At 64.2% G+C, this 57,671-nt stretch carries 47 protein-coding genes (2 of these 47 only partly in view); 20 read left to right on the forward strand and 27 right to left on the reverse strand.

Annotation, left to right across the window (positions count from 1 at the left end):
- The 7 genes from HV711_RS13455 to HV711_RS13485 all read right to left on the reverse strand — a co-directional run.
- A protein-coding gene (locus HV711_RS13455) for a porin (protein ID WP_051224135.1) crosses the window boundary here: on the reverse strand, positions 1-379 show its start. 650 nt of this gene lie to the left of the window's left edge; 379 of the gene's 1,029 nt are visible here — the first part of the coding sequence; its start codon is at positions 377-379; its stop codon lies beyond the left edge, outside the window.
- 108 nt (positions 380-487) lie between these two features.
- A complete protein-coding gene (locus tag HV711_RS13460) occupies positions 488-1,588 on the reverse strand; it encodes a porin (RefSeq protein WP_035480484.1) in 1,101 nt (366 codons plus the stop codon).
- Positions 1,589-1,748: 160 nt separating this feature from the next.
- A complete protein-coding gene (locus tag HV711_RS13465) occupies positions 1,749-3,383 on the reverse strand; it encodes an HAL/PAL/TAL family ammonia-lyase (protein WP_051224132.1) in 1,635 nt (544 codons plus the stop codon).
- Positions 3,384-3,400: 17 nt separating this feature from the next.
- Positions 3,401-4,723 (reverse strand): MFS transporter, encoded by a 1,323-nt coding sequence (locus tag HV711_RS13470; RefSeq protein WP_035480481.1) that lies wholly within the window; start codon positions 4,721-4,723, stop codon positions 3,401-3,403.
- Between the two features lie 30 nt (positions 4,724-4,753).
- A complete protein-coding gene (gene ertB / locus HV711_RS13475) occupies positions 4,754-6,403 on the reverse strand; it encodes a thiourocanate hydratase (protein WP_035480480.1) in 1,650 nt (549 codons plus the stop codon).
- Positions 6,404-6,418: 15 nt separating this feature from the next.
- On the reverse strand, positions 6,419-7,510 hold the full coding sequence (ertC, locus tag HV711_RS13480; protein ID WP_035480478.1) for a thiohydantoin desulfurase: 1,092 nt from the start codon (positions 7,508-7,510) through the stop codon (positions 6,419-6,421).
- Between the two features lie 260 nt (positions 7,511-7,770).
- Positions 7,771-8,661, reverse strand: coding sequence for a LysR family transcriptional regulator (locus tag HV711_RS13485; RefSeq protein WP_035480477.1), 891 nt, complete (start codon positions 8,659-8,661; stop codon positions 7,771-7,773).
- Between the two features lie 99 nt (positions 8,662-8,760).
- Here HV711_RS13485 and ertD point away from each other — a divergent pair, with 99 nt between their 5' ends.
- Entirely contained in the window at positions 8,761-10,143 is a 1,383-nt protein-coding gene (ertD, locus tag HV711_RS13490) for a hydantoin-5-propionate amidohydrolase (RefSeq protein ID WP_035480475.1), read from the forward strand.
- A complete protein-coding gene (gene ertE / locus HV711_RS13495) occupies positions 10,140-11,417 on the forward strand; it encodes an N-carbamyl-l-glutamate amidohydrolase ErtE (protein WP_035480474.1) in 1,278 nt (425 codons plus the stop codon). The genes ertD and ertE overlap by 4 nt, the downstream gene beginning before the upstream one ends.
- 614 nt (positions 11,418-12,031) lie before the next feature.
- On the opposite strand, the gene HV711_RS13500 is transcribed toward ertE, so the two are convergent.
- Positions 12,032-13,162: an NAD(P)/FAD-dependent oxidoreductase gene (locus HV711_RS13500; protein WP_035480472.1), complete on the reverse strand. Its 1,131-nt coding sequence runs from the start codon at positions 13,160-13,162 to the stop codon at positions 12,032-12,034.
- A gap of 106 nt (positions 13,163-13,268) precedes the next feature.
- Positions 13,269-14,660, reverse strand: coding sequence for an MFS transporter (locus tag HV711_RS13505; protein ID WP_035480471.1), 1,392 nt, complete (start codon positions 14,658-14,660; stop codon positions 13,269-13,271).
- A 121-nt stretch (positions 14,661-14,781) separates the two neighbouring features.
- Here HV711_RS13505 and HV711_RS13510 point away from each other — a divergent pair, with 121 nt between their 5' ends.
- Positions 14,782-15,651 (forward strand): LysR family transcriptional regulator, encoded by an 870-nt coding sequence (locus tag HV711_RS13510; protein ID WP_035480470.1) that lies wholly within the window; start codon positions 14,782-14,784, stop codon positions 15,649-15,651.
- A gap of 11 nt (positions 15,652-15,662) precedes the next feature.
- On the opposite strand, the gene HV711_RS13515 is transcribed toward HV711_RS13510, so the two are convergent.
- Complete coding sequence (locus tag HV711_RS13515) at positions 15,663-16,424, reverse strand: transposase (protein ID WP_013592183.1); 762 nt, start codon at positions 16,422-16,424, stop codon at positions 15,663-15,665.
- A gap of 330 nt (positions 16,425-16,754) precedes the next feature.
- Between HV711_RS13515 and HV711_RS13520 the strand changes: the two genes are divergently transcribed.
- Complete coding sequence (locus HV711_RS13520; protein ID WP_014973338.1) at positions 16,755-17,510, forward strand: TetR/AcrR family transcriptional regulator; 756 nt, start codon at positions 16,755-16,757, stop codon at positions 17,508-17,510.
- A gap of 62 nt (positions 17,511-17,572) precedes the next feature.
- On the opposite strand, the gene HV711_RS13525 is transcribed toward HV711_RS13520, so the two are convergent.
- The 6 genes from HV711_RS13525 to HV711_RS13550 are packed head-to-tail and all read right to left on the reverse strand — an operon-like array spanning position 17,573 to position 27,126.
- Positions 17,573-18,328 carry a PqiC family protein gene (locus tag HV711_RS13525; protein WP_051224124.1) on the reverse strand — a complete coding sequence of 252 codons (756 nt, stop codon included), beginning with the start codon at positions 18,326-18,328 and terminating at the stop codon, positions 17,573-17,575.
- Positions 18,325-19,920 carry a PqiB family protein gene (locus HV711_RS13530; protein WP_035480468.1) on the reverse strand — a complete coding sequence of 532 codons (1,596 nt, stop codon included), beginning with the start codon at positions 19,918-19,920 and terminating at the stop codon, positions 18,325-18,327. The genes HV711_RS13525 and HV711_RS13530 overlap by 4 nt, the downstream gene beginning before the upstream one ends.
- A gap of 51 nt (positions 19,921-19,971) precedes the next feature.
- Positions 19,972-21,315, reverse strand: coding sequence for a paraquat-inducible protein A (locus tag HV711_RS13535; protein WP_035480466.1), 1,344 nt, complete (start codon positions 21,313-21,315; stop codon positions 19,972-19,974).
- Positions 21,316-21,317: 2 nt separating this feature from the next.
- Positions 21,318-22,781 (reverse strand): efflux transporter outer membrane subunit, encoded by a 1,464-nt coding sequence (locus HV711_RS13540; RefSeq protein ID WP_035480465.1) that lies wholly within the window; start codon positions 22,779-22,781, stop codon positions 21,318-21,320.
- Between the two features lie 2 nt (positions 22,782-22,783).
- Positions 22,784-25,966 (reverse strand): efflux RND transporter permease subunit, encoded by a 3,183-nt coding sequence (locus HV711_RS13545; protein WP_035480464.1) that lies wholly within the window; start codon positions 25,964-25,966, stop codon positions 22,784-22,786.
- Positions 25,963-27,126 carry an efflux RND transporter periplasmic adaptor subunit gene (locus HV711_RS13550; RefSeq protein WP_035480462.1) on the reverse strand — a complete coding sequence of 388 codons (1,164 nt, stop codon included), beginning with the start codon at positions 27,124-27,126 and terminating at the stop codon, positions 25,963-25,965. The genes HV711_RS13545 and HV711_RS13550 overlap by 4 nt, the downstream gene beginning before the upstream one ends.
- A gap of 139 nt (positions 27,127-27,265) precedes the next feature.
- Between HV711_RS13550 and HV711_RS13555 the strand changes: the two genes are divergently transcribed.
- Positions 27,266-28,078: a TetR/AcrR family transcriptional regulator gene (locus HV711_RS13555; RefSeq protein ID WP_051224119.1), complete on the forward strand. Its 813-nt coding sequence runs from the start codon at positions 27,266-27,268 to the stop codon at positions 28,076-28,078.
- Between the two features lie 42 nt (positions 28,079-28,120).
- Here HV711_RS13555 and HV711_RS13560 read toward each other — a convergent pair whose 3' ends face one another.
- Positions 28,121-29,266 carry an AI-2E family transporter gene (locus tag HV711_RS13560; protein WP_051224117.1) on the reverse strand — a complete coding sequence of 382 codons (1,146 nt, stop codon included), beginning with the start codon at positions 29,264-29,266 and terminating at the stop codon, positions 28,121-28,123.
- Between the two features lie 299 nt (positions 29,267-29,565).
- Here HV711_RS13560 and HV711_RS13565 point away from each other — a divergent pair, with 299 nt between their 5' ends.
- The 6 genes from HV711_RS13565 to HV711_RS13590 all read left to right on the forward strand — a co-directional run bounded on the left by HV711_RS13565 (position 29,566) and on the right by HV711_RS13590 (position 38,484).
- Entirely contained in the window at positions 29,566-30,663 is a 1,098-nt protein-coding gene (locus tag HV711_RS13565) for a VOC family protein (RefSeq protein WP_035480460.1), read from the forward strand.
- 34 nt (positions 30,664-30,697) lie between these two features.
- Complete coding sequence (locus tag HV711_RS13570; protein WP_035480458.1) at positions 30,698-31,654, forward strand: fumarylacetoacetate hydrolase family protein; 957 nt, start codon at positions 30,698-30,700, stop codon at positions 31,652-31,654.
- Positions 31,651-33,693, forward strand: coding sequence for an acyl-CoA synthetase (locus tag HV711_RS13575; RefSeq protein ID WP_035480457.1), 2,043 nt, complete (start codon positions 31,651-31,653; stop codon positions 33,691-33,693). The genes HV711_RS13570 and HV711_RS13575 overlap by 4 nt, the downstream gene beginning before the upstream one ends.
- 179 nt (positions 33,694-33,872) lie before the next feature.
- Complete coding sequence (locus tag HV711_RS13580; RefSeq protein ID WP_035480455.1) at positions 33,873-34,613, forward strand: OmpW/AlkL family protein; 741 nt, start codon at positions 33,873-33,875, stop codon at positions 34,611-34,613.
- Positions 34,614-34,631: 18 nt separating this feature from the next.
- A complete protein-coding gene (locus HV711_RS13585) occupies positions 34,632-37,610 on the forward strand; it encodes a molybdopterin-dependent oxidoreductase (protein WP_035480454.1) in 2,979 nt (992 codons plus the stop codon).
- 10 nt (positions 37,611-37,620) lie between these two features.
- Positions 37,621-38,484, forward strand: a complete 864-nt coding sequence (locus HV711_RS13590; protein ID WP_035480453.1) for a 4Fe-4S dicluster domain-containing protein — start codon at positions 37,621-37,623, stop codon at positions 38,482-38,484.
- A 76-nt stretch (positions 38,485-38,560) separates the two neighbouring features.
- Here HV711_RS13590 and pstS read toward each other — a convergent pair whose 3' ends face one another.
- The 3 genes from pstS to HV711_RS13605 all read right to left on the reverse strand — a co-directional run bounded on the left by pstS (position 38,561) and on the right by HV711_RS13605 (position 41,638).
- The gene (gene pstS, locus HV711_RS13595; RefSeq protein WP_175145113.1) at positions 38,561-39,577 is read right to left on the reverse strand and encodes a phosphate ABC transporter substrate-binding protein PstS; all 1,017 of its coding nucleotides are present in this window, start codon (positions 39,575-39,577) and stop codon (positions 38,561-38,563) included.
- A gap of 429 nt (positions 39,578-40,006) precedes the next feature.
- Positions 40,007-40,468, reverse strand: a complete 462-nt coding sequence (locus HV711_RS13600) for a RidA family protein (protein ID WP_035480450.1) — start codon at positions 40,466-40,468, stop codon at positions 40,007-40,009.
- A gap of 114 nt (positions 40,469-40,582) precedes the next feature.
- Positions 40,583-41,638 (reverse strand): SDR family oxidoreductase, encoded by a 1,056-nt coding sequence (locus HV711_RS13605; protein ID WP_035480449.1) that lies wholly within the window; start codon positions 41,636-41,638, stop codon positions 40,583-40,585.
- A gap of 56 nt (positions 41,639-41,694) precedes the next feature.
- Between HV711_RS13605 and HV711_RS13610 the strand changes: the two genes are divergently transcribed.
- Positions 41,695-42,705 carry an AraC family transcriptional regulator gene (locus HV711_RS13610; protein WP_035480447.1) on the forward strand — a complete coding sequence of 337 codons (1,011 nt, stop codon included), beginning with the start codon at positions 41,695-41,697 and terminating at the stop codon, positions 42,703-42,705.
- Here HV711_RS13610 and HV711_RS13615 read toward each other — a convergent pair.
- Positions 42,695-43,204: a MarR family winged helix-turn-helix transcriptional regulator gene (locus HV711_RS13615; RefSeq protein ID WP_013592200.1), complete on the reverse strand. Its 510-nt coding sequence runs from the start codon at positions 43,202-43,204 to the stop codon at positions 42,695-42,697. The two genes, HV711_RS13610 and HV711_RS13615, sit on opposite strands and share 11 nt — an antisense overlap.
- Before the next feature lie 204 nt (positions 43,205-43,408).
- Between HV711_RS13615 and HV711_RS13620 the strand changes: the two genes are divergently transcribed.
- The 4 genes from HV711_RS13620 to HV711_RS13635 are packed head-to-tail and all read left to right on the forward strand — an operon-like array spanning position 43,409 to position 48,537.
- Positions 43,409-44,380 (forward strand): amidohydrolase family protein, encoded by a 972-nt coding sequence (locus HV711_RS13620; protein ID WP_035480446.1) that lies wholly within the window; start codon positions 43,409-43,411, stop codon positions 44,378-44,380.
- Positions 44,377-45,744 carry an MFS transporter gene (locus tag HV711_RS13625; RefSeq protein ID WP_035480445.1) on the forward strand — a complete coding sequence of 456 codons (1,368 nt, stop codon included), beginning with the start codon at positions 44,377-44,379 and terminating at the stop codon, positions 45,742-45,744. Before HV711_RS13620 ends, HV711_RS13625 begins: the two co-directional genes overlap by 4 nt.
- A gap of 58 nt (positions 45,745-45,802) precedes the next feature.
- Positions 45,803-46,267, forward strand: a complete 465-nt coding sequence (locus HV711_RS13630) for a (2Fe-2S)-binding protein (protein WP_035480443.1) — start codon at positions 45,803-45,805, stop codon at positions 46,265-46,267.
- Entirely contained in the window at positions 46,264-48,537 is a 2,274-nt protein-coding gene (locus HV711_RS13635; protein WP_035480441.1) for a xanthine dehydrogenase family protein molybdopterin-binding subunit, read from the forward strand. Before HV711_RS13630 ends, HV711_RS13635 begins: the two co-directional genes overlap by 4 nt.
- A gap of 169 nt (positions 48,538-48,706) precedes the next feature.
- Here the strand turns inward: HV711_RS13635 and HV711_RS13640 are convergent, their stop codons facing one another.
- Genes HV711_RS13640 through HV711_RS13655 form a run of 4 tightly spaced genes read right to left on the reverse strand, consistent with a single transcriptional unit; the run spans position 48,707 to position 51,401 of the window.
- Entirely contained in the window at positions 48,707-49,105 is a 399-nt protein-coding gene (locus HV711_RS13640) for a DoxX family protein (protein ID WP_028361952.1), read from the reverse strand.
- 34 nt (positions 49,106-49,139) lie between these two features.
- A complete protein-coding gene (locus HV711_RS13645; RefSeq protein ID WP_035482640.1) occupies positions 49,140-50,210 on the reverse strand; it encodes a maleylacetate reductase in 1,071 nt (356 codons plus the stop codon).
- Positions 50,197-50,520 (reverse strand): Dabb family protein, encoded by a 324-nt coding sequence (locus HV711_RS13650; RefSeq protein ID WP_035482636.1) that lies wholly within the window; start codon positions 50,518-50,520, stop codon positions 50,197-50,199. The genes HV711_RS13645 and HV711_RS13650 overlap by 14 nt, the downstream gene beginning before the upstream one ends.
- Positions 50,517-51,401, reverse strand: a complete 885-nt coding sequence (locus HV711_RS13655) for an intradiol ring-cleavage dioxygenase (RefSeq protein ID WP_035482635.1) — start codon at positions 51,399-51,401, stop codon at positions 50,517-50,519. The genes HV711_RS13650 and HV711_RS13655 overlap by 4 nt, the downstream gene beginning before the upstream one ends.
- A gap of 119 nt (positions 51,402-51,520) precedes the next feature.
- Here HV711_RS13655 and HV711_RS13660 point away from each other — a divergent pair, with 119 nt between their 5' ends.
- Positions 51,521-52,444, forward strand: coding sequence for a LysR family transcriptional regulator (locus tag HV711_RS13660; protein WP_035482632.1), 924 nt, complete (start codon positions 51,521-51,523; stop codon positions 52,442-52,444).
- Between the two features lie 33 nt (positions 52,445-52,477).
- Here the strand turns inward: HV711_RS13660 and HV711_RS13665 are convergent, their stop codons facing one another.
- Positions 52,478-53,386 (reverse strand): LysR family transcriptional regulator, encoded by a 909-nt coding sequence (locus HV711_RS13665; protein ID WP_035482630.1) that lies wholly within the window; start codon positions 53,384-53,386, stop codon positions 52,478-52,480.
- 110 nt (positions 53,387-53,496) lie between these two features.
- Between HV711_RS13665 and HV711_RS13670 the strand changes: the two genes are divergently transcribed.
- The 3 genes from HV711_RS13670 (at position 53,497) to HV711_RS13680 (ending at position 57,623) form a co-directional block, all read left to right on the forward strand.
- Complete coding sequence (locus HV711_RS13670) at positions 53,497-54,846, forward strand: MFS transporter (RefSeq protein WP_035482629.1); 1,350 nt, start codon at positions 53,497-53,499, stop codon at positions 54,844-54,846.
- A complete protein-coding gene (locus HV711_RS13675) occupies positions 54,843-55,886 on the forward strand; it encodes a hypothetical protein (protein WP_035482628.1) in 1,044 nt (347 codons plus the stop codon). The genes HV711_RS13670 and HV711_RS13675 overlap by 4 nt, the downstream gene beginning before the upstream one ends.
- Positions 55,887-55,967: 81 nt before the next feature.
- Positions 55,968-57,623 carry a tannase/feruloyl esterase family alpha/beta hydrolase gene (locus HV711_RS13680; RefSeq protein ID WP_035482627.1) on the forward strand — a complete coding sequence of 552 codons (1,656 nt, stop codon included), beginning with the start codon at positions 55,968-55,970 and terminating at the stop codon, positions 57,621-57,623.
- A gap of 25 nt (positions 57,624-57,648) precedes the next feature.
- Here HV711_RS13680 and HV711_RS13685 read toward each other — a convergent pair whose 3' ends face one another.
- On the reverse strand, positions 57,649-57,671 hold the 3' portion of the coding sequence (locus HV711_RS13685; protein WP_014973364.1) for an ABC transporter permease. 1,144 nt of this gene lie beyond the right edge of the window; 23 of the gene's 1,167 nt are visible here — the last part of the coding sequence; its start codon lies off the right edge, out of view; it ends in the stop codon at positions 57,649-57,651.

The raw sequence follows: 57,671 nt of genomic DNA on the forward strand, positions 1-57,671 counted from the left end.
AGCGTACGGCGGAGATGTAATAAGGTGTCGTATTGCGCCCCGCGCGCAGTACGCCATACGGCGTCGCGACGCCCACATACGCATTGCGCCCGAAGAACGTATCGCCGCCGAAGCGGCCGGCGCCGCCGTTCGACGGGCGCATGAACGCTTCGAGCGCGAACTGCAGCGCGTAGCCGCCGCCGAGATCCTCGCGGCCGCCGATGCCCCAGAAGCTCGTCGTGAAGCCGCCCGAATTCATCGCGTACGCGCGCGGCTTGCCGAGACTCTTCTGCGCGCCGACATAGACGTCGGCCAGCCCGTACAGCGAGACGGACGACTGGGCCGTGGCGTCGTCGGCGATCGCGCAGGCGAGCAGCGATGCGCCGAGGGTTGACAGCAACCGGCGACGTTGTCCGGCATTCCGGATTAATTGAGTAGGCATACTGATCGATTCGTGTGAGGGAACGAAAGGCGGACGAGGACGCGACGGCACCCGTCGAACGGAACGTCAGAACACGTGGCGGATGCCCGCGCGCCCGACGGCCTGCTTCTGGTTGCCGGACGGATTGAAGCCCGCGATCTGCGCGACCGGCGCGTCGCCGGCTGCCTTTTGGAACGCACACATCGCATAGACGCTCGTGCGCTTAGACAGCGCATATTCGACGCTCAGGTTGAACTGGTGATACTTCGGCTCCGCGTTCGTCGCGTGGTCGCGTCCTGTCGTGTACGTAAATCCGGCGCCGATCGTCACGGCCGGCGTCGGCGTGACGAGCGCCGATAGCTCGTAGTTCTGGAACGTCGCGTCGTGCCCGGCGCTGCCCTGCTGGAAGTTCGTGTTCGTGAAGTCGGCCAGCAGCTTGAGCCACTGCACGACCTGGTACGACGCGCCGACGCCGAACACCTTCTGCGCACGTGCTGCATCGAGATAGTTGCCGTAGATCGCATTCGTGAAGCCCGGATAGTTCTGGTAGCCCTGCGTCGACACGCCCGGGTTGTTGATCCGCAGATAGCCGATGCCGAAGCCGACCGGGCCCGCCGCGTAGCTCGCACCGACGCTGAACGTCGCGTTGTCGGAGAAGCGGCCCGGCTGCCCGCCGAGCGCATAGAGGCCGCCGAAAGTGACGCCCGCGATCGTGGGGCTACGGTACTTGACCGCGTTCGAGATCGGGAAACCGTTGTCGGTGTTGTCCATGTCGTTCGGGTGCGCAAAGTAGTAGCCGCCGATGTTGCCGTTCAGCGTGAACGGCTCGACGTAGTCGACGATCGAATCCCACTGGCGGCCGAGCGTGAGCGTGCCGAGCTTAGTGTCGTTCAGGCCGACGTACGCGTTGCGCGAGAACGCGAGGCCGCTGCCGAGGTGGCCGGAGTTGAGATCGAAACCGCTTTCGAGCCGGAAGATCGCGCTCAGGCCGCCGCCGAGATCCTCGATGCCGCGCACGCCCCAGCGGCTGCCGGCCGTCACGCCCGACGCGAGCTGCACGAGATGCTTGCCCTGCACGTTCGAGACGTAGTCGACGCCGTCTTCGACGATGCCGTACAGCGTGACGCTGCTTTGCGCTTGGGCGGTAGCTGCCGCAGCAAGCGGTAGCGCGAACAGGATTTTTTTCATGATGAGGGTCCGGTGCGGGTGGTTGAAAGACGGTGAACGATGGTTCGATCCGGATGTGTGCAAAGCGATCGGACGTGCGTGCTCCGCACCGCGATCGGAAGACGATCGCGGCGGCGGGGTGGCAGCTAACGGGTGAACCGAAGGAAGGGCGGTGCGCCGCTCAGTTTCGATATGCGCGCAGCAACGCATCGGCGGCCCGGAAGTCAGGCGTGAGCGGGCGGTCGCGCTCGAGGAACGCGACCTTCGTGCGCAGCGCGCGATACAGCGGCTGCGTGGCCGGCGCAAGCGCGAACGACGGCTGCTTACGCTGGCGCAGGTCGATCGCCTGCTCGGCCTCGATCAGTTCGAGGCCGAGCAGCGTGTAGCTCGCGTCGATCTGCTTCTGCACGCGTTGCACGACTTCGGGTGCGTTCGTCGCGACGTCCTCGATGCCGCCGGCAACCGGCAGGTAGTCGAGCGACACGGGCATCGCGAGCGACTTCACCGTCATTGCAAGCGCGGTCGGCGGCTTCTCCATCGCGCCGAACGCATGCACGGTTTCCGCGGTGCCGAGGAAGCGCGAGAGGCCGGTGAGGTGCGGGTCGTTCAGCTTGACGATGCGCTGCGCGGACGCGAGCGCGTTGTGGCCGAGTGCGAGTCCGAGCTGTTCGAACGCGAGCACCCACGGCAGCGGCTCGAAGTTCGCGCTCGGCAGCACCGCGCCGCCGCCGTCGACGTAGCCGGCCGTATCCTGCGTACGGATCGACTTCGGCGTGACGCCGACCGCGACGCCCGGATTGTCGTCGCTCGAATTGAGCTGCAGTTGCAGCAGCGCGCGCGCTTCGTCGTAGGTGCGATCCTCTTCGCCGAGCAGATAGACGCCGGAGCGGAAGCTGAGCGGATCCTGCAGCGGCCGGTCCGGATCGCGATTCCACAGGCTGCTGCCCGCGAGCAGTGTGCGCAGCGTTGCACCGGCGCGCAGCGTGGCCGGGAATGGCCGCAGCGCGAGCGTGTCCTCGCGGAACGGCGACACGTTGCCGTTCAGCCCCTGCAGGCTCAGCGCGAACACGACCTTCGACACCTGTGCGAGATGCGCCATGTCGGTGAGGGCGAGCGCCGCCATTCCGGCCGAGTACGCGTTGGAACTGAGGATCGCGAGCGCGTCCTTGCCGTACGGACGGATCGTCGCGATGCTTGCCGATTTCAGTGCATTGGCGGCCGCGACCTTGCGCCCCTGGTAGTACACGTCGCCTTCGCCGAGCATCGCGAGGCCGACGTGGCTCAGGATCGTGATGTCGGCTTCGCCGATCGAGCCGTCCGACGGCATAGCCGGCGTGACGCCGCGATTGAGGAATTGCGCGTATGCATCAACGATCGCAGGCTGCACGCCGGCGCCGCCGTCGAGCATCGCGTTCAGGCGTGCGGCCATCGCGGCGCGCGCCACGCGCACGCTCGTGTCTGGGCCGACGCTGCCCGAATGCGCGTGGATCAGCCCGATGTTGAAGCGCGTCGACGCGTCGATGACCTCCTGCGACAGCTTGCCGTGCGCATCGACCATCTCGCGGTCCTTGTTGAGGCCGACACCGACCGTGAGCCCGTAGATCTGCTGGCCGGCCGCGGCGGCCTTCAGCAGTACGTCGTGCGCGGCGACGACGCGCTGGCGGGCGGCCGGCGCGATCGACACGGCTTCGCCGTCGGCGATGCGCGCGATCGATTCGGGCGTGACGGACCGGCCGTCGAGCGTTACGTCCGCAAAGGCCGGGACGGCGGCGAAAAGCGCGAGCGTGATCGCGCTCCGCATGAGGAAGCGTGGCATGAAGCAGTTCTCCGGTTTCAGGCGTGACGTGGCGTGGAAGACAGCGCGGCGATCGATGCAAGCGCGATGACGCTTGCGACCATTACATACCAGGCTGGCGCGAACGGGTTGCCGGACCGTTGCGTGAGCCACGCGAGGATCGCCGGCGCGAAGCCGCCGAAGATCGTCGTGGCGATGTTGTAGGACAGCGACATGCCGGTCGCGCGCACCTTGGTCGGGAACAGCTCCGACAGCGCGGCGGGCGCGACGCCCGTGAAGATCGCGACCATCACGCAGAACGCGCTCTGCACCGTGATCAGAGCGGCGAGCGTGTGCACATCGGCGAGCCAGTGCAGCAGCGGATACACGGACACGAGCATCAGCAGGGCGCCTGCCGTGAGCACCGTGCGCTGGCCGAAGCGATCCGACCAGCTGCCTGCGCACACGCAGGTGACGGCCATCAGGCAGTTGCCGACCAGCGACGCGATGAACGCGTCGCGCCCGTCGAAATGCAGCGCGCGCTGTACGTGCGTCGGCATGTAGATCACCAGCGCATACACGCACACGGCCCACAACACCGAAAACCCGGTGCCGACCACGAGCGCGCGCGGATAGTCGCGCACGACCTGCAGCAGCGGCGCCTTGCGATCGGCCGGTGCATGCGCGGCACGCGCCATCTCCGTGCGGAAATGCGGTGTTTCGTCGAGCGTCTTGCGCAGCCACAGGCCGACGGGCGCGATCGCGAGGCCGAGGATGAACGGGATCCGCCAGCCCCAGTCGCCTATCTGTTCGCGCGACAGCGTGAGCGTCACGGCGGTCGCGACCAGTGCGCCGAGGATGTTCGACGCGGCCATGCTCGCCTGCAGCCACGAGGCGTAGCGGCCCTTCTTGTCCGCTGGCGCGTGCTCGATCAGGAACGCCGCCGCGCCGCCCACTTCGCCGCCGGCCGAGAAGCCCTGCAGCAGACGGCCGCACAGGATCAGCAGCGGCGCGCCGATGCCGATTGCAGTGAACGGCGGCGCGAACGCGATGACGCCGGTGCCGGCTGCCATCACGAGAATGGTCAACGTCAGCGCGGCCTTGCGGCCCGCGCGATCGCCGTACACGCCGATCGCGAGCGCGCCGAGCGGCCGTGCGATGAAGCCGATCCCGAACGCCATGAACGCCTCGACCAGCTCGGTGCCCGTGTCGCCGCGATGGAAGAAGTTCTGCGCGATATACACGGCAAAGAACGCGTAGACGGAAAAGTCGTACCACTCCAGCGCGTTGCCGATCGAGGCCGCGGCGATCGCGCGCCCGGCACTCGATGCGGGAGGTGACACGGCGTCGGCCGTGTCGAGGGGAACCGCAGTTTGTTTCACTTCGATCTCCTGTCGTCGTGCGGGGCAGCCTTACAGCCGGATATGCGGAATCTGCTTGCGTTCCGCTTCGTCGAGCGCTTCTTCGTAGCCGGCGTCCGCATAGCGGATCACGCCGAGCGCGGTGTCGTTGGTCATCGACAGCGTGAGCCGCTCGTTCGCGGCCGCGCTGCCGTCGGCTACGACGGTGACACCAGCGCTCGTCATGTAGCCGCTGTAGCCGCCGCCGCCCGAATGGATCGCGACGAGATCGGCCATCGACGAGCAGTTCATCATCGCGTTCAGCAGCGGCCAGTCGGCCACCGCGTCGGAGCCGTCGCGCAGGTTCTCGGTCATGATGTTCGGGTGCGCCATCGCGCCGGCCTCAAGGTGGTCGCGCGTGAACGCGACCGGCCCTGCCAGCACGGCGTCGCGTACCATCGCGTTGACCGCGAGCGCGAGCCGCGTGCGCTCGCCGTGGCCGAGCCACGCGATGCGCGCAGGCAGCCCTTCGAACGGCACGCATTCGCGTGCGCGTTGAATCCAGTTGGTGACGATCCGGTTGTCCGGAAAGTGTTCGAGCAGGTAGTCGTCGATGAGGCGGATGTCGTTCGGGTCGTTCGACAGTGCGATCCAGCGGAACGGGCCGATCGCGCGGCAGAACAGCGGGCGCAGGAACGCCTCGGTAAACACCGGGATCTCGAATGCGCGCGTCACGCCGCCGTCCTTCGCATGCGTGCGGATCAGGTTGCCGTTGTCGAACACGATCGCGCCGCGATCCTTGAATCCCAGCATCGCCTCGATGTGCCGCACGATCGACGCGCGGCTCGCATCCATCAGCGTCGTGCGATCGCTGTCGCGCAGTGCGCGCACGTCGTCGAGCGTGTAGCCCGACGGCACGTAGCCGTACACGAGATCGTGCGCGGCCGTCTGGTCGGTGACGATGTCGGGCACGACGCCGCGCGCAAGAATCGCCGGGAACACGTCGGCCGCATTGCCGAGCAGGCCGACCGAGATCGGTTCGCGCCGCGTCTGTGCGTCGGCGATCAGCGCGAGCGCCTCGTCGAGATCGCGCGCCTGTCGTTCGAGAAAACCGATCTGCCGCCGCTTGTCGATGCGTGTCTGGTCAATCTCGACGACGAGCGTTGCGGCGTTGGCCATCCGTCCCGCGAGCGGCTGCGCGCCACCCATCCCGCCTAGGCCGGCCGTGAGGATGAAGCGCCCGCGCAGGTCGTTGTCGAAATGGCGCTCGGCGATCCGCGAGAAGATCTCGTAGGTGCCCTGGATCACGCCCTGCGAGCCGATGTACTGCCAGTCACCGGCAGTGAGACCGCCCCAGCAGATCAGGTTGCGCCGCTCCAGTTCGTAGAAGTGTTCGGCATTGGCCCACTGGCCGATCAGATTGCAGTTCGCCATCACAACGAGCGGCGCGCTCGCATGCGTGCGCAGCAGTGCAACGGGCTTGCCCGACTGCACGACAAGCGTGTGGTCCTCGTCCATCGTCTTCAGCGTGCGCACGATCGCGTCGTGCGACGGCCAGTCGCGCGCCGCGCGACCGAGCGCCGCGTAGACGATCAGTTGATCGGGGTCCTCGCCGACGGCGAGCACGTTCTCGAGCAGCCGCAGCAGCGCCTCCTGGCGCCAGCCCTTGCAACGCAGCGTGCTGCCGGACGTGACTTCGAAGGTACGGGTCGTCTGATTCATCGTCGTGCCTCCTGTTCAGCGCGCGAGCGCATAGTCGGCGATCGAGATGCCGAGCGCGGCTTCGACCGGCGGGTACACCGCAGGGTCGAACACCGACGACGACAGCGGAATGTGCGCTTTCGCCACCCGCAGCACGTGGATTTCCATCCCTTCTTTCAACTGGCCCGCGCTGACCGGGCGGCCTTCGGCATCGAGCGTCGTGATTACGTCTGGGTAGGTTGCGATGCGTGCGCCGTGCGCGTCGTCGACCGCCATGTGTTCGTTCATCACATGAATGACCGCGCGCTGCGCGCCGCTGCCAAGATGGACGAGGCCGACATCGAATGCTTCACGCGTGTATTCGAGCGTGTTGCGCGAGACCTTGCCGCTCGCGATGAGCTCGCCATGCGTGGTTGCGCAGATCGCATCGATCACTGCGCTGCCGCCACGCCGTTCGGCGTCGATGATCGCTTCGCCGAGCGCGAGTGCGCGGCTGATGCCGCCGAGCGCCGCATGCTGGCGCACGTACGATGCGCGAATCGGGTTGCGGCAGCTCGCGATGAAGCCGCCGGCCATGTCGGCCGCCTTGCGCAGTATCGGCGACACCTTCGCGGTCGCGCCGCGCACGACCACTTCCATGTATGCATGCCGTTCGCGGTTGCCGCCGGCTGCAGCCTGGATCATCGGCGCGGTGCTCGACGCGAGGCCGAGCGAGCCCATGTCGCCGGTCGGATGCGCGCGGATATCGCCCACCGCGTCGACTACCTTGGTGCCGAGCAGCGCGGACGGCAGCCATGCGTTCAGCGTGCTCGACATCCCGTTCTGCCCGATGATGAGCCCGGCGAGCGGCGCGCCGAGCGCGTCCTGCACGAGCTGCGCAGCCTTTACATAGTCGGCGCCGAGCATTTGCCAGTCGGTGAGGCCGCCCGGCGCGCCGATCGCGGCGGCCGTGGCGATCCACGCGTCGTCCGGCAACTCGTCGATGGTGACTAGTTCGGGGCGGCCGATCGTGACCGCGAGCGTGCCGAGTTCACGGCCGTGGTCGGCCCAGCCGCCGCCGCCGCATGCGAAAACCGAACCGCCCTTGACTGCGGCTTCGACGTCCTTCGAAGATAGAATGCGTCCCATGTGTCGTTTGTCCTGAGAGGGGGAAAAGGGCTGTACGCGCCGGCCGGAAAGCCTTGTGTGGCGGTACTGTCCAAACGATTCTAGGGACGCCGAATATTGAGCGTTATTGCTATTTTATGGAGACTTCATAACGCGATGTTAAGCGTAGGGTAATCCCGGTGACGCCCGGACGGCGGGCTGCCTGCGCACGAATCTGCCGCTGCCGGTGTGACGACGAAACGCAGGCTGGACAACGACTCCGGCCCGTTTCGGCACGGAATTCATGCGTTCGCGGATAGCGTATGTAGTGTGTCGATGAACTCGTGCGCAAGCCGCGACAGCGGTGCGAGCACCGGGTGCAGCACGCTGACCGGCGCGGAAATGGTCGGCACGATCGGCTTCACGACGATCTGCGGCCACACGGGCCCCGCGACCGTCAGTTCGTCGATCAGCGCAATGCCGGTGCCGGCCTGCGCGAGCGCGCACGCGACGTGCGCCTGCTGTACCTCGATCTTGACCTGCGGCACGAGCCCTTCGTCGCTGAACAGCCGCCGCACCAGTTGCCCGAGCGGAATGTCGCTGCCATAGCCGATCAGCGGCTGGTTCGCGAGATCGCGCACGGCCAGCGTCTTGCGGCGCGCGAACGGGTGCGATGCGGGCACGGCCGCGACCATCCGGTTTTCGTACAGGAGCTGGCTTTCGACGTTCGGGTGCGTGTCCTGCAGGAACGCGATGCCGAGCTCGACCTGCTGCGTTAGCACCGCTTGCAGCAGCACGCCCGGAATCATCGTGTGCAGGATGATGCGCACGTCGGGAAAGCGCTCGTAGAACGCCGCGATCGCGCGCGGCAGCAGCGATTGTCCGAGATTGGGGCTGCACGCGATGCGCAGGTGGCCCATCCGGTTCTCGATCAGGTCTTCTGCGATTTCGTTGACGCGCTGCACGCCCTGGTACACCGCGTTCACTTCGACGAACAGCCGCTGCGCTTCTGGCGTCGGATAGAGCCGCCCCTTGATGCGCTCGAACAGCGCGAGGCCAAGCCGTTGTTCGGCATACGAAATGAGGCGGGATACCGCCGGCTGCGACACGTGCAGCAGCTTCGCGGCACCGCTGATCGAGCCGGTCAGCATGATGGCGCGAAACACCTCGATCTGGCGGAGGTTCAGACGCACAGCCTTAACTCCATGTTATGTGTGGGCGATAAATCGGCATGAGACATTTTGGCAGAGCGCTGCCTAAACTGCTCGTGATCAAAAAAGCAGGAGGCGAAGATGAGCGAATTCGAGCAGGTGGTGCGCGGCCGGCTGGTCGATGCGCGCGAGGTGGTCGACGACGGCTGGCTTGCAATCCGTAGCGGGCGTATCGCCGCGCGCGGCACGGGCGTGCCGCCGGCGGCGCGCGACACGATCGATGCGCGCGGGCAGTGGGTGCTGCCGGGCGTCGTCGACGGGCAGGTGCATGCGGCCAGCCAGGCGAACCAGGAGGGGCTCGGTCACGCGTCGCGTGCCGCCGCCGCCGGGGGCGTGACGGTGATGGTCGACATGCCGTACGACGATCCGGAGCCGGTCGCGTCGCGCGCGCAGCTCTACCGCAAGATCGCGGAAGCCGAACGCGATTGCCACGTCGACGTCGCGCTGTACGGCACGCTCAACGCGAAGCACGGTCTTGACGCGGCGGCCGGGCTGATCGACGGCGGCGTGTGCGCATTCAAGTTCTCGACGTTCGAGGCGACGCCCGGCCGGTTCCCGCGTGTCGAGGAGGACGTGCTGTACGACGCGTTCCGGCTGATCGCACCGTCGGGCCTTGCATGCGGCGTGCACAACCAGATGCAGGACATGACGCGCAAGAACATCGCGCGGATGATCGAAGCGGGCGACACGGGCTGGGACGCGTTCCTGCGTGCGCATCCGCCGCTGATCGAGAACCTCGCGACCGCGTTGATCTACGAGATCGGCGCGGAGACGGGCGCCCGCGCGCACGCGGTGCACGTGTCGACGTCGCGCGGCTTCGAGTTGTGCAACATGTTCCGGCAGGCCGGCCATCGCGCGAGCATCGAGACCTGCGTGCAGTACCTGATGCTCGATCACGAAACGCATACGAAGCGGTTCGGCGCGAAAACGAAGCACTACCCGCCGATCCGGCCGCGCGCCGAGCAGGAACTGCTGTGGACGCATATCGCGCGCGGCGAATGCGCGTTCGTGTCGTCGGACCACGTGAGCTGGGGGCTCGAACGCAAGGGCGACCCGAACGTGTTCCGCAACGCGTCGGGCGGCCCGGGCCTCGAAACGCTGCTGCCCGCATTCTGGACCGGCTGCGAACAGCATGGCATCGCGCCGACGCGCGTGGCCGAACTGCTCGCGACGAACCCGGCGCGGCATTTCCTGCTCGAGGACCGCAAGGGATCGCTCGACGTCGGCGCCGATGCGGATTTCGTGATCCTCACGCCGGAACGTTATGCGTTCGATCCGTCGCGCAGCCTGTCGGCTGTGCAGTGGAGCGCGTTCGAAGGCATGGAATTCACGGTGCGGATCGCCGCCACATACTGCCGCGGCGCGCTCGTGTACGACGGCGCCCGCATCGTCAACCCGGCAGGCTCCGGCCGCTTCCTGAAGCCGCACGGCAGCCGATCGATCGCTACGCAGGAGCAAGCATGAATCCGACGGTTTTCCTGCCGCTGAACGCGGAACGCCTGAACGCACGCGTCGAGCAACTGGCGCGCTTTACGCGGCCCGATGTCCCTTGGACGCGCCGCGCGTTCTCGCCGCTCTTCACCGAAGCGCGCGCATGGCTCGCCGCGCAGTTCGCCGAAGCCGGGCTCGCGGTGTTGATGGACGCAGGCGGCAACCTGATCGGCCGCCGCGAAGGCAGCGGCCGCTGCACGAAACCGCTCGTCACGGGGTCGCATTGCGACACGGTGGTCAGCGGCGGTCGCTTCGACGGGATCATCGGCGTGCTCGCGGGCATCGAGGTCGCGCATACGCTGAACGAGCAGGGGATCGTGCTCGACCATCCGCTCGAGGTGGTCGACTTTCTGTCCGAAGAACCGAGCGACTACGGCATCTCGTGCGTCGGCAGCCGCGCGCTGTCCGGCGTGCTCGATGCCGGCATGCTGCGCGCGACGAACGCCGAAGGCGAAACGCTCGCCGAAGCGCTGCGCCGCATCGGCGGCAATCCGGACGCGCTGCGCGAACCGTTACGCGCACCCGGCAGCACGGCCGCGTTCGTCGAACTGCATATCGAACAAGGCCCGGTACTCGAGACGCGCGGCTTGCCGATCGGCGTCGTGACCAACATCGTCGGTATCCGGCGCGTGCTGATCACAGTGACCGGGCAGCCCGACCATGCGGGCACGACGCCGATGGACATCCGCCGCGATGCGCTCGTCGGCGCCGCGCACCTGATCGAGGCCGCGCATGCGCGCGCGTCGGCGCTGTCGGGCAACCCGCATTACGTGGTCGCGACGATCGGGCGGATTGCGATGACGCCGAACGTGCCGAACGCGGTGCCGGGGCACGTCGAGTTGATGCTGGAAGTGCGCAGCGACAGCGATGCCGTGCTTGATGACTTCCCCCAGGCGCTGCTGGCCGGCGCGGCTGCGCGGCTCGAGGCGTTGCGGTTGAGCGCGCGCGCGGAGCACGTGAGCCACGCGCGGCCGACCGACTGCCAGCCGCTCGTGATGGACGCGGTCGAGCAAGCGGCCACGCAGCTCGGCTATCCGAGCATGCGCCTGCCGAGCGGCGCGGGGCACGATGCCGTGTATGTCGCCCCGACCGGGCCGATCGGGATGATCTTCATTCCGTGCCTGGGCGGGCGCAGTCATTGCCCGGAGGAATGGATCGAGCCGAAGCAGCTGCTCGACGGCACGCGCGTGCTGTACCAGACGCTGGTACAACTGGACGGCGTGCTTGCCGCGCGCGAGGAAAGCTAGAGGCGAATGCTGCACTTTCGGGTCCTCTGTTGCCGAAATGCGACGCTAATATCCCAAAGAGTCGCGAAGGAATTCAGCGTAGGTTTTGGCGTAGGTTTGCAGGCGAAGGCCCGCCACAAAAGGCCACGTCGCTACTTCGACGAGAATGAATAGCGGGATTGGGGAATTGTCCTCGGATTTCCGACCGGCGCCCAAACGGTCCCCCAAGTAATCGAGCCCCGCCGTCAGAAGACATAACGACAGGCAGAATTTCAAGCGATGTGCCTCGCTGCCGTCGAAGGACTTTCGCCTGAGTACACCGGCTCCGCGGCCGAGCCGAACGACACGTCGACTCGATGGCCGCTCTACCTCCCGACCAGCTGCTGCCGGCGCGCGGACTCCAACCGCGGTTCACAGTCGATTCGGTGCTTTCGCGGTTGGACCGGATTCGTGAATGTTTATTCGATGTCTGCCATCGCCCGCAGGAAGATGCATGCAGCGCGCATGTCGGCAGACGTCGAACAAGCCCGATGAAGCACACCGCGTACTCCGCTTGCCGACCATCAGGCAACTGCCGGACATCATGAAGCACCCACCAACCCGACCCCGCTTCATGGCATCGCCCCTAATCCGCCTCACCGCATTGCCTGATCGGCAAAACGCTGGGAGCGATACGGGTCCAACAGGCTCACCGTCACGCCGTCAAGCAGTTCGGTTGTGATGAACTGCGACAGTCCGGCTGCAAGGCTGATGCCTGCGTTCGTTGTAATGGAAAGCACGCCGGGCAGTTCTTCTGAGCGGCTCACGACAGGCAGTCCGTCAGCGGGAATCACGCGACGCGTTTCGGTAACTTTCTCGACAACGGCGTCCTTCAAGCCCGGCAGCACTCGCGCGGCGACACGTACGAGCTCCTCCGGGTCGGGCGTGCTTGGATCGCCAACGGGCGAACCGGAGAAGTGCTTGGCGATGACCACACGACCGTCGACGCGCTGGATCGCGTGAACATGGGCGCCAAGAATCACCGAGTCGAAGATCCGCGGCAACGGTGCCAGATGGACGACGCTCCCCGTGCTGTGGATGAGCGGTGCCTTAAGCCCTGTGCCTCCGACGAGTTCCGGGTTCGCGATGCCGCCCGCGAAGATGAGAAAATCGGCCGCGCGCGTGCCACTTGTGCTCTTGATCTCGTAACCGCCCGCCGTCTTCACGAAGCCTCGGTACGCATCGTGTGCCGAGTACTGCGCCCCGTGGGCGACCGCCGCGTCGAGCATCATCGACGTCAGTTGCACGGGCGACATCATCCCTTCGTCGGGCGTGTAGAAAATGTCCGTCTCCGCTCCCGGTTCAAACCCCGGCTCGATCTCGCGCGCCTCGGCCGCGGTGACGCGGTACGTCGGGCTGCCCCAGCGCAAGCGCCGGTTCAGTTCAGCCGCGAGTTCCCGTGCCTCCTCGGTGCCGGGTTCGGCGCTTTGTAAGCAGCCTGACCAGCGAATCGGCAGACCGTCGATCTCGCTTTGCAGGTAACGCCAGCGCAGGTGCGACAGCCGATGCAGATTGAAGTAATGCTGCGCGCCAGCTTCACCGAGCGAGTCCGCATTGCGGAACTTCGTCTGATTCGTTATCCACGCGAATGACCCAGACGTGGCGCCTTTCGCGACTTCGTTCTTGTCGAGCACGGTGACGCGCGCGCCGCGCTTCGCGAAATCATAAGCGAGCGTAGTGCCGATGATGCCTGCGCCGATGATGACGACTTGAGGTGCCGAATTCATAGAGTGCCTTTTTGCATGGATGCAGGAAGTGTTGCCAAGGTGAAATTATGGAGTCCGAATTGCTGCGGCTGACTGGCGTCGGCGATGGCCACGCCGTCCTTGCCGTTCAGCTGCGAGCCTCTCTTCGCTGCAGAGTGTGTTCGCCGGCGCTCGCGTCCACGGTGGGAGCATTCGCCGCGCCAAGCGACACGTTACGGGTCTCGGGAGCCATGCGAGCGGATACGAGCAGGCCAATCAGGCTGATGCCACCCGCGATCAGCAGACCCGTCGCACTTCCAAAATGGACGAGTACAGTAGGAAGGAGGAACGTTCCTGCCGCGGCGCCAATGCGGCTTGCAGACATCGCGAGTCCCATACCGGTTGCACGAAGATCAGTCGGGAAAATCTCATTCGGGTAGATGAATTGCAGCCCGGAACCGGCAGCTTCGGCCACCGTGAAAAGAATGAACAAACCGATCGCAACCATGGCCATGCTCGACAGCGGCGTCGCGAGAAGAAAGAGCGCGAGGGTTGCCAGAACGAAAGAGGCCAGACAAAGCGTGCGCCGACCGACGCGGTTGACGACGACCATGCCGATCGCAGTTCCGACGATCGCAAACGAAATGATCACGAGCGAGCCGGCGAGTGGCTGAGTGACGCCGAGCGACTTCAGCAGCATCGGTTGAAACGTCTTGATGGCGAACGAAGGTGCAATCTGACACATCCAGAAGATCGAGCAGAACACCAGCATGCGCCCGTAGCCGCGCGAAAGCAGTTCGCGGATCTTGGACAAGCCGAGGCCACGCCCGGACGTGCTGACGCGGGTCTCGGCAACGAGCGCATCAAAGTCAACCTGCGGCCCAAGATGCTGCGCCACGATGTCACGCGCCGCGTCCACACGTCCTGCGGAAATCAGCCAGCGCGGCGACTCGGGAATGTTAAGGCGCAGCAACAGGAAAATTGCCGAAGGGATGGCAGCGCTCGCAAGAATGTAGCGCCATACACCGCTTTCGCTACCGCTCACGATCAAACCCGTTGCAAGGCTCAGGGTGTATCCGACCCAGAGCAAAAGCACGAGGCTCGCGAGCACCGGCCCGCGAAGTTTCCGAGGCAGGAATTCAGCCGCGAGCGCGGTCGCGATGGGATAGTCCGCGCCCAGCGCAACGCCCATGACGAAACGAAGGATAAAGAGCGTCGTCACGTCGTGCACGAACAGGTGCGCGATCGAGCAGATAACGAATACAGCGAGATTAAGCACGTACATCTTCTGGCGGCCGAAGCGGTCCGTCATCGGTCCGAAAACGAGGCCGCCGACGAACATGCCGATGAGGCTCGACGCGCCGACGAGACCGATCTGGAGCGCGCTCAGTGCGAGGTCCCTGGCAATAAACGGCAACGCCACAACGATGATCCCGAGCAGGTAGCCGTCGCAGAACGGCCCCCCTGCCGCGACGACGGCAATCCTCTTATGAAAGCGGCTCGTAGGTAAATCTTCGATGTCGACGAGTGCCTTTGCCATATGTGCCTCCAAACGTTACCGAATCAGATGACGGGACTTGTTTTTCTGTTCGACTAGGCTAAGGTTGGGCACAATATCGGTCAATGCCGGATTTTATTCACCAAATATCGAAGGAATCGATATGTTGTTCAGCGAGGAGATCAACACGTTCCTGGCGGTGGTTCGCTCCGGAAGTTTGCTGCAGGCCGCCGAGATCGTATCCACGACGCAATCGACCGTCTCGTACCGGATCCAGTCCCTCGAGCGCCGCATAGGACACCCGCTGTTGCGGCGCTCGAGGGGAGCGCGGGGCATCTCGCTGACCGCTGAAGGTGAGCGTTTTCTCGACATTGCAGAGCGCTGGAAAATGCTCGAAATCGAGGCCGAGCAACTTCAGGCCAATCAGGTGCGGCACCTTGCTGTCGGTGCGGTGGACGCCGTTGCGATCAACGTCCTTCCGCCGTTTGTCGCCGCGCTCTGCGACGAGACACCGCCCGTCCGGTTACACATGGAAAGCTCCCGCTATTTCCAGCTCGCCAACCGCGTGGCTTCCGGTCATCTGGACGTCGCCTTCACACTGACCCCATCCGAACACGTCGATCTTGTTTCAAGAAAGATCCGGGACTACGCGATGCTCGTGGTCTATGCCGGCGCGGGTACGGCCCCGTTGCCCGAAGCGCTCGACATGACGGATCTCGATCCATCCAGAGAAATTCATCTGCCGTGGTCGCCGCAGTTCGATTTATGGCGCGGTCGGCGCGGATTTTCGCGACATGTAAATTGGGTCGAGAAAGCACACATGCTGGCGCCGATGCTCAGAAACGGAGCCTGGGCCATTGTTCCTGCTTTCTTAACGATGCCGTTGGCGAGGGACACCGGATGCACGATCCATCGGATCGCTTTGAATCCGCCCGATCCGCTTTCTCTTTTTATGATTATGCGCAAACAGAGCAGCGATGCCACCGAACGACAGCAGCAACTCATCGAGACGGCTCTCGCCGCCCTCAAATGAAGTGAGCAGGGTCAATTCGGTTCTGTCAGAGCGGCGTGCGTATAGAGCGGCCGGCGCAATTTCGCGAGGTCCGGCGTGCGTGTCGCGCGCACCGTGGCAGGCCGGTCGCGCAGCAGCAACGGCATGAGGCGGCGGTTTGCCGTCCTTGCCGCCCACTCGCAGTATGCGGCACTGCCGAGCACCCAGGCGTTGAACCTCGATTCCAGCAGACTGTCGATGTCGCGATCGGCGGCAATTCGCTCGCCGAGATCGCGATAAGCCTGATGGCGCTCGGGCGGCGTGTCGCCAAGCGCCCGGTAAAGCGGATGGTCCTTGATAAAGCTGTCCGCGCGCTGGCCCGTGTGATGCCCGTAGCTCGACCACGCGTAGCTCTTCGCGTCGGTCACGAGACCGCTGCGCGCCGGTGCCTGTTCGATCCCAACGCTCGCCAGCAGCAGGTAACGCTCGGGTTCGATCACCGTTGCGCGGTAGCCGCCGCGCCATACTGTGCCGCGTCGTCCGTGGCGGCGGTTGAAGGTCTCGGCATAGCGTCGGCAAACCGCCTGCATCGCCATGGACACGCTCGATTCGTACGACGGCGTGACAAGCAACTGCACCGCGCCGGGCATGAGAACCCAGGCGTGGACCGCCAGATCGGCGACGCGCGCGGCGTCTGCGAGGCAGGCGAGAAAATACCGGTAGTCCCCTTCGTCGAGGAATGCGGGCTCGACAAGCCCTTGCAAGATTACGTGTTGCGGTTGGTCAGGGACGTAGTGCCGTGCAAGCCGTGTCATGCTGTGTTTGACCGGAAATTCGATTGGAGAAAGCAGTTCGACAGATACCGACCGCGTGCCGGTACGTGACTGGTATGGAGGAATTCTATGAGTCGCGGCGTTGGGCGCGCGCGGCGAACAGCGCTTGTGTTTGGCCTCTTTTCGCAGGTTTGCGTCCGGTCCTGCAGTCGCGAGAGGCATGTGCATGAAACCTGTCGAGCCCGATTGCGTGGCCGGAGCAAAGTGCCGACTCGGTGCGTAGTCACGTCTGATGCGGCGTTCAGAGCTGACGACTTTGTCGAGCCCGACGTTTGAATCTATACTGGCGTTCTGATCCAGATTGGAATCGCCATGCCGAAGACTACAAATCGCCCGGCGCAGAAGCGCGCCGCTCCTCAGGCGAGCGCCGCCCCGGAGGCCTCTGCCGAGGCCCGCGAGCCGCGCGGTGCCCGCCGCAAGCGGGAGACGCGCGCTCGCCTGCTGGACGCAGCACTCAAACTCATGGCTGAAAAAGGCATGGAAGGCGTCGCGATCAATGAAATCACGGAGGCGGCCGATGTCGGGTTCGGCTCGTTCTACAACCATTTCGAATCGAAAGAAGCGATCTACGCCACGCTCGTCGAGTCCGTGTTCGAGGAATTTGCCGACTGGCTCGACCGCCTCACCCTCGGTTTGTCGGACCCGGCCGAAGTCATTGCCGTCTCCGTGCGTTATACGTTGATGCGAGCACATCGCGAGCCGCTCTGGGGCCAATTCCTGGTGAGAGAAGGGTTCTCCTCGCGCATGCTCGATCGAGGTCTCGGCAAACGTTTGTTGCGCGATGTGCAAAGAGGCATCGTTGCAAAGCGTTTCGCCGTGGTCGATCCATTCGTCGCATTCCTGTCCGTGGGCGGCACCGTGCTTGCGTCCGTCACAGCGCAGCTCGGACTCGCCTCGCCGGATGCGCCGAACGCCGACGCGTTGACGGAGCTCGGTTTCAGCGGTGAACACCTCGCCGAGCGCGTCGCGGCCGCTCTTTTGCAAAGCTTGGGTCTCAAACGAGCGGAAGCCGAAAAAGTTGCGGCACGTCCGTTGCCGCTCGTGGAACCTGCCGTCGAAGCCGACTGACCATCTTGACGGCGTACCGCTTCGCCGACCGTTGGCAACGCGGGTCAGTAAGCCTGCTTCTCTCATTGCACCCGTCCCGAAGGGCTCGCATACATCTCCGAAGCCGGTGCGATAGCGCCCGCGACATGGGTCTCCAGTGACGGGCATTCAACCGTCGGCGCAGTATTCGTGGTGCGACGGGTCGCCGTGAATGCGATGCCGTCTGCGCCGGCGTCGAGGGCGCGAACAACCGTCGCCAGCTGTTCCGCGATGGTGGTGAGCGCGCGGCGATGACCGGCTGCCAGTGCGTCGTAGCCCGCGGCGACGGACACGAACACCAAGCTGCGGCAAGTCAGCTTGTCGCTGGACTCTCCTCGCGCGCGAATACGCCAGGTCGCATCGACGATGACCTGCGCCCCCGGCCACGACTCGAAACGCTGCACGTCGACGGCGACGCGGTAGACGGGCGCATCGCCTGTTTGCTTCGGACGGCGAGCGTTCAAACCGCTCAACCGCCCGGCTGCTCCGAGCGATAGGGCCGTGCGTATCTCATCGCTCAATGGCGACGCCCAGCGTTCATTCTCGAGCACTTGAACCTGCGTCTCGCTGAGTCTGACAACCAGTTGATTGCGTTCAACCTCGGCCGGCACGCTGACGGACTGAATATCGAACAACGCCGCGGGAGCCGAAACGTTCGAGGCCTGTGCGGTACGCGCACTCGGAGCCAACGTATAAAACCGGCAGGGCGGTGACGATGCGCAGGCGGATAGCGCAAGCGCACTCGCCGTTGCCACCACGCGAATGATGAAGCCGCGTCGGTGCAATAGGCTGACCATCATTGACGATCTCCTTTCTTACCGAACACGAGCGCTTCGGGATGGCGTTCCAGATAGTCGGCGAGCGCGTTCAACGACTGCAAGGTGCGGGTCAATTCCTGCATCGCCCCATGAACGTCTGCTTGCATGGGCGAATCTTGTCCAAGCGTCGCTTGCGCCGCGTCGAACGTTTTCTGGGCGGAGGCGAGCGTGGAGCGCGCCTGCGGAACGACTTCCGTATTGAGCTGGCCGAAGAGGCGATTCGCGCTTTCCAGCGTGCCGCTCAGGTTTGCTCCGATCTTGTCGAACGGAACCTGATTGAGCTTCCTCGCGATTCCGGCAATCTGCACCTGGAGTTCGTCGAGCGTATTCGGCACGGTGGGCAGATCGATCGGCGTGTTGCGTAGATCCACCGTCGCGCGGGGGGCCTGCGGGAACATGTCGAGCGCCACGTAGAGCTGACCCGTGAGCAGGTTTCCGGTTCGTAGCTGGCCGCGCAACCCATGCATGACGAGGTGCTGCAGCAGATCGTTCGCGCCTTGCGTGTTCGGCGCGGGCAGCATCGTGTTGGAACGGCGGCTGAGCCTGTCGGGGTAGAGCGCCATGGTCACTTCCATGCTGAAGTTCAACGCCTTCTCGTCGTACCCGAGCCCGATCTTCGTCACCTGACCGAGCGTGATACCGCGTAGATCCACCGGTGCGCCGACCGACAATCCGCGCAGCGACTGATTGAAATGCATGACGACGTAGAGCGGTGCGCCGTCCGGTTCTCGCATGGCGTCGGTTTCGTCCGACGCGAGCGTGAACGTCGAGCCGTCGGCGGCTTGCGGGCCGGCATCGGAGCCGGGCGGCGATTCGAAGGCGAGCCCGCCCATGACGACCGTGGCGAGCGACTGCGTGTTGAGCGTGAGGCCGCCGGAGTCGAGACGCAGATCCACGCCGCTCGCATGCCACCACCGCGTATGGGTCGCGACGTACCTGTCGTACGGGGCATTGACGAACACGTTGACGATGACGCCCGAGCCCTTGGGGTCGAGCGCAAACCCGACGACCTGGCCGACCTGAATCCTGCGGTAAAAGACCGGGGCGCCGATATCGAGCGAGCCGAGCGAATCGCCCCGCAACGTGTATTGATGTCCCTGCTGATCGGCAGTTACGATCGGCGCGGTTTCGAGACCCGTGAAGTCGGTTCTGCCGCGCGGCGAGCGGCCGATATCGGCGCCGATATACGCGCCGGAGAGCAACGTGCCGAGGCCCGAGATACCGCTTGCGCCGATGCGCGGACGCACCACCCAGAATCGCGATCCCTCGGTGGCGAACTTCGCGGCTGCTTTATCGAACTGGATCTCGACGCGAACCTGCCGGAGATCGTCCGACAGCGCGATAGACCGCACAGCGCCGATCTCGACGTCTTTGTATTTGACTTTCGTTTTGCCCGCTTCCAGCCCTTCAGCGCTATTGAAGGTCACCGTGACAATCGGTCCTTCGGCGGTAACGGACTTCACGAGAAGTGCGATACCGATCAGCGCCGAGATCAAGGGAATCAGCCAGACCAGAGACGGCAACCAGCGGCTGCGGGGTTTGATCTCCGGATGCGGTAAGTCGGGAATGTGCATCGCTTGTAGGAACAGGTGAAAAGTTGTCGAAGCCGGCGGGCTACGCGGCGATTACGGTCGTGTGGGAGCGCGAGCCGGCCGGCGCCGGACGTTGTCCCAGATCAGGCGCGGATCGAATTCGTTCGAGGCGAGCATGGTCAGCACGACGACCGAACCGAAGGCCAAAGCGCCCGGTCCCGCGGTGATCTGCGCAAGCGAACCGAAGTGCACCAGCGCTACGGTGAGCGAAACGACGAATACGTCGAGCATCGACCAGCGCCCGATGCGCTCCACCATGCGATGAAGCCTGGCTCGCTCGAGCGGTTGCCAGGCGGAACCGCGATAGGCTGTGACGGTTTGCAGCGTGAGAATGGCGAGCTTGAGCATCGGTACCATCACGCTTGCGACGAACACGATGGCCGCGAGCGGCCAATCGCCAGATCGCCAGAAATAGGCGATGCCGCCGAGAATCGTGTCGTCCTCGGCGCCTCCAAGCGATGAGGTATGCATGATCGGCAACAGATTGGCCGGGATATAAAGTAGCGCGGCGGCAAGCAGCAACCCGAAAGTCCGCGTCAGGCTTTCCGGCCGGCGCTCGTGCAGCGGCGATCGACACCGGACGCAATGCTGATCGGTCGCGTGCGCGCTGCGCGACTGAACGAGCCCGCAGCAGTGACAGGCGACCAAACCGGCATGCCTCGCCGTGACCGCAGCCGCTGCCGGCCGGGCGACCGGCGCCACCGCTGCCGGCACCGTGTTTCGCCTCGCGCGCCGCGGCGTCCGCTCGATGAAAGCGCCGCCGCGATTCGCCACCTCGTCGCGAATTTCCCACAGCATGCAAGGGTCGAATGCGGCGATGACGCAAAACATCAGCGTCAGTGCGCCGAATGCGAAGAGCGAGGTACCCGGGATGACGCGCGCGAGGCTCACCATCTTCACGATTGTGATGAGCACCCCGAGCATGAAGACTTCCGTCATGCCCCATGGCCGCACCCATTGCACGAGGCGCAGCACGGCGTCGAAACCGCGCGGCACACGGCCTGCGCGCAGCGGCAGCAGCAGATACAGCAGAGCGACGAGTTCGAACGACGGAAACAACATCGTCGTGCAAAACACCATCGCCGCGACGATGTGCATATGCCCCTTCCACAGCGCCTGAACGGCTCCGACAAGCGTGGCGTGCGAAGTGAGGCCATTGGTTTCCAGCACGAGTACGGGGAACGCTTGCGCGATCAGGAACGTGATCAGTGCGGCGAGCGTGACTGCACAGACCCTCTCGAGCGTGAGCCCGGCATGACGGACCCCTTTCATGCCTGCGCCGCAAGACGAGCAGCGCGCAACCAGGCCGCGCAGACGCGGCGGCTTGCGAAAAAGCGCGTCGCATTCGTGACAGGCGATCAATTCTCGATATTCCATCGTCACTCCCGCGATGCCGATTTGGCTGGCTCTTGCGGCAATTCGCCCATCGCCTGGAAGAGCGCGGCCGTATCGCCGAGCCGCTGGCTCTGTGCGCGAACCGAGTCGAGCCGTGCGGTCAGAAACTGCTGCTCGCTGGCTTGAGCCGCCGATATCGGCAGGGACCCGAGCCGGTAGCGCGACATCGTTTCGTCGAACAGTTGCTGCGCGGCGCGAGCCTCGCTTTCGGTCGAGGCGAGTGTCTGAGCGTCGTTGTCGAGCGCGGCGAGCGAGTTAGCGACGTTCCCGAACGCGGACAGCACCGTCGATTTGTAATGCAGCACTGCTGCCTCATAAGCCTCCTTCGTGGCGCGTCGATGCGCGAGCAGGGCGCCGCCGTGGAAGATCGGTTGCGAAACGCTCGCGCCGATCGCCCAGATACCGCCGGCGCCGGAGAGCAGGGCCGGCCAGCTGAAACCGGCGCGGCCCATCGAGGCCGTCAGCGACAGGTTAGGGAAAAGCTGCGCCGTGGCCTCGCCGACATCGGCGGCCGCCGCTTGCACCGCGGCTTCGGCCGCCTGGATATCCGGGCGCGAGCGAAGCAGCTGCGCCGGCACGGCGACAGGTACATGCTCGGGCAGCGAAAGGCTGTCGAGATCGGGGACGGCGGGCGCTGCGTCGGGCGTCCGCCCCAACAGCACGGCCAGCGCGTGCACGGTGCTGGCGCGCTGCTGACGCAATGGCGGAAGCGTCGCGGCGAGCGCGGCAGCCTGCCGTGCCGATCCCAGTGCCTGGGCATGCGAGACCGAGCCGAGCGCTTGACGCTGCGCATCGTCGCGCGCCGTATCGCCTGCGAGCGTCACGAGGCGTTCGGTGAGTGCGATCTGACGATCGAGCGCCGCGGCACGGATGGCGGTGCCGACGATGTTCGCGGCCAGCGCGCGGCGCGCCGCTTCGAGCTCATACGCCTGCACGTCGACGCGCGCGGCGCTGGCCTTGTTGCCGTAGCGAACGGCGCCGAACAGATCGAAGTTGTACTGCGCCTGCAGCTGACCGGCGAAGATGTTATAGCGCTCGGTGTTTGGACCGATGCCGGGGACGACGGGCGAGCGCGTTCGCTCCGCCTCGGCGCCGGCATCGACAGACGGCAGGGTGGACGCGCCGATCTGCGCCCGCAGTTCCTGCTGGGCGGCATTGAGCGACCTTTGCGTGGCGGCGAGCGTCGGATTGTTGCGCAAGCCCTCTTCGACGAGGGCATCGAGCGCATCGGAGCGGTACAACGTCCACCATTGCGGCGCGGCCGTTGCGCCGGCATCGAAATGTTGCGCGGTTCCTCCAGCCGCAACGGTCTGCAGCGATTGAGGCTGCGCCCCGTAATGCGCGGGCGACGGCATCGCGGGCGGCGCGCCGCTCGGACCCAACGTACAGGCGCTGGTTGCGAGTGCCGCGAATACGGCGATAACGGATGTCTTAACGGCAAATTGCATGATCAGATCTCCGCGTGCTCGACGATGGTGTGTTGCGCACCGCGCTCGTCGCGCCGAACACGGAAGGAAGTCGCATAAAGGGCTGGCAGGAAGAACAGCGTGAGCACCGTGGCGATCGTGATGCCGCCCATGAGCGAGCTCGCCATCGGGCCGAAAAAGCCCGAGCGAAGCAACGGAATCAAGGCCAGCACGGCGGCGGCGGCCGTGAGCATGATCGGACGGAAGCGTCTGACGGTCGCGCCGACGATCGCATCGAAACGGGGCTGACCGGATGCGATGTCCTGCTCGATCTGATCGACGAGGATCACCGAGTTGCGCATGATGATGCCGAACATCGCGATGACACCGAGCATGGCGACGAAGCCGAACGGTTCGCCGAGCAGCAGCAGCGCGGCGACGACGCCGATCAAACCGAGCGGCGCGGTCAGCACCACGATGAACGTGCGCGAAAAGCTTTGTAGCTGGATCATCAGCAGGGTGAGCACCGCGATGATGAGGATCGGCATTTGCGCATTGATCGAAGTCTGGCCCTTCATGCTTTCCTCGACGGAGCCGCCCACTACGATGCGATAGCCGATCGGCAATTGCGCGCGAAGCTGGCTCAATTCGCGGTCCACGTCGCGCGTGACGTCGATGCCTTGTGCGTTACCTCGCACGTCGGCCTGTACGGTGATGGTCGGTTGACGATCGCGTTCCCAGATCACACCGTAGTCGAGCGCCGTGCGCACGTTGCCAAGCGTGCCGAGCGGCACGGGGCCTTGGGGCGTCGGCACGGCGAGGCTCGTGAGCTGCGAGGGATCGACACGCTCGCTTTTCGGCGCGCGCAGATCGACGTTGACCAGTTTGTCGCGCTCGCGATACTGCGTCACCGTATAGCCGGAGAGCGTCATGGCGAGAAAGTTCGACACGTCCTGCGAGGTCACGCCGAGTTGGCGCGCGCCGTTCTGGTCGATCTGGAACGACAGCGAGCGCTCCTCGGGCTCGTCCCAGTCGAACTGCACGTTGCGCGTGCGCGCATCGGCACGTACCTTGTCGGCCACCTTTTGTGCGATCTCATGCACGGTCGCGAGGTTGTCGCCGCTCACGCGGAACTGAATCGGATAGCCGACGGGAGGCCCGTTTTCGAGTCGTGCCACACGGGTTCGCACACCGGGGAATTGCTTTTCGAGCGATGCGTCGAGCCATTTCAGGAGCTTTTCGCGTTCTTCGACGTCTTTGGCCGTCACGACGAACTGCGCGAAGTTCGGCTGCTGCAACTGCTGGTCGAGAGGCAGATAGAAGCGGGGCGCGCCGGTGCCAACAAAGTCGACCACGCGCTCGATCTCGGGGCGTCCGCGAAGTGTCTGCTCGAGGCGTTGCGCTTCACGCAACGTCGCTGCGAACGATGCGCCTTCCGGCAAACGCATGTCGACAAGCAACTCGGGGCGCTCGGAGTTCGGGAAGAACTGCTTGGGCACGCGAGTGAAGGCCGCCATAGCGACGGCGAACGCGATAGCCGTCACGCCCAGCACCAACCAGCGGTGCTCGATACACCAGGAGACCCAACCGGCCATGCGGCGATAGAAGCCCGTGTTGTAAATATCTTCGGCGTGGCCGTGGGCGCCGTGAGCGCCGTGCTCGCCTGCCTTGCGCTCGGGGAGCATGTGGTAGCCGAGCAGCGGAACCAGCACCACGGCGGCGAACCACGAAACGATGAGCGCGATCGCGGACACTTCGAAGATCGAGCGCGTGTACTCGCCGGTGCTCGACTTCGCCAGCGCGATCGGCAGGAAGCCCGCTACGGTGACGAGCGTACCCGTGAGCATCGGAAAGGCCGTGCTCGTATAGGCGAACGCTGCCGAGCGCATGCGGCTCCAGCCTTGCTCGAGTTTCACGGCCATCATCTCGACCGCGATGATGGCGTCGTCCACGAGCAGGCCCAACGCGAGCACGAGCGTGCCGAGCGAGACCTTGTTCAGGCCGATACCGAACAGATACATGCACAGCGACGTCACGGCGAGCACGATCGGGATGGTGATCACGACGACCATGCCCGTGCGCAGGCCGAGCGAGACGAGACTGACCACGAGCACGATGGCGACGGCCTCGGCCACTGCCTCGACGAAATCGTCGACCGAGTGCTTGACGGTATCGGGCATGCTCGAGATCTGGACAAGCTTGAGCCCTGCGGGCAGGCGCGCCTGCAGTTCGGCGCGTTCGCTGTCGAGCGCCTTGCCGAGGCGGATCACGTCGCCGCCGGTTTGCATCGTGATGCCGATTCCGAGCACCGCGTGTCCGTTCGTACGCATCTGCGTGACGGGCGGATCGTCATAGCCGCGGCGGATCTTCGCGATGTCGCCGAGCCGGAACGTGCGGCGATTGACCCATATCAGCATGTCTTCGAACGCCCGCACGTCCTTGAACGCGCCGCTCGTACGCACGAACACACGGTCGTCAGGCGTGTTGAATGTGCCGACCGGCGCCACGGCGTTCTGCGCGTCGATGGCATGCGCCAGTTCAGCGGGCGTGACCGCGAGCTTCGTCAGCTGCGTGTTCGAAATCTCGATGAAGATGTGCTGATCGGGATCGCCGAAGTAGTCGACCTTCGCCACGCCGGGCACGCGCAGCAGCACGGTGCGCAACTGGTCGGCATAGTCGTGCAGTTGCGCGGGCGAAAACCCGTCGCCTTCAAGGGCGTAGATGTTTGTATAAACGTCGCCGAACTCATCGTTAAAAAACGGGCCCACGATGCCTTGCGGCAGCGTTGCGCGGATGTCGCCCACTTTCTTGCGGACCTGATACCAGGTTTCAGGCACGTCCTTGACGGGCGCCGAGTCCTTCATCGCGAAGAAGATCATCGACTCGCCGGGCCGCGAATAGCTCTTGATGTTGTCCACATACGGTGCGGCCTGAAGCTGGCGCGCGATCCGGTCCGTGACTTGCTCCTGCACTTCACGCGCGTTCGCGCCCGGCCAGTAGGTCCGAATAACCATGGTTCGGAACGTGAACGGCGGATCTTCGGATTGAGACAGATGCGTATAGGCGATGACGCCGAAGAGCGTCATCAGGCCGATCAGGTAAATGACAAGCTGCTGATGACGCAGCGCCCACTCTGAGAGATTGAAGCCGCTTTTGCCTTGGCTTTCGGCGTTCGGAGCGGTGGCGAGCGTGACGTCGCCGGATTTTTCGTGGTCGACGATGCTCATGATGCAAAGTCCTCGGGATGCAGCGGGGCGATCACTTGCACGTGCTCGCCGGCGCTCACGGTATGGACGCCTTGCACGACGACGCGTTCGCCGTCGTGCAGGCCCGCAACGACGTCAATGGTTCCCTCGCCGTAGTTCGTGACGGAAACGGGACGCAGAACGAGCTTGTCGGTGCCGGGCTGCACGACCCAAACGGCGGGCTTGCCGCCATCGTGAAAAAGCGCCGTGGCCGGCAGCTGGAACGGGATGAAGCCGTCGTTCGCACGCGCAATATCGAACTGCACCTGAGCCGTCATGCCGAGGCGCACCTCGGGGCTCGGCGCAACGAGCGTCAGCTTCACGCGCCAGGTGCGGCTTAGCGGATCGGCGCTCGGAGCGACCTCGCGCACGCGCGCTTCGAATGTCTTGCCGGGCAGAGCCGGCAGCGTGACCTTTGCGATCCGGCCGACGACCAGCGAATTCAGTGCGCTTTCGGGGGCGTCGCACGCGACATCGACATCGCCGCTCCAGTCGAGGTGATAGACCGCCTGGCCTTGCTCGACGTTCTGACCCGTATCGGCATCTTCCGACTTGACCACGCCGTCGTGGTCCGCCACCAGGGTGGTATAGCGCAAGTGGTCTTCGGCCAGCGCCATTTGAGCGAGCGCCGAATCGCGCTGGGCAAGCGCCGTTGCATAGGCGTTCTGCGTTTGCTCCCACTGCGCGGGCGCAATCAGGTTGGCCTGCGCCTGCGCTTGATCCCGAACGAGTTGCTGCTTCTGGTACGCGAGCTGATGCTCGGCTCCATCGAGTTGTGCGCGTGCGTTCACTGCGTTGTTCCGCAGATCGGCGGGATCGAGCAGGGCGAGCACTTGCCCGGCTTTGACCGTATCGCCCAGATGGACGCGCCGCTCGGCGATTTTGCCGCCGACGCGGAATGAAAGCGCTGTCGAGTAACGCGCTTCGACCTGGGCCGGCAGCGACGTGGCGTTCGCCGTGTTGTCGGCGTGCACCGCCAGCGCCACCACGGGCTTCGCTTCCGGGGCGGCGGGTTCGTGCGTATGACATGCCGCGAGCAGCACGGCGCCGCAAACGGCGAGACAAATGCCTGCCCGACGGGGCGGCGCGGAGAAAGAGGACGGGCGCGAGGAGGACCGCGTGTCAGGACCGGGGAGTTTCACGATGTTTCCAAACGAGAGCTAGGCAAGATGAAAGGAAGACCGTTCGCAGGCCAGGGTTTTCACTGACCAGCATCGATCGTTGGTGACATTAGAGTCGAAGATGATAATATTGTCAATTATGACCAGTTAATCTCAATCGATGAAAGATGAAAAAGAGGCAGGGGTGCAGGTGACGCGCGGCAGCGCCGCGTCGGAACGGTCTTCTCAAGCGGCCGCCGCGACCGGTGCCGCGGCGGCGGCCGTGGCCGTCATGGGCGACGGGCGCGGGGGCGAGCCCAAACCGCGGGAGCCACGCGGTGCACGGCGTAAGCGCGAGACCCGCACCCGCCTGCTCGAGGCGGCGCTCGCTCTCGTGGCGATGAAAGGCGTCGAGCACGTGACCATCAACGAAATCACGGAAGCCGCCGACGTCGGGTTCGGTTCGTTCTACAACCACTTCGATTCGAAGGAGGCTTTGCACGCCGCGCTTTTCGACTGGGTATTCGAGGACTTCGGCGAACAGCTCGATGCGCTGGTGCGCGGGCTATCGGACCCGGCGGAGGTAGTGGCAGTGGGCGTGCGGCATACGCTGATGCGCGCTCGGCGTGAGCCGGTATGGGGCTACTTTTTGATTCGGGAGGGGTTTTCGGAGCGCGCGCTGCAAGATGGCATGGGTCGACGGTTGAAGCGCGACAGCGAGGCCGGGATAGCGGCCGGGCGATTTGCCGTGACCGATCCCTTCATCTGTCATGTGTCGGTAAGCGGTATCGTCCTTGCGGCGATCGCCGCGGAGTTGAGCCATGCCGTCAATGGTCACGTGGAAGTGGAACGGCATGGCGCGCCGGAGCCGGGCGAAGAGGGTTTCGCCGAGCGCGCTGCGGTGGTCGTATTGCAGGTGCTGGGCCTGAATCGCGAAGAGGCCGAATGTGTGGCTCGAGGGCCGTTGCCGGCTGCGGCGCATGGGCCGGATTAGCGGAGCCCGCTGACGGTATTCCCACGTGGTTCGTGGCTCCCGCTACAGGCCGGGCGGGCGGCGCGGTGATGCGTCGTCCTGCCGGTCCGCATAAAGCGCGCTGGCCAGATAACGTCGACGCACCTCGCGCAACGCGGTCACGAGGATCGCGCTGACGGGAAGCGCGAGCAATACGCCAAAGAAGCCAAACATCTCGCCGAACGCCAGCAACGCAAAGATCACCGCGAGCGGATGCAGACCGATGCGTTCCCCGATGAGCCTAGGCGTAAGAAACGCCGTCTCGAGCACTTGCCCGACCGCATAGATCAACGCCACCACACCGAACCCATACCAGTCGCCGAATTGGAGCAACGCGGCGAGCATCGCGAGTACGAGCCCCGTGGCGAAGCCGACGTAAGGGATGAAGACCGCAAGCCCGGTAAACAGACCGACGGGCAACGCAACGCCCAACCCGGCGAGGCTCAGCGCGATCGGATAGAAGGTTGCGAGTACAACCATGACGAGCAACTGGCCACGCAGATATTGCGACAGCATCTGGTCCATCTCAGTCACGAGTGCACGCGTTTTGCCGAGCCACGGCCGCGGCACGAGACTTTCGATCCGCGCGAAGACCTTGCGCCTGTCGTAGAGCAGGTAGTACAGCACGAGCGGTACCACGACGACATTGCCCACCACGGTGACCAATGCACTGCCGCCCGTGCGCACATAGCGCCAGGCTGCGACTTCGATCGATTGCCCGCCGCCTGCGAGCCGGCTCGTCAGAACGTTACGCAAGCTCGACAAATCGAAGGAGCTCTCCAGGCCGACCAGCCCGAGCTTCGGCTGCAGCCAGGCATTGATCCTTGCCGTGAATCCTGGAATTTGCGAAGCAAGCGCCGGCAGCTCCTTTTGAATCACCGCGAACACGAGCAGGCCAAGCGACACAATGACCGACGCAAACAACAGCATCATGGCAAGCGCCGCAAGGGTGCGCGGAATCCGCCGACGGACCAGCCATTCAACGCCGGGCTGGAGCATGTACGCGATCAGGCCGCCCAGCAGGAACGGCGTGAGCACAGGACGCAGGATCCACATCAGAAGGCCGGCCCCGACTGCGAGGGCGCCCCAGAGCATTGCCTGCCGCGGATAGGGGTTGAGTCGTGCACGCTCATGCTGCGGCTCGCGCACTGCGGGGGAATTCGTGGACATCTTCGGGCTCGCGCTGGGCTGCCGGGACTGTTGCTTCGGATAAGTGCGCGGCGACCGTCCGGCTCTGCGTCGACGCAAGAGGCGATATATAACACATAAATGATTATGTAATCAACTATGAGCATTCAGTCGAATTGAACGCATGCACGCATCCGCGTACCGGGCCGCCTCGAGTGGATGCCGCCGCGTGCGCGACCACGATTCCACTAGTTGACAAAACTATCAGCAATGACTTAAATGTCATAAACGAGCCGAACGATAGATCGGACAAGCCACCATATAGACGAAAGGAGCCAAGCGTGGAGACAAGCGCGCATGCGGGCGTTGCCGGGTTGAGTACGACTCAACCCGCACGTCATCCAAACCCCACGACGAAAGCGTCGGGGTTGTCGTATCTGATCTTCGACCGGCCCGACCTCGAACAAGCCGAGCGATTTCTCAATGACTTCGGATTGCAGACGGTGCTGCGAAACGAAGCCAGGTTGTTTTTGCGCGGTACCGGCCCGGCGCCGTCCTGTTATGTCGTCCGCCACGCGCCGAAGGCGCAATTCGCCGGCTTCGGATTGCAGGTCGACGGCGAATCGGACCTGCATGCACTGACGCGGCTGCCCGGCGCCACGGAGGTGGAGCGGTCGGACTGGCCGGGCGGCGGATATCGTGTGAGGTTGACCGACCCGTCGGGCTTTCGCGTCGATGCGGTCTGGGGCGCACGCGAGGTCGAACCGCTGCCGCACCGGAACGCGCTGCCGTTCAATTCCGTGGACGCCGTGGTCCGCATTAACGACACCCAGCGCCCGCCGGCGAACCCACCCGATGTCATCAAGCTAGGGCATGTCGTGCTCGAGTTGGCCGACTTCCAGAAGACGTGCGCGTGGTACACGCAGCACTTCGGCTTTATCCCGAGCGATGTGCAGACACTACCCGACGGCTCACCGGCCGTCGCCTTCATGCGATTGGACCTGGGCGGGCGGCCGGCCGACCATCACACGCTCGCGTTGGCGCAAGGTTTCGTTCCGAAGTACAGCCATAGCGCTTTCGAGTTGATCGATGCGGATGCGGTGGGCATGGGGCAACGCGTCCTGCGCGAGAAAGGTTGGACGCACGCATGGGGAATCGGACGCCATATTCTCGGCAGCCAGATCTTCGACTACTGGCAAGACCCCTGGGGCGACAAGCACGAACACTACTGCGACGGCGATCTCTTTACGTCGGACGTCCCCACGGGCGTGCATGCGGTCAGCCGTGAAGCGATGGCGCAATGGGGACCGGCCATGCCGCGCAGTTTCACCAAGCCCGAGCTCTCGCCGTCGAGCCTGGCCGCTCTCATTCGCAACCTCCGACGCAGTCCGGACCTGACGGTGAGCAAGCTGCTGACGCTCGCCAAAATCTTCGCCTGATATCTCCGCATTTCCAAACGATAGAGACTAAGCCATGTCACTGCATGTTTTGCATTACCGCCATGAAGGTCACGCGCGTTGGGGCGTGGTACGAAACGGCGCTATCACGCCGATTCCCGGCGAGTTCACCACGACGGCGGCATTTATCGCTGCGAATCCGGTGGAGCGTCTGATTGAACTCGACGGCCCGACAATTCCCGAGTCGGCCGTGCAATGGCTCTCGCCGGTCTCGGCAAACCAGCAGTTCATCTGCCAGGGGGCGAACTATCGCCAGCACATGATCGAATCCGGCATGGACCCGGATGCGAAGAAATTCAACATGCTCTTCACGAAGGCGACGAGTTGCATCGTCCCCGCGGATTCGCCCCTTGTGAAGCCCTCGCACGTGAGATTCCTCGATTACGAAATCGAACTCGGTCTAGTGCTCAAGAAGAACATTACGTCGCGCCGTACGATCGCCGAAGGCGATCTCAGCGAGTACATCGCGGGTGCCGTCATCGTCAACGATTACTCTGCGCGCGATATTCAGATTCCGCAGATGCAGTTTTACAAGGGCAAGAGCTTTCGCACATTCGGTCCTGTTGGGCCCTACCTGTGCCTGCTCGAACGGAGCGACATGGCCAAGCTTGGTCGGCTCGAACTGACGCTCACCGTCAACGGGGCTATCCGGCAGCAGGATTCGACCGCGAATCTCGTCTACGGTCCCGCCGAAACGCTGACCGAGATCTCCGGCGTCCATGACCTTTTCGTCGGGGACCTGCTTTCCACCGGCACGCCGTCGGGCTGTGCGCTGTCGGTGCCTTCGCCGATGAAGCAGCGCCTCGCGGCGGCCCTGTCCGAGGAAGCCAAATGGAAAATGTTCATGGATATCCAGGCAGCGAGGCCGCAGTATCTGCGCGCCGGCGACGTGGTCGAATCGCGCATCGCGAGCCGCGACGGATCCATCGATCTGGGCGTTCAACGCAACGAAGTGGTGGATGAAGCGTCATGACCGCCCAAGGGATCGTGAGCCGAGATGACGTCCTTGCGCTAGAGGCGCAAGGGGTGCCCGAGGATCTGCCTGTCAGCACCTACGAAATGATCTGCCGTGGTGCTGCGATCGAGCCGTCCGCGCCAGCGCTTTCGTTTTTTATGACCGCCGACGTTTATCGCAACGCCGAATGCTGGACCTATGGCGAACTGGTTCGTGACATCACCCGAACGGCGAACGCCTTCACCCGGCTCGGCGTCACGTCGCAATCCGTGATCGCGTACGTGTTGCCCAACTTGCCGGAGACGCATTTCGTCATCTGGGGCGGACAGGCAGCGGGCATTACGTGCGCAATCAACCCACTGCTCGAAGGCGAGGCAATAGCCGATCTGCTCAATGCAGCCGGGGCCGAAGTGCTCGTCACCCTGGCGCCGTTTCCGCAAACGGATATCTGGCAGAAAGTTCACGCGATCCTCGATCGGCTGCCGGCGCTCAAGCATCTCGTATTGGTCAATCTGGCCGACCGGATGCCCGGTCCAATGAGGTCCGCCGCACGCATGCTCGCCCGCAGCGAAGTGAGCCGATTGCACGGCGAGGTCGGCCTGCGCGCGGCGGTCCCCGCCGGAATCGAATTGCACGATTTCACGAGGGCAATGGAACGCGAATCCGGTACGGGTCTGCTCGGCAACCGGCGCTTCCAGCGGGACGATCTATCGTCGTTTTTCAGTACGGGCGGGACGACAGGGCGCCCAAAGATCGCGATGCGCCGGCATGGAAATGAAGTCGCCAATGCATGGAGTACCTCGCGATTCTTCGGCGAAAGTATGGGGCCGGGCAAAACGATCTTTTGCGGCCTGCCGCTGTTTCATGTCAATGCGGTCATGGCGACCGGGCTCCTGCCGTTTTCCCAAGGCGCGCATGTCGTGCTCGGAACGCCGCAGGGCTATCGAGGCGAGGGCGTCATCAAGCGCTTCTGGCAAATCATCGAGCGACACCGCATCAATTTTTTCAGCGGTGTCCCGACGCTTTACGCCTCGCTGCTCGACGTTCCCATCGACGGGTGCGATATCAGCTCGCTCGAATATGGCCTGTGCGGCGCTGCGCCCATGCCTGTCGAAGTCTTCCGCCGATTTCAGGAGCGCACGGGAATCCGCATTCTCGAAGCCTATGGGCTGACGGAGGGAACGTGTGTGAGCAGCGTGAACCCTCCGCTTGGCGAGCGCCGCGTCGGATCGATCGGCCTTCGGATTCCGGGGCAAGCGATGAAGGCCGTGATGCTGGATGCGCAGGGCCGATATTCGCGCGACTGCGAGACTGATGAGACGGGCTTGCTGGTCATTTCAGGTCCCAACGTCTTCGCGGGATACGCAGAGCCGGAGCACAACGAAGGCATCTGGGTCGAACTCGGCGACGGCAAGCGCTGGTTCAACACCGGCGACCTGGGGCGGCGCGACGCTGACGGCTATTTCTGGCTTACCGGCCGCAAGAAGGACTTGATCATACGGGGCGGCCACAATATCGATCCCGCCACGATCGAGGAGCCGTTGCATCGCCACCCGGCGGTACAGGTTGCCGCGGCAATCGGCCGTCCGGATGCCCACGCCGGGGAGTTGCCGATCGCCTACGTGCAACTCAAGCCCGGCGCAACGGCAACCGAAAGCGAACTGGCGGAATTCATACGCAGTGAGATCGGCGAACGGGCGGCACTGCCGAAGGGCATCCGGATCATCGAGACGATGCCGCTGACCGGAGTCGGCAAGATATTCAAGCCTGAGTTAAAGCGCCGCGAGACGGTGGACGCACTGCTTTCAGCGCTTGCCGAAGCCGGAATTGAAGGGGCGCTCGTGCATGCCGTCCAGGATCCGGCGCGTGGGACGGTTTTGCACGTCGAGCTTCGCAGCCGCGAAATGGAGGAACAGGCGGCGTCTGTGCTCGGCCGGTTTCCCTTCACATTCTCGATTCTGGCGGAACCAGTTGTGGAAGAGGTGTCGCAAGACCGTCAAGGGATGGGTTCCTCAGTGCTTGCGCAGGCGTCTTCCCGCGTGAGCGGAAGCAGTTGATGGCGGACGTCGCTCGGTGCGCGTCGGGCGGGCCGTTTGCGAGGACGAGCGAATAGCGGCACATCGTACGGCAGTTTGATGTCGCGAGTCATCCGTTTATCAACGCAGTGAATCAATTAGGATGACTTAAAAAATAGAATCGATTCGACGACTATTTGAAGTATCGAAAAGGAGGAGACATGACATATCACACGTTGGGCCGCCGCACGCTCGGCATCGCCTTTTGCATGGGATCGGCTGCCTTGAGCCAGCACGCAATGGCCCAGTCTGCCGGCAGCATGACCGTCTCGGCAGGTTGGCTGCATGTCGCGCCGCAAGGCAACGCAACGCCCTTGACCGTGGAAAGCGTGGGCGGAGTGCCGGTCAACCGGGAAGTGGCCGGCAGCGGTGCGCACGCGACGTCGACCGATACGGTGGGATTTACCACGGAGTACTACATTACTGACAACGTCGGAGCAGCCATGCTTTTTGGCCTGCCGCTGAAGGTGGATCTGGTCGGCGACGGGTCACTGGCGAAGTATGGCAACCTGGGCGCGACAAGACCGATGCCGCCCGCTCTGGTTTTTCGATATCACCTGTTTTCTGGCGCGACGAAGTTCCGCCCGTTCGTCGGATTAGGGGTGAATTACACATGGTTCACTCAGGTCCGGCCGACCAACAGCCAGTTCATTACCGATAGCTTCGGTCCGGGCGGTTCGGCGCGCGCGACGCTCAGTTCGTCATGGAACCCCGTGTTCGAGGTCGGAGCGAGCTATTCCATCAGCGAGCACTGGTCGGTAGGCGCTACGCTCGATTACATCCCGGTAACGGCCAGGCTCACGTTGTATGGGCAGACTGCCGCGGGAACGCAGATTGTTTCAAAGTCGACCCTGCGACTCCATCCGCTTAGCGCGTTCCTGAACGTTGCCTACACGTTTTAATGCATGATGGATCGAACGATGAAACGTCAGGCTCTCAAGACCATTTTGTTCGCGTTGCCCAAGGTCCTTGACCTGACGGCACGCCGTTTCCCGATGTATCGCGCTCGTCTCAAGGAGAGAAATCTGATTGTATGGATCGGATTGATGGACGAGAGCATCGGCCGGGTCATCGAGTTCAGGAACGGCCGTATTCGATCGCGCGCCGCGGGGCGAGCACAGTCCGACGTGCGCATGGCCTTCAAGGATGTCGCCACGGCCTTGAAATTTCTCTCACCCAATCCCGACCAAGGAGAAATCATCCACGCCGCCAAGAATTTCAAGGTGGTCACCGAGGGCGAGGATGAGCTTCTCGTCTGGCTCATGCAAACACTGGCCATGATGCAGACGGTCGGCCTGCCGATGGGCACGCCCATGCAAGACGGTACTCGCCGGTACACGACCTGCACCAACGGCGGGCCGTTGTACGTGTACGTCAAAAACGGCCGTATCGTTCGCGTCACTCCCATCGAATTTGATGATCGCGATGCGGCTAGCTGGGTGATCGAGGCACGCGGCCGGCGCTTTTCGCCACCGCGACGCGCCTTGGTGGCCCCCCATGCGTTGACGCTCAAGTCGCTCGTCTATTCCGACAAGCGCATTCTCCATCCGATGAAGCGGGTCGATTTCGATCCGGACGGTGAACGCAATCCTCAGAACCGCGGCAAGTCGGGCTATGTGCGTATCAGCTGGGACGAGGCGCTCGATATCGTCGCCAAGGAGATCAATCGACAAAAGCGCGTTCACGGTCCGGGCTCCATTACGTTCCCGGTGTCGTCGCACCATCAGTGGGGCAACGTAGGCTACTACTTGAGCGCATTGACGCGATTTGCGAACCTGATCGGCTTTACCCGTGTGGCCGCCAATCCGGACAGCTGGGAGGGATGGTATTGGGGCGCCATGCATCACTTCGGCAACTCCATGCGCATTGGCGTGCCAGCCGGCTATGGCGGCGTGGAGGACGCCCTCAGGGAAGCGGAGATGATCGTCTTCTGGTCGTGCGATCCGGAGAGCACCAATGGCGCCTACGCGGGCTTCGAGGGCACGCCGCGCCGCTTGTTGGCCAAGGAGCTCGGGCTGCAGTTCGTGCATATCGATCCGCACTGCAATCCCACGGCCCAGTTGCTCGGTGGCCGCTGGATTCCGATCCGCCCGCAAACGGATGCGGCGTTGGCCACAGCGGTCATGTACGTGTGGGCCGTGGAGGGCCTGTACGACGCGGCGTATGTCGCTGCCCGAACGACCGGCTTCGAGCAGTGGCGCGCGTATTTGCTGGGCGAAACAGACGGCATTCCCAAAACGCCGGAATGGCAGGAATCGGAAACAGGCGTGCCCGCCAAGGACGCTCGCGCTTTGGCTCGCCTGTGGGGGAACAGAAAGGTCCATCTGGCCGTCGGGATGACGGGCACGGGATTTGGCGGCGCCGGCCGGGGCGCCACCGGCGCGCAATGGGCGCGCTGCATGGTCATGATGATGGCCATGCAGGGCTGGGGCAAACCGGGCGTCAACTTCGGCTGCCTTGAAGTAGGGGCGCCTCACGATCTGCATTTCTACTTTCCAGGCTACGCGGACGGCGGTATTTCAGGTGACCTCGCGTGGACGGGCAACGCGGTGAACAACTATCAACGCATGCCCCACATCTTGACCTTGAACCCGGTCAAGCAAATGGTGCCGCGGCAACAGTTGCCGGACGCCATCATCGACGGCCATGCCACGGGTTATCTGTGGGATGGGATGTCGCAGGAAGCGCAGTTTGCGCCGTTCAGCTATCCCATGCCCGGTTACTCGCCGATCCACATGATTTATCGCTACGGCGGCTCGGCGCTGAGCACCGTGACGAATTCCGGCCGCTGGACGGAGGCCTACCGGCACCCGAGCCTCGAATTCGTCGTCAATCAGTCCATCTGGATGGAAGGCGAGGCGCAGTTCGCCGACGTGATCCTGCCGGCATGCACGGCATTGGAGCGCTGGGACATCGGCGAGTGGTCGAATTCCGGCGGCTACGCGCACCACGGCTTCGGCACCGTCAACCATCGCGTACTGACGATGCAGCATAAGTGCATCGAGCCTTTAGGCGAATCGCGTTCCGACTACGATATTTTCACTGCGATCCTGACGCGGCTAGGCTTGGGCGGCGTATTCACAGAAGGGTGTAGCGAACTGAATTGGGTCAAGCGGGTGTTCGACTCGTCCGATCTGCCAGATCACGTGTCGTGGCGCGAGTTTTGCCGAAAGGGCTATTACGTCGTGCCGCCCGAGAAGCCCGAACTTCGTCATCCCGTGGACATGCGTTGGTTCGCGCAGGGCCGCCGAAAGGACTTGCACGAACCCCATCCGTTGCCGTCGCAGTTCGCCGAAAAGTTTGGTGAGGGCTTACAGACGCCAAGCGGAAAATTCGAGTTCGTGCCGGAGTTGCTCGAGCGGCACACCGCGAACAACCCGGAAAGGCCGCCGCTCAATCGATACATTCCGTCCTGGGAGGGTTTGCGTTCCGAGCTCGCGCAACGCTACCCGCTGCAGTTAATCGCGACGCACAGCCGCTACAGTTTCCATACCCACTGCGACGGCAAGCATTCGGCGGTCAATAGTATTGACGACCATCGCGCGCTGATCGGCGGCCACCGCTTCTGGTTGTTGAGGCTGAGCCCGGCAGACGCCGCCGCTCGCGGCATTGCCCATCGGGACCTCGTCAAGGTGCATAACGATCGCGGCGCCGTGATCTGCGCCGCCGACGTTTCGCCGCTGGTGCGCGCAGGAGTGGTCAAGTCCTACGAGGCGAGCGCTGAATTCGAGCTTGTCGAGATTGATGGCGAGCAGGTTGAAATCGGCGGTTGCATGAACATGCTTACACCTGATCGGCCGCAGACAGCCGGCACGAGCAGCATGAGCCCGAATTCCTGCCTCGTGCAGGTTGAAAAGTGGCGCGGCGCCGACGCGTTTTTGCTCGGTCGCGCAGCGTGAGGACTCCAGAATGAAAAAGTGGAACCTGATTGTCCGTGTTGGACGTTGCGAAAACTGTCAGAACTGCGTTATTGCGTCCCGTGACGAGCATGTAGGCAATGACTTCCCGGGCTACGCCGCGCCGGCAACCATCGGCGCCGAGAGCCCGATCCGAATCCTGCGGCGCGTCCAGGGCGGCTCGCATATGATCGAGACCACGTACCTTCCGGTGATGTGCAATCACTGCGACGACGCACCGTGCATGAAAGTGGGCGGGAGCGCCATTCGCAAGCGCGCCGACGGCATTGTCATCATCGATCCGGATAAAGCGCGGGGTCGAAAGGATATCGTGAAGGCGTGCCCGTACAAGGCGATCGTCTGGAATGACGAACTGCAATTGCCGCAGATCTGGATATTCGATGCTCATCTGCTCGATCAGGGTTGGCGGCACCCGCGTTGTCAACAGTCGTGCCCGACGGAGGTATTCGAAGCAGTGCAGCTCGATGACGAATCGATGAGCGAAAGGGCGCAAAGCGAGGGGCTCAGGGTGTTACGGCCCAACCTGGGTACGAAACCACGCGTGTGGTACAGCGGGCTCGAGCTTTGGGATACCTGTTTTATTGGAGGAAGCGTGAGCGCGCGGGTGGGCGATGTAGTCGAATGCGTCCCAGGTGCGAAAGCGGCGCTGTATGCAGGCGATCGCATAGTGGCCGAAACCGTCTCCGACGTGTTCGGCGATTTCCGCTTCAGCGGTCTGGAAAAGAACAGCGGGGTCTATCGAGTCGAAGTCCGGCATGCATACGGAGAGGCATCGCGCCAGTGTGAGCTCGGGGAGAGCGTGCATCTTGGCGAGCTTGTGGTAGCGGCTCCGGATTTGGCGAGCGTGTGCTCGTGAGTTCGTCGGGCTTGGCAGCGCTCGCTTTGCGGCCGGCCCGCTTCTGCAACCAATGGGTGGGCGCTCACCCACACCTTCAGTGTACGGTGAGCGGTTTGCGCGCAAGCTCCTCGGGCTGACTGGCTGGCCATTGCGAGCGGATTCTCGCCACCACCACGTCAGGCAGAGGGACGTAGTCCAGCGCGTCGACTGTTTGTCCGCCATGAGCAAATGCCCATTCGAAGAATTTCAGTGTGGCTTCGTTGCGGCCCGCCGCGTCTCGCGCGGCATGAATGAGCACGTAGGTCGCGCCCATGACTGGCCATGCATCCTGACCTCGTGGGTGGGTGAGCGACTGATAGAGCGAACCGGACCAGTCGGCACTGTTTGCCGCAGCCTTGAATGTCGCGACGCCGGGTTGTATCGGGGAACCCTCTGCATTGGCGATGGCCGCATACGTCAAGCGATTCTGCTTCGTGAAATCCCATGCGACGTAGCCTATAGCGCCCGGCAGGTAGCCGACGTACGTGGCGACGCCTTCATTGCCCTTGCCGCCGATTCCCAGAGGCCAGCGGACCGTGGTGCCTTCACCGATCCTCCGGTTCCATTCGGGACTCACCTGTGCGAGATAGTGCGTCCAGATCAGCGTCGTGCCTGATCCGTCCTGACGGCGCACGACGGCAATGGGCGTATCGGGCATCCTGATGTTCGGATTCAGCCGCGCGATTGCAGGATCGTCCCAGTAGCGAATCTTGCCGAGAAAGATCTCCGCGAGCACCTGTCCTGAAAGCGTGAGCTTGCCGGCCGCAATGCCCGGAAGATTGACGACGGGAACCACGCCGCCGATCGCTGTTGGAAACTGCCTCAATCCGTTAGCCGAGAGCTGCTCGTCGGTCAGCGGCGCGTCGGAGCCTGCGAAATCGACCTCGTTGGCAAGCATCTGCCTGATGCCATCCGTAGAGCCTGTAGCGTGATAGACCACTTTGCTTCCGCCCGACGCCCGATAGTCGGTGGCCCATCGGATATAGAGGGGTGCGGCGAACGTGCTGCCGGCCCCGGTAATGTCGGCGGAGTACGCGGCTGTTGCAAATGAAACGCAAAGCACGTCAGCCATGAGGGTGCGCCATGCTCTCACGAGGGCCTCCGGTGGGGTCTGATCATCGGACAGCAGTGCGCTAACGTCGGCATTGCCAATCGTTTTGGCGAATGCAAATCGTCATCGCTATTGCGGCAGCAGTTTGAATCTCTACGCGCGGGTCTGCCCTTTGCTCCGCCATGCCGCATGTGGCCAATTACACGACGCTCGCACGGTGAATTCCAATTGAATCGTGCTATCACTGCGCGGAATTCGCGAACCGCGAAGCGGCAGGCAGTGACTGTAAACTTCGCCGCCCATCGACCGCAACGCCGCGCCTATCAAGCAACCGATGCAATGCGGTGAGCGCGTCAGCTGTCGTCGGCGAGGCAACTCAGGAGTTTGCGAGGCGGCTTGGCGAGCCTGTGGCGATGGCCGCGGCGGCCGCACCGACGCAGTGCCGCCTGCTTAGCCGTGCAGCTCGAACACGCTGTCGATCTCCACCGGAATGCCCATGGGCAGCGTATGCACGCCGATGGCGCTGCGGGCCGGCAACAGGTCGGTGCCGAACAGATCCAGCAGCACGTCGCTCGCGCCGTTTGCAACTTTGGGGTGCTGAGTGAATGAGGCCGCAGCTCGCACGTAAACGGTCAACCGTGCACACCGCCTGATGCGGTCGAGCCCGCACTGTTCGTGCAGGCAAGACAGGATCATGAGCATGGTCAGCCTTGCGCAATGCTGAGCGCGCTCGATGCTCATCTCTTCGCCCACAATCCCTGTCACAGGCACGCCGTTTTCGAAAGGTCCTAGCCCCGAGACGTGCGCCTCGTTGCCTATGATCGATACGGTGCGATACGAACCGAGCGGCGCGATGGGTGGGGGCAGAACCAGGCCGAGTGTCGCGAGGCGAGCGGTGGTCGTTTCAATCATGGAGTCTCCGTAGAAAAAGCAGCGTCGTTGACGCAAGCATGCTGCGCTTTCCGGGCGCAGGGGCGCATGTCCGCTGGCCGAGCAAGGTACCAGCAAAATGCAGGCTGTGCGTTGCTAGTGCGACTGGGTCTCGCGCAGCAGCCCGAGCCGCACGAGGCTTTGAGCCGTCGCAACAATGGCCTCCTCGCGGGGGCGCGGCGACCAGCCGAGCAGGCTCATGGCTTTCTGGCCGGTGGCGTTGAGATTGCGGCCAAGCAGCGGCAGCGAGCCCCGCAGCGCGGGATCCCTCAGTGCGCCGAGGCGCACGAGCCAGTTCGGCAGCACCCGGGTGGAGACACGACGCCCGGCAGGCCCCATGCGTGCCTTGAGAAGCAGGGCGACATCGGCCAGCCACATGCTTTCGCCTGCAATGGCAATAAAGCGCTCGCCGCTGGCGGCTTCGTGAGTCATGGCCCGTACATGCAGATCGGCGAGATCGCGTACGTCGACGAAACCTGAATTGATCCGCGGATTGCCCAGCTGGCCGTCCAGCATGTCCCGGATCAGGCGGATGGAGTGCGAATAGTCGGCGCCGAGGACGGGCCCGACAACCGTCACCGGGTTGATGACAGACAGTTGCAAGCCGCGTCCTTCTCGCGTGACGAAGTCCCAGGCCGCACGCTCCGACAAGGTCTTCGATTTCTGATAGGGCCAGACATTCTGGCTTGTCAGGTCACTCCAGTCAGTCTCGTTGAAGGGCCGCTTCATGGGTGCGTGTCCGGCGCAGATCGCACCGAAAGCGGAGGTGAGCACCACGCGCTGCACGCGCGCGTCGCGTGCGGCGCGCAGCACGCGCAGATTGCCTTGCACGGCGGGCCCGATCCAGTCGTCTTCGCTCGTCTGCTGTCCCGTGGGCGTCGGCGACGCGCCATGCATGACGTAGGCGCAGCCGGCAGTCGCTTCGTGCCAGCCTCCGTCGGAGGCGAGATCGGCCGCGACGAATGACAGACGATCTCCGGGCTCGGCACCGCCTGTCTTCAGTTGTGCACGCACTTGCGCCTCGCGCGTGAGCGAGCGGACGGTGGTTCGTACCCGATAGCCGAGATTCAGCAGGGCGAGAATACAGTGCTGAGCGATGAATCCCGTGCCTCCGGTAACAAGAACGGTTGCGTCTTTGCTTGTGCGGTTCATATCTGGATGTCCGAAACGAAGAACCGCAAGGTTAAGACCCGACCTGCGGGTTGTTAATGCTCTATAGTGCGAGTTACTTGCGTGACAGTACGATCATGAGTGGCGATCCCTTCTCCGACATCCTCAGATTCACGAAAGCCAGATCATTGGCGACGGGCGGTTTTTCAGCCGGCGGCAGCTGGGCCATTCGTTTTCCCGCACCGGACAAGATCAAATTCTTTGCCGTAGTGAAAGGCGCTTGCTGGGTTGTGATCGACGGCGAAGACCCGATCCGGTTTGCAAACGGGGACGTCGGTCTGCTGACAGCAAAACGGTCGTTTGTGCTCGCAAGCGATCCACGTGTTGTGCCCGTCGACGCCATGGTGTTGTTCTCGGGCGCCGGCCGCAGCGCGGTCACAGTGGACAACGGCGAAGACTTCGCGCAGATTGGAGGGCACGTTCTGCTGGATCCGGCAAGCGGCGGCCTGCTCTCAGACGTCCTGCCGCCATGGATCCACGTACCGGCTGCATCGCCACACGCAGAAAACTTCCGCTGGCTATTGCAGCAACTGGTGGAAGAGCGCGCAGCCGATCTGCCTGGCGCGCAACTCGCGTCGGCCCAACTCGCGCAGCTACTCTTCATTCAGATACTGCGCGCTCACCTGAAAACGTCCACGCCCATGACGGGATGGCTGCGTGCGTTAGGCAACCCACGCATTGCGCCCGCGCTGCGCCTCATGCACGGCGATCCCGCACGCTCATGGCATCTGGACGAGCTTGCAGCCGCGTGCGCGATGTCACGGACCACGTTCGCTTCTCACTTCAGGGCGAGCGTCGGTGTCGCGCCGTTGACCTATCTGGGACAGTGGCGCATGCGTCTTGCAGAGCGCAGGTTGCGCGACGAGAACATCGCGGTCGCCGTGCTTGCCGAGTCGCTCGGGTACTCGTCCGAAAGCGCATTCAGTCACGCATTCAAGCGCATGTCAGGGCATGCGCCTACGGCATATCGTTTTATCGCCCGGGCTGCTTCCGAAGAAGGCGACAGCGAATCCCGCGGCGTTCGCACGAACGAATCGGCTACCGGTTAGAGCCTGCTGCCGTATCCACCGGAACCTCGGTGAAATGTTCGAGCGACTCGGCATTCGCGTAGAGGCGCTCCAGCAGATCGCGCAGAAAGTCGATTTCCACCTGACTGAAGCAGTTAAGCGCCGTGACTTCGAAATGCTTCGCGAGCGGCACGATTTTGCGCGTCAGCTTCGCGCCTTCGGCGGTGAGCGATAGCTGCACGGCGCGTCCATCCGACGAACTTTTCTCGCGCAACACCAGACCCTGCGCAATGAGACGATCCACGATCCGCGACAACGCCGACATGTCGACGCAAGCACGCTCGACGAGCTCCGACAGGCGCTGATGCGGGCGGTGTCCAAGCGACGCGCATACGCGCCACTCGCTGAGCGACAGGCCATAGTCGCGCAGCACCTTTGAAAACGAACCGCCCATGCGACTGCCCGCACGCGCAACCAGGTACGGAATAGCGCGTTCCAGATCGTGCTCGATGAGCGGCGCATTCGGCTTCTTCATGTTCATGCCATGACGTGATAGTTGAAGTCGCAAGTATATACCATCGTCCTTTCGCCGGTTAGCGCTAGAACAGGGCCAGTTTTAACGCCTAAGACGCGTAGTAAGGCAAGAGGCGCCACGGGTAATCCCTGATTCATAGTTGAAAAATCAAATATATACTGAGCTGCAATTTAGATGATTTTTCAAGTAAATTTAATCGGGACCCATGCTATGAAAGACAAGATCGCGCTGGAAGAACACTTCGCCATCGACCAGACCATCGGCGATTCACAGGTCTATGCGCGTGCGGAGGTGTGGACCACGCTGCGCGCGAATCTGCTCGATTTCGAACAGCAGCGCCTCGAGCAGATGGAGGAGTGGGGCACCGCGTACTCGATCCTGTCGCTGAATTCCCCCGCGGTGCAGGCCATTCCAGATGCTGGCCGCGCCAACGATGTCGCACGCCGCGCCAACGACGTGCTCGCGGAACAGATCAATCGTCATCCCAAGCGCTTCGGCGGCTTCGCCGCATTGCCGATGCAGGACCCGGAGCTCGCCGCACGCGAACTGGAGCGCTGTGTGAACGAACTGGGCTTCCACGGCTTTCCGGTCAATGGCTTTTCGCAGGTTGGCGACGCGGACACCGTCGTCTATTACGACGATCCGCGCTTTGAAGAATTCTGGGCGCGCGCCGCTGCATTGAACAAGCCGTTCTACATGCATCCGCGCGATCCTTTGCTGACGCACGCGAAGGTGTTCGACGGCGCACACTGGCTGACCGGCCCCACGTGGGCGTTCGCGGCGGAAACCAGCATGCACGCGCTGCGCCTGCTGTCGAGCGGGCTCTTCGACCGTCATCCGCAACTGCAGATGATCCTCGGCCATTTCGGCGAGGGCATTCCGTTCAACGTCTGGCGCATCGACCACATCCTGCGCAAAGGACGCCGCGGTATGCCGTGCGAACGCGAGATCGGCGATTATCTGCGCGAGAACGTGTACATCACGACAAGCGGCAACTTCCGCACGCCGACCCTGCTTTCGACGATGCTCGAAGTCGGTAGCGACCGCATCATGTACTCGGTCGACTATCCGTTCGAAAAGCACGAGGACGCGGCGCGCTGGTTCGATCGCTGCGAGATCAGCGAGAACGACCGGCGCAAGATCGGCCGGGACAACGCGCGCCGTCTGTTCGGTCTTGCATGAGCACGCGCGCGCACAAGCCGGACGTGATCGACGTCGCGGCCACCATCGACGCGCAGCCGGTCGGTGCGTTCCAGAAGCGGCTCATGGTGCTGATCGCGCTGTGCGTGGTGATCGACGGATTCGACGTGCAGTCGATGGGTTTCGTCGCGCCGGCGTTGATTTCGTCGTGGCACGTGTCGCGCGCGGCAATGGGGCCCGTGTTCGGCGCGAGTCTCGTCGGCATGCTGATCGGCGCGCTGACGATGGGGCCGCTCGCCGATCGCGTCGGCCGCCGGCCGGTGCTGCTCGGCTGCACGGCATTCGTCGGTGCCATGATGATCGCCACCGCCTTCGCGGCGTCGCTCGCGCATCTGCTCGCGCTGCGTTTCGTCACCGGTTGCGGTCTCGGCGGCATCATGGGCAACGCGGTGGCGCTCGTCAGCGAGTACAGCCCGGCGCGCAAGCGCGCCACGCTGACCATGTGGGTGTCGTGCGGCTTTACGCTCGGCGCGGCGTTCGGCGGCGTCGTGTCGGCCTTGTTGATTCCGCTTGCCGGCTGGCGCGCGGTGTTTGCACTGGGCGGGGTTGTGCCGCTGCTGATCGCCGCGGCCATGGCGGCCGCGCTGCCCGAGTCGATGCAGTTCCTGATTGCCCGCGGCGCGCAGGCCGAGCGTATCGGCGCGCTGCTGCAACGCGTCGCGCCTGCCGCACGCGTCGCGCTGCACACGCGCTTCGTCGCGCCCATGCGCACACATGAGGGCAGCTCCGTTGCCGCGCTATTCGCCGAGGGTCGCGCCCGCGTCACGCTGTTCGCGTGGGGCGTGAATTTCATGAACCTGCTGAACCTGTTTTTTCTTGCGAACTGGCTGCCGACTATCGCGACCGATTTCGGCTACGGCGTTGCCGATGCGGCCATCATCGGCACGACGCTGCAGGTCGGCGGCATGATCGGCACGCTTGCCATGGGGCCGCTGATCGACCGTTGGGGCTTTTTTCGCGTGCTCGTACCGGTTTATCTGATCGCGACCGTCGCTATCCTGTCCATCAGTCACGTCCCCGCCGTCTCGCTCGCGATGCTGCTGGCGATCGTCACCGCAAGCGGTTTCGCGATCGTCGGCGGACAGCCCGCGAACAACGCGCTTTCAGCGGCGCTCTATCCGGTGACGCTGCGCGCAACCGGGGTCGGCTGGAGTCTCGGCATCGGCCGTGCCGGGTCGATTGTCGGACCGATCGTGGCCGGCGCGCTGATGCAACTGCACTGGAGCGCGCAGCAGCTGTTCTGCGCGGCGGCCATTCCGGCGCTCCTGTCTGCCCTGATGTTGTACGCCATGTCGCGCGAGCGCTGCCTCACGCCGACGCGCAAGCCTTCGACGGAAGCAGCCTGAACGCGGATTTACCGCTCGTCTCGCCGTCGTGTTTCTTTCCTTCCCCTGGAGTATTCCGATGACGATTTCGCTGCTGGTCAACCGGCAACGGCACAGCGTGCCCGCGTTGCCTGACACGCCCCTGCTTTATGTGCTGCGCAACGACCTCGCGCTGAACGGCGCAAAGTTCGGCTGCGGACAGGCGCAATGCGGCGCGTGCACGGTGATGCTCGGCAAGACGCCGGTCCGCTCCTGCGTATTTCCAGTTGGCGCGGTGCACGGGCAGCCGGTCACGACCGTCGAAGGGCTCGGCTCGCCCGAGCATGTGCACCCGTTGCAGCAGGCCTTTATCGACGAGCAGGCGGCGCAGTGCGGCTACTGTTCGAGCGGCATGCTGATGGCTGCAAAGGCGTTGCTCGACGCGAACCCGCACGCGGACGAGGCGGCCGTGCGCAGCGCGCTGGCGGGCCAGAAGTGTCGTTGCGGCGCACACAACCGGATCGTGCGCGCCGTGCTGCGAGCCGCGGAGGCGATGCGTTCATGAAAGCCAAGGCAATGCGATTCCCGGGCTTTTCCGCGTCGCGCCGCCGCTTCGGTCAGCAGGCGGGCGCGTTGGTGGCGCTGTTCTCGCTCGCGCCGTTTGCTTCGCGTGCGCAAACGCCTCTGCCGAGCGTGCAGAAGGCGCCCCAGCCGGTCAGCTTTCGCGAGAACCCGCGGCTCGACGGCTGGATTCGCGTAGACGAACGAGGGCACGTGACCGTCTTCACGGGCAAGGCCGAACTCGGTCAGGGCATTCTGACCGCGCTGACGCAAATCGCCGCGGAACATATGGACGTCGACTTGTCGAGCGTGTCGATCGTTTCCGCCGACACGTCGCGAGGCCCAAACGAGGGCTACACCTACGGCAGTCAGTCTGTCGAACAAAGCGGCGCGGCGTTGCAGGCAGCGAGCGCGCAGGCGCGCGCGGTGCTCGTCGGCACTGCCGCGCGGCAACTCGGCGTTCTCGCGGATGGGCTTACCGTGCGCGCCGGCGTGATCTACGCGCCCGATGGCCGCACCGTACGCTACGGCGATCTCGTGCGCGGCGAAAGATCGCTGCTCGCGCGCGCCGTGACAGCCGATGCGCCCGTCAAGCGTCCCGCCGACTACCGGTTGATCGGCCGTTCCATTGCGCGCATCGATCTGCCGGCAAAGTTCACAGGCGGGGCCGCGTTCGTGCAGGACATGCGCTTGCCCCGCATGCTGTTCGGCCGCGTGGTGCGGCCGCCTCGCGCGGGAGCGAATCTGATCGATGTCGATCTCGAGCGCGCGCGGTCCATGCCGGGCGTCGTCGCAGTGGTCCGCGACGGCGATTTTCTCGCGCTCGCCGCCGAGCGGGAAGAGCAGGCCATTGCCGCGCGAGCCGTGCTCGCGAACGCCGCCCGCTGGAGCGACGCGCATGCCGATCTTCCCGATGTCGACGCATTGCCGGCCGCGTTGCGCAGCTGGCGCAGCGAAGACACCGTTGCAGCGGCAACCGGTCAGGACGTGCCCGTGCCCCCGGATGTTCGCTGGATAGAGGCGGATTATTCGCGGCCTTATCTGTCGCAGGCGTCGATCGGACCTTCGTGTGCGCTCGCCTGGCTCAAGGGCGCGCACATGACCGTGTGGTCGCATACGCAGGGCGCGTACCCGCTGCGCGGCGATCTTGCGGCGGTGCTCGGCATGGCTGTCGACGCTGTCGATGTGATACACGTGCCCGGTTCAGGTTGCTATGGCCACAACGGCGCAGACGATGTGGCGCTGGATGCGGCGCTGCTCGCCCGTGCGCTTGCGGGCCGGCCCGTCAAGTTGCAGTGGATGCGCGACGACGAATTCGCGTGGGCGCCGATCAGCCCGGCCATGTCCATGCGCATCCGGGCCGCGCTGACGCCCGCGGGCCGCATCGCCGACTGGCAGTACGACGTGTGGAGCAACACGCACGCGGCGCGTCCGGGGCAGCTCGGCGGCATCAATCTGCTCGCGGCATGGCATCTGCGAAAGCCGTTCACGCCGTCGCCGTTGCTGCGCATTCCGCAACCGTACGGTAACGGCGATCGCAACGCGGTGTCGGTCTATGCATTGCCGCGGCAGCACGTGGTCAACCATCTGCTGCTCGATTCGCCTATCCGCACGAGTTCGCTGCGCACGCTCGGCGCGTTCGGCAACATCTTCGCGATCGAATCGTTCATGGACGAACTTGCAAAGGCCGCGAACGCCGACCCGGCCGCGTTCCGCCGCGCGCATCTGAGCGATCCGCGGGCGCTCGCCGTGCTCGATGCGGTGCTTGCAAAGGCGAACTGGCGCGCGGACGAAAAGTTGCCGCCGGGGCGTGGAAGGGGGCTCGCGTATTCGCGCTACAAAAGTGTTCAGGCCTATGTAGCCGTAGTCGCTGACGTGGAGGTGGAGCGCGAGACCGGCACGGTGAAAATCACGCGTGTCGCGATTGCGGCGGACCTCGGTCGCGTGATCAACCCCGACGGCGCGAAAAACCAGATCGAGGGCGGTGCGCTGCAGGCGCTCAGCTGGTCGCTCAAGGAGCGCGTGAATTTCGACTGGCGTGAGATCACGACACGCGGCTGGGCCGACTATCCGATCTTTACGTTCGAGGACGTGCCGCCCGTCGACATTGTGTTGATCGACAGGCCGGATATGCCCTCGCTAGGTGCGGGCGAGTTCTCGGTGGGCCCAGCCGCGGCGGCGCTCGCCAATGCGGTCGCGGCGGCGACAGGCGGCCGCGTGCGCGATCTGCCGATGACGCCGCAGCGCGTCAAGGCGGCGTTCGTTGCGGCCTGAATGCGGCAGCCTCGCACGAAGGCGCGGCTCATCGCCGATGGCCACGGTCCGTTTGATCGTCATTCGTCGGGTTTAAAAGCGAAGAGCCCGCTGCCGGATCAACCGGTAGCGGGCTCGGCAATTCATCAACTCGAGCGCGACACGAGGCGGCACGCGCGCATGGGTTCGATCACTCGCGCGCTTGCTTGCGCGAGCGCGGCTCGATCAGCAGCAGAAAACCGCCGACCATTGCAATGTTCTTGAAGAAGTTGTTCAGCTGCGGATTGAACTGCGCGGGATCGGCGTTCCAGAAGCGATGCGCGACGAACGCGGTCATCAGCGTATAGATCGCGAGGATCGCCGCGATCTCGCGCAGGCGCCAGCCGAAGATGAGCGCTAGCGACCCGCCGATTTCGAGCAATATCACGGCCGGCACAATCGCTTCGGCCATCGGCAGGCCCAGTTTCGCGAAATAGCCGACCGTTGCGGACCAGGTGAGCAGCTTGCGGATGCCGGAAATCAGGAACAGCGCCGCCATCAGCGTGCAGGCAATGCGCAGTCTGGCGGGTTGCGCAGCAAGTGTAGTCATCGTATAGGTATCCTTATTGATGGGAAGTAAAGTGTCAGGAAAGCGCAGGCGGCGCACCGTCGAACGCCCGTTGCAGCAGCGCGCGAATGGGCGCACGTTCGATCGCGCGCGGATTCCAGTACGCGTTCTGGCAAGCGAGATCGGCCGCACGGTCGAGATCGGCCTCGCGCATGCCGAGCGCAGCAAGCGACACCGGCGCGCCGAGCCCGCGCGCGAGCGCATAGATGCCGGCGGGCGCGTCGTCGCAACCGAGCGCGTCGGCGATACGCGTCATCGCATGCGGCGCGGCGCTCGCGTTGTATGCCAGTGCGTGTGCGAGCATGACGGTGTGCGTGGGCGCATGCGGCAGATCAAAACTGCCGCCGAGCGTATGGCAGAGCTTGTGATGCAGCGCCATGCCGACCGAGCCCAGCACCGCCCCGCACAGCCATGCGCCGTACAACGCAGCGCCGCGCGCCTCGGGGTTCGAGGGCTCACGTGCGATCGTCGGCAGACTGCGGGCAAGCGCGGCGATGCCTTCGTGCGCGAGGAGGCTCGTCACCGGATTCGCGTCGCGTGCATACAGCCCTTCGGCGGCATGCGCAATCGCGTTGATGCCGCTCGTGACGGACAGGGCGGCAGGCAGCGTCAGTGTCAGCTCGGGGTCGTAGATAACGGTTCTGGGCAGCACGCGCATGTCGGTGCCGGTGCGCTTGACGCCGTCTTCAGTGAGTCCGTAAATGGGCGTCATTTCGCTGCCTGCGTAAGTGGTCGGCACGGCGATCACCGGCAGCCCGCTCGTCAGCGCAATGGCCTTCGCAAGGCCGATTGCGGAGCCGCCGCCCGCCGCAATCAGGCAATCGGCGCGCAGTTGCGCGGCAAGCTCCTGCGCCTCGCGGGCGAGCGCGGCGGGCACGTGCATCGCGGCGCGATCGAAGAGACCCGCGCTCGTCTGCCCGAGCGCGGTGGCGAGCGATTCGCCCAGCGCGCGCTGCTCCGCGCCGCATATCACGAGCGCCCGGCCGGCGCCGAGCAAACGCACTTCGTCGCCGATGGCCGCGCGCTTGCCCGCCCCGAATACGACACGCGCGGCGCGGCCCGTGTAGACGAATTCACTGGTGTGCATGACGGGAGTCCTCGATTGCGTAGTCGACCTGGTAACGTGCGACGCGAATGTCGCCGAGCGCCGCCTTCATGCGCAGATGCGCGGGATGCGTCGCGTAGCCCTCCAGCGCGCTCTGCGAAGCGAAATCGGCCACAAGCACCGCATCGCACGCGTACTCGACGCCGCTCGTATCGAGACCGAGCTCGATGGACAGCATGCCGGGAATCTCGCCGCGCATGGCTTCTACCGACGTCTTGACGAGCCGGCGTGCGGCGTCGCGCTCGGCGGGCGAGTCGCCGCGCAGCTTCCACATCACGATGTGGCGGATCATGCGGCGTCTCCGCGCGGGTTTAGCACGAAGCGGTACGCGAGCGTATAGAACGGTTCGTCCATGCGCGTGCCGTCGGGCGCCACACCGGCTTCGTGCCGGTCCCAGTCGACGACCAGCGACGAGCGCACGCCGAACACCGCGTCGGAGTCGAGGTAACGATCGCCGTCGCGGAACACATGGGTGATCAGCGGTTCGTAGCCGTCGGCCTGGATCCAGAAGTGCAGATGCGCGGGGCGCCAAGGATGCCGGCCGAGCGCCTCGAGCATCCTGCCCACGGGGCCGTCGTGCGGGATCGGATAGGCCTCGGCGAGGATCGAGCGGAAATGGAACGTGCCGTCGGCTGCAGTGCGCAGACGGCCGCGCGCCTGGGGCTCGATGCGGCCTTGCGCATCTGCCTCGTGCTGGACGTCGTAAAAGCCGTCTTCATCGGATTGCCACACGTCGAGTTGCGCGCCGCCCACCGCCTCGCCGTCCATGCCGACCACGCAGCCGCTGACGAAGCAGGGCGCGCCGGCCGCGCCGTTCGCAATGTCGTCGCCGAGCGCGTATTCGGGAGCGTCGGGCACAAAGAACGGGCCGAGGACGGTGGCTTCGGTGCACGCAGCCGGCTTGCGGTGATTCTGGGTCGTCACGAGCATGGACAGCCCCAGCGTGTCGGACAGCAGCACGAATTCCTGCCGGCGATCGTCGGTGATATGACCGACCTCGGTGAGGAAGCCGACTGCGCGGAACCACTCGTCCTCGGTGAGCTTCACGTCGCGCGCGAATGCATGGAGGTGTTGCACGAGGCTCGTCATGACGGTGCGCAGGCGCTCGTCGCTGCAGTGCGACATGGACGCAAGCACGGCTTGGGTGATGGTGTCTTCGTTGATGTTGCGCATCGGTCTCCTCCGCAAATGTCCCGGTACTGTAATCGTGCCGCGCGTGGAAAAATATGATCGTCGCGGAAAACATTCTTCCGCCTGGTGGAAGAAACGGCGGTCGAATTCGAGGGTCAATCATGGATCGCTTTACACAAATGGAATTCTTCGTGTTGACGGCCGACCTCGGCAGCCTCACGCGCGCGGCCGAGCGCCTCGGCCTTTCCAACGCGGCGGCGAGCCGCATGCTGAGCGCGCTCGAAGACCGGCTCGGCGTGCGGCTCGTGGAGCGCACCACGCGGCGGCTGTGGCTCACGGATGCCGGCCGCGAGTATCACCGCCGCTGCAGCGCGCTGATTGCCGAGGCAGCCGAGGCCGATGCCGCCGCCGGCGAACTGAGCGCCCGTCCACGCGGCGTGTTGCGGGTCACGTGCTCGGTGTCGTTTGCATTGCTGCATATCGCGCCGTGGCTGCCGCGGTTTCGCGAGCGCAATCCGGAATTGCGCGTGCATATCGAAGCGGCCAACCGCTATCCGAACTTTATCGAGGCGGGCATCGACGTCGCGGTGCGCACGCGCGAGCACGTAAGCGATTCGGGAATCATGGTGCAGAAGCTTGCGCAGACGCGCCGCGTGTTCGCGGCGTCGCCTGCGTATCTGGCGCGTCGCGGCTGGCCCGGCACGCCCGAAGCGCTGGCGTCGCACGATCTTCTCGTCTACGCACTCGCGGCAGATCCCTATCTGCTGCACCTCCGCAAGGGTGACGAAGTGCGCGAGGTACGCATCGCGCCGGTCCTCGAATCGAACGAAGGCCAGGTGATTTGCGCGGCCGCTCGCGCAGGCATGGGTATTCTGATCCAGCCGCTTTATATCGTCCGCGACGACATCGTGGCTGGGCGGCTCGTGCCGGTGCTCGAGGACTGGCAGTTGCCGCCGCTCATCATCAACCTCGCGTATCAGAGCCGGCGGCATCAGCCGGCCAAGATACGCGTATTCGCCGAGGCGCTGCGCGAGCATATGAAGTCATCCGACCTGCAGACTTCATGGAACGTGCGCGGCGGCTAGGGGTCACGTTCTTGCGTGGCGGATGACGCTTCGTCACTCGCGGCTCGGATGTTGGTGCACGAAAGCGAGCAAGGTCTGGCGAAAGTGCGAAGCCGCCGGGTTCTCCAGGTCATGGCGGGTGACGAGGTGCAGCGGTGCGTGAAAGGCACGGTCGCCCGCCACACGGCAGTAGCGCACGCTTTCCTGGTGATAACGATGCATCGACGCGGGAACGAGCGAGATACCGCCGCCCGCTGCCACGAGATTGATGGCCGTGACCATGCGCGGCACTTCCTCCACCACATGCGGCTCGAACCCCTTTGAGCGGCACGCGCGAATAAAGTCCGCATACATGCCGGGCGCGCCGGGCCGGCGCACGAAGATGAACGACTCGTCGGCAAGTTTTTCGAGCGCGACTGCGCGGCTGCTGATAAGCCGATGTCCGACGGGCAATACCAGCAACATCCTTTCTTCCGCGAGTAACTCGAACCGCAGACTCTCGGGCGCATGAACGGGTTTTCGCAGGATCGCCGCATCCGCACGGTCGTCCACCATCATTTCGATGATGTCGGCGGCATTGACCTCCGTCATGTCGATCGCCACCTCCGGGTACAACTCGCGGAAATTGCGGATCGCGGTCGGCGTGAGAGGATGAAATGCAGCGGAACTCGTGAGTGCCACGCGCACGGTGCCGATGTGCCCTTGCGCCACGCGGCGCGCCTGAATGACCGCATTGTCCAGTTCGAGCAGCACTGAGCGGGCGCGCGCCGCCAACGTTTCACCAGGCGCGGTCAATATGACGCCGCGCGGTTGCCGCACGAACAGCGCGAAGCCGAGTTCCTGTTCGAGCTCCTGAATCTGCTGCGAGAGCGGCGGTTGCTGAATGTGCAGCCGGCTGGCGGCGCGGGTGAACTGGCCTTCTTCGGCGACTGCCAGGAAGTAGCGCAAATGTCTCAGTTCCATGGGGAGCCTGCTATATGTGTTGGATATGGCAACCGCGCCTCACATGTATTTTACATTGGCGAGTTCCGCACGTACTCTGTCTTCGCAGGCAGCCGAAAACAAGGAGACACATGCAAACCGTTCTGCAAGCCGTCACAACCACGGTCGGCGCGCCGGCGCCAAGCCGATCACAGATGCGCCGCGCGGTGCTTGCTTCAGTGATCGGCAATGGCCTCGAGTGGTTCGACTTTCTGGTCTACGGGTATTTCGCCAAGGTCATCGCGCAGGTGTTCTTTCCCGTGGGCAACAGCTTCGTGTCGATCACGCTGACGCTCGCCACGTTTGCCATCGGCTTTCTCGTGCGGCCGCTCGGCGGCGTGGTGATCGGCGCGTGCGCGGACCGTTACGGGCGGCGCAAGACCTTGTCGCTGCTGATTCTTTTGATGGCGCTGAGCACGCTGATGATGGGCCTGACACCCGGCTATGCCACGATCGGGGTTGCGGCGCCGCTCATCGTGATTGTGGCGCGCATTCTGCAGGGGCTCTCCGTGGGCGGAGAATTCGCGACCGCCGCGGCGATGCTGACGGAGTATGCGCCGCCTCGGCGCAAGATGTTCTTCGGCAGTTTTCAGATGACGTCGCAGGCCGTCGCGCTCCTGCTCTCGTCGCTCTGCTCGTTTGTCCTTACCACGCGGCTCACGCACGAATCGCTCGTGTCGTGGGGCTGGCGCGTGCCGTTCCTGCTCGGCGCGCTCGTCGGCCCGGTGGGTTTCTACATCCGGCACAAAGTCGGCGAATCGCCCGAGTTTCTTCAGTTGCGCGAGCGGCTCGGCCATGCACCGCGCCAGTCGCTTCGCACCTTCGTCCGTGAACGCGGCGATGCGGCGCTCTGTGCGATGGGCGTCATCATCGTTGGGGCCGCAACGAACTACCTGTGGCATTCGTACATGCCGCTTTATGTCGAGCACCAGCTGCATTTGCCACTAAAAAATGCGCTGTTCGGCACGGCCATATCCGGCCTGATCGGTATTGTCGGCTATCCGCTGGCGGGGCGCCTCGCCGACCGTTTCGGCGCATATCGACTGTTTTTTCCCGTCACGATAGGGTGGATAGGTGCCGCGTACCCGCTCTTTGCCTGGGTGCTCGCGGCACCGTCCGCTGAACGTGTGTTTGCTGCGCAGATGGTTGCGACTGTCGTGCTGAGCCTGATGTCCGGCGCGCATCCCGGCATGCTCACGCAACTCTTTCCCACCGCGACGCGCTCGACAGGCGTTGCGCTGTCGTACAACGTGGCGGTGACGCTGTTCGGCGGTCTTGCACCGCTCACGGTTTCGACGTTGATCGACGTCACCGGCTCGCGGTTGGTCCCAGCGTGGTATCTGATCTGTGCAGGCGTGGTTTCGCTGTTGCTGGTTGGACTGACGGCCTCCGGGCGGCGCCTCTGCCGCAAGCCCGATCTCTGGCTGGCCGACGGTCAATGAGCGCCGCAATGAATCTCCTGACGGATAGCGACGCACGTCCGCGTAACGAAGTGCCCGTGCAGGTGGTCGCCGGGGAACGGTTGGTCGTAAGCAAGGCGGGCGGCGAGGCGGCGGTGCCGCTTTTCAGGGGCGGCAGCGCGCGGCCTGCCGACGCGACGCAAGTGGTGGTGATGCTGCACGGAAGACTTCGCGATGCCGATGCCTATCTGCGATCCACGGAGCGTGCGCTGGCGTCGTCGACCAGGGATGCGGACAGCGTGATCCTCGCCGTACCGCAGTTTCTCGCGACGGCCGACGTCGAGCATCATGCGTTGCCGGGCGGCTATCTGCACTGGGAGTGGACCTCCTGGATGGGTGGCCTTGATGCCCTCGGTCCGTCGCCGCTCAGCTCGTTCGACGTACTAGATGCGCTGATCGAACATTTCGTGCGCGACGGCGGTTACCCGAACGTGCGGGAGATCGTCATTGCGGGGCATTCCGGCGGCGCGCAGGTCGCGCATCGGCACGCAATACTGAGCGACGTCGCCGTGCGTTGCAGGGCAGCCGGAGTACTCGTGCGTTATGTCATTGCGAATCCGTCGTCCTATGTGTACTTCGACGCGTGGCGGCCGTACTGTGCAGATGGATCGAGCGCAGACGCTCGCGCTGCCTGCGCCGGCTTCAACGCATGGAAGTACGGCACGCAGGGGCTGCCGCGTTATGCAGAGGTTCTCGATGCGCAACGGCTGGAACACCGTTATGTGGATCGCGATGTGACCTATCTGCTCGGCACGCACGACAACGATCCCGCGCATCCGGCGCTCGACCGCTCATGCGAGGCGATGCTGCAAGGCCCCCATCGACTCGCAAGAGGCCGGGCCTATTACGCCTATTTGCGTAGGCGGCATCTGCGACTGCGTCATCAACTCTACGAAGTAGCGGGCGCGGCGCACAGCGGTGACGCGATGTTCGTGTCGCAGCCAGGTGTCGAGGCGCTGTTCGGCACGGCCGCGCGGCTGGTCGATACCGGTGTCGTGCATGAGGGCCGCGCGCTCGAATAGCCGCACGGCCGCTTGCGGACAGCAGCAACGCAGCAGCAACACAGCAGCAACGTAGCAGCCAACGGTATTCGGGAGACGACGATGATCAGAAGATCGCTCGTGTGGGCGCTCGCCTTCACCTTATGCACCAGCGGATGCGGCGGCAATGGGCCGCACAGCGACAGTCCAGCCGTCTCAACCCCCGCGCCCACGGCGGCTGCCCAGTGCGCAGCGTTGCGCGGGCTGTCGATCCCAGCGTCTTCGATTGCCGAACCGACCAGCGGCGCCACGATTACGAGCGCGACGCCCGTCGAAGCGAGCGGCGAATACTGCCAGGTGAACGGCGCCATCGCGCCGGTCGACCGCGCTGCGCCATCCATCAAGTTCCAGGTCAACCTGGCGACTCAATGGAATCACAAGGCGCTGCATTATGGCGGCGGCGGTTTCGACGGCACGCTGATCACCGGTGTCGAGCCGCTCGACATGGCGCCGACCGGCACGCCCACGCCGCTCGCACAAGGCTATGCGACCTTCGGCGACGACTCGGGGCATCAAAGCTCGAGCATTACGGATGGCAAATTCGCCGCGAACGACGAGTCGCTTGCCAACTACGGCGGGTTGAGCCTTAAGAAGACGCACGATGTCGCCATGGCGCTCATCAAAATGCGCTATGGGAGCCCGCCCGACAAGGTCTATTTCTTCGGCAGTTCGACGGGCGGACGCGATGGTCTCAGCGAAGCACAGCGCTGGCCGCAGGACTACGACGGCATGGTGGTGAACCGTCCCGCGCTCAACTATACGGGGCTACGTCTGAGCAATGTCGTGCTGGGCCGGGCGCTGTATCTGAATGGCGGTGCCGGGTGGCTGGACGTGGCGAAAACGGTGTTGCTGCAAAACGCGATCATGACCGCGTGCGATCCACTCGACGGGGTCGCAGACGGGGTGATCTCAAACGTGGCTGCGTGCAAGGCGCAATCGGCCGCAGTGCTTGCCTCGGTGCGTTGCGCGAGCGGCGCGGACTCGGGCGATACCTGCCTGTCGGACGCGCAGATCGCCACGGTGCAGACTATTGCGGCACCGCTGCAATTGCCGTATCCGCTGGCGAACGGCGTGACGCGTTACGCCGGCTACAACATTCTGGCCGGTTCTGTTTTTGCAGGGCCTAATACGACCCGCGATCTCGGCCAGTCTGCCGTGCCTGCCAATCCGGCGGGCAAGAAGGACGCGAACCAATGGGTGACGGGTGATCAATGGGTGAAGTACTTCGTCACACGTGTGCCGGCCTTCGATTCGTTGACTTTCGACCCGCTGAATCCCGGGGCGTATCAGTCGCGGGTGCAAGCTGTGTCCGCGCTCACCGACGCGACGAACACGGACCTGAGCACCTATATGGCGAAAGGCGGCAAGCTCATCATGACGCACGGGCTCGCAGACGAGATCGTTAGCACGGATTCGAGCACGGACTACTACAATGGCCTCGTGGGGCGCTTCGGACAGAGCACGGTGGACGGATTTGTGCGCTTCTATCTGATGCCAGGCGTCGGCCATGGCACGGGCCCGTTTCATCCAGCCGTCGATTCGCTTTCGGCGCTGGATCAATGGGTGGAGACCGGCAAGGCGCCCGAGACCCTGCGGATGAGCGATCTGAACGCCGCAACGCTCGGCAGAACGCGTCCGCTCTGCCGTTATCCGCGATGGCCGAAGTACATCGGCGGAGATGTCAACGCGGCCGCGAGCTTCCAGTGTGCCGGCTCCTAGTGCCGCAACTCGCTCATGCCGTGCTTCAATGCGCGCGCAACGCATCGA

It is taken from the genome of Paraburkholderia phenoliruptrix, from assembly GCF_902859825.1.
GTDB lineage: Bacteria > Pseudomonadota > Gammaproteobacteria > Burkholderiales > Burkholderiaceae > Paraburkholderia > Paraburkholderia phenoliruptrix.

Excerpts from the sequence above, each read along its gene's own strand:
- HV711_RS13460 (WP_035480484.1), bottom strand. The coding sequence starts at position 1,588 with ATGAAAAAAATCCTGTTCGCGCTACCGCTTGCTGCGGCAGCTACCGCC.
- HV711_RS13465 (WP_051224132.1), bottom strand. The coding sequence starts at position 3,383 with ATGCCACGCTTCCTCATGCGGAGCGCGATCACGCTCGCGCTTTTCGCC.
- ertB (WP_035480480.1), bottom strand. The coding sequence starts at position 6,403 with ATGAATCAGACGACCCGTACCTTCGAAGTCACGTCCGGCAGCACGCTG.
- ertC (WP_035480478.1), bottom strand. The coding sequence starts at position 7,510 with ATGGGACGCATTCTATCTTCGAAGGACGTCGAAGCCGCAGTCAAGGGC.
- ertD (WP_035480475.1), top strand. The coding sequence starts at position 8,761 with ATGAGCGAATTCGAGCAGGTGGTGCGCGGCCGGCTGGTCGATGCGCGC.
- ertE (WP_035480474.1), top strand. The coding sequence starts at position 10,140 with ATGAATCCGACGGTTTTCCTGCCGCTGAACGCGGAACGCCTGAACGCA.
- HV711_RS13500 (WP_035480472.1), bottom strand. The coding sequence starts at position 13,162 with ATGAATTCGGCACCTCAAGTCGTCATCATCGGCGCAGGCATCATCGGC.
- HV711_RS13505 (WP_035480471.1), bottom strand. The coding sequence starts at position 14,660 with ATGGCAAAGGCACTCGTCGACATCGAAGATTTACCTACGAGCCGCTTT.
- HV711_RS13510 (WP_035480470.1), top strand. The coding sequence starts at position 14,782 with ATGTTGTTCAGCGAGGAGATCAACACGTTCCTGGCGGTGGTTCGCTCC.
- HV711_RS13515 (WP_013592183.1), bottom strand. The coding sequence starts at position 16,424 with ATGACACGGCTTGCACGGCACTACGTCCCTGACCAACCGCAACACGTA.
- HV711_RS13520 (WP_014973338.1), top strand. The coding sequence starts at position 16,755 with ATGCCGAAGACTACAAATCGCCCGGCGCAGAAGCGCGCCGCTCCTCAG.
- HV711_RS13525 (WP_051224124.1), bottom strand. The coding sequence starts at position 18,328 with ATGATGGTCAGCCTATTGCACCGACGCGGCTTCATCATTCGCGTGGTG.
- HV711_RS13530 (WP_035480468.1), bottom strand. The coding sequence starts at position 19,920 with ATGCACATTCCCGACTTACCGCATCCGGAGATCAAACCCCGCAGCCGC.
- HV711_RS13535 (WP_035480466.1), bottom strand. The coding sequence starts at position 21,315 with ATGGAATATCGAGAATTGATCGCCTGTCACGAATGCGACGCGCTTTTT.
- HV711_RS13540 (WP_035480465.1), bottom strand. The coding sequence starts at position 22,781 with ATGCAATTTGCCGTTAAGACATCCGTTATCGCCGTATTCGCGGCACTC.
- HV711_RS13545 (WP_035480464.1), bottom strand. The coding sequence starts at position 25,966 with ATGAGCATCGTCGACCACGAAAAATCCGGCGACGTCACGCTCGCCACC.
- HV711_RS13555 (WP_051224119.1), top strand. The coding sequence starts at position 27,266 with ATGAAAGATGAAAAAGAGGCAGGGGTGCAGGTGACGCGCGGCAGCGCC.
- HV711_RS13560 (WP_051224117.1), bottom strand. The coding sequence starts at position 29,266 with ATGTCCACGAATTCCCCCGCAGTGCGCGAGCCGCAGCATGAGCGTGCA.
- HV711_RS13570 (WP_035480458.1), top strand. The coding sequence starts at position 30,698 with ATGTCACTGCATGTTTTGCATTACCGCCATGAAGGTCACGCGCGTTGG.
- HV711_RS13575 (WP_035480457.1), top strand. The coding sequence starts at position 31,651 with ATGACCGCCCAAGGGATCGTGAGCCGAGATGACGTCCTTGCGCTAGAG.
- HV711_RS13580 (WP_035480455.1), top strand. The coding sequence starts at position 33,873 with ATGACATATCACACGTTGGGCCGCCGCACGCTCGGCATCGCCTTTTGC.
- HV711_RS13585 (WP_035480454.1), top strand. The coding sequence starts at position 34,632 with ATGAAACGTCAGGCTCTCAAGACCATTTTGTTCGCGTTGCCCAAGGTC.
- HV711_RS13590 (WP_035480453.1), top strand. The coding sequence starts at position 37,621 with ATGAAAAAGTGGAACCTGATTGTCCGTGTTGGACGTTGCGAAAACTGT.
- pstS (WP_175145113.1), bottom strand. The coding sequence starts at position 39,577 with ATGGCTGACGTGCTTTGCGTTTCATTTGCAACAGCCGCGTACTCCGCC.
- HV711_RS13600 (WP_035480450.1), bottom strand. The coding sequence starts at position 40,468 with ATGATTGAAACGACCACCGCTCGCCTCGCGACACTCGGCCTGGTTCTG.
- HV711_RS13605 (WP_035480449.1), bottom strand. The coding sequence starts at position 41,638 with ATGAACCGCACAAGCAAAGACGCAACCGTTCTTGTTACCGGAGGCACG.
- HV711_RS13610 (WP_035480447.1), top strand. The coding sequence starts at position 41,695 with ATGCTCTATAGTGCGAGTTACTTGCGTGACAGTACGATCATGAGTGGC.
- HV711_RS13615 (WP_013592200.1), bottom strand. The coding sequence starts at position 43,204 with ATGAACATGAAGAAGCCGAATGCGCCGCTCATCGAGCACGATCTGGAA.
- HV711_RS13620 (WP_035480446.1), top strand. The coding sequence starts at position 43,409 with ATGAAAGACAAGATCGCGCTGGAAGAACACTTCGCCATCGACCAGACC.
- HV711_RS13625 (WP_035480445.1), top strand. The coding sequence starts at position 44,377 with ATGAGCACGCGCGCGCACAAGCCGGACGTGATCGACGTCGCGGCCACC.
- HV711_RS13630 (WP_035480443.1), top strand. The coding sequence starts at position 45,803 with ATGACGATTTCGCTGCTGGTCAACCGGCAACGGCACAGCGTGCCCGCG.
- HV711_RS13635 (WP_035480441.1), top strand. The coding sequence starts at position 46,264 with ATGAAAGCCAAGGCAATGCGATTCCCGGGCTTTTCCGCGTCGCGCCGC.
- HV711_RS13640 (WP_028361952.1), bottom strand. The coding sequence starts at position 49,105 with ATGACTACACTTGCTGCGCAACCCGCCAGACTGCGCATTGCCTGCACG.
- HV711_RS13645 (WP_035482640.1), bottom strand. The coding sequence starts at position 50,210 with ATGCACACCAGTGAATTCGTCTACACGGGCCGCGCCGCGCGTGTCGTA.
- HV711_RS13650 (WP_035482636.1), bottom strand. The coding sequence starts at position 50,520 with ATGATCCGCCACATCGTGATGTGGAAGCTGCGCGGCGACTCGCCCGCC.
- HV711_RS13655 (WP_035482635.1), bottom strand. The coding sequence starts at position 51,401 with ATGCGCAACATCAACGAAGACACCATCACCCAAGCCGTGCTTGCGTCC.
- HV711_RS13660 (WP_035482632.1), top strand. The coding sequence starts at position 51,521 with ATGGATCGCTTTACACAAATGGAATTCTTCGTGTTGACGGCCGACCTC.
- HV711_RS13665 (WP_035482630.1), bottom strand. The coding sequence starts at position 53,386 with ATGGAACTGAGACATTTGCGCTACTTCCTGGCAGTCGCCGAAGAAGGC.
- HV711_RS13670 (WP_035482629.1), top strand. The coding sequence starts at position 53,497 with ATGCAAACCGTTCTGCAAGCCGTCACAACCACGGTCGGCGCGCCGGCG.
- HV711_RS13675 (WP_035482628.1), top strand. The coding sequence starts at position 54,843 with ATGAGCGCCGCAATGAATCTCCTGACGGATAGCGACGCACGTCCGCGT.
- HV711_RS13680 (WP_035482627.1), top strand. The coding sequence starts at position 55,968 with ATGATCAGAAGATCGCTCGTGTGGGCGCTCGCCTTCACCTTATGCACC.